The following is a 57,671-nucleotide window of genomic DNA, read 5'->3' as shown; positions in this document are numbered from 1 at the left end:
AGTGGATATGTCGACCTCGGACACCAGGATGTTTTCATCGAAGGCCGAAACCTGCCGACGAAACCTTCCGATTACGCTGGCGTGCCTGTCGCGACACCCGGCGGGACGGTCCCTCTAGGTTCGATTGCGGACGTGGTCCGGTCCGCGCTCCCGTCTCATCACGCGGTCAAGCTCGACAACAGGCCAACCATTGCGCTAATCGTTTTCAAGCAGCCAGGCGCCTCCACCCTACCCGTCGTCAACGAGGTCGACAGGACACTGCACGAACTCGAACCCCAACTGCCTGGCGGCGCCCGCTTCGTGCGTATCTACAGTCAGGGGCATATTGTCGGTGTGGTCGCTGCTGATTTGAGCAGGAATCTCGCCATCGGCGCGGTACTTGCCGTTGCGGTCCTGTTCTGGATACTCGGAGCGAGTCGCGGCATATGGGCGCTCGCCTTGAGCATCCCGCTCTCACTGCTGCTCGGTATTGCAGGGCTGTATCTGGCCGGACAAACGCTGAATCTGCTGACGTTCGGCGCCTTGTCAGTGGCCGTGGGGCTGCTCGCCGACGACGCCATCATTGTGCTGGAGAGCATCTACCACCGTTGGGAGGCTGGCGACGGCCGGTGGGAAGGTGTTGCACGTGGTTTGCAGGACATCGCCGGTCCGGACATTTCCGGGACGATGACGACCGTCGCCGTATTCCTGCCGCTTGCGTTCGTGGGCGGCCTGGCGGGACTGTTCTTTGTTCCGTTTTCTCTGGCGATGACGGTGAGCCTGATTGCGTCGCTACTCATTTCGCTGAGCCTGATTCCGCTCGTGCTGGGATTCATCGGACCTCACGTCGAGAAGCGCGCAACATCAGGGGCGCGCGCAGTCGCGTGGCTCAAGAGCCAGAACTTGCGCCTGTTCGACTTTGCCCTGCGTCGCCCGCAGGTTTCGCTCTGGACTTGCGTGGCCATCTTCGTGGTCTCCATCGCTGGCCTCGCGCTGGTCCCGGTCGATTTCCTGCCGCTGCCCAACGAGGCAGTGCTGCTTGAGAGCTTTACGCTGCCACCAGGGACATCACTGCATGATGCTCAGGATGCCGCGGACCGCATCGCTTACCGATTGCTCGGCCTGGAACCTGTGGCGCACGTGTTTTCACGCGTGGGCTCCGCGTCGGGAACGTCCTACACGGAGCCGGCGTACGCCGGGGAGATTCAGATTGCGCTGAAGCCAGATGTGAACGCGAGCAGTCTCGACAAAATCGGACAACAGGTTCTGGACGCATCGAAGCTGCCTGCCGTACAGACCGTGATTGGGACGCCAACCCTGGAGCGGGTGGGTGAGACGCTTTCCGGATTGCCCCAGCCATTCGTCATTGACGTGTATGGCGATTCCATCACAACCTTGCAGTCGCTGTCGTCGGAAGTCACGCGCCGGCTGGCCGCTGTGCCCAAGCTCTCGGACGTCTTCAACAACGACGGCTATCCCATCACTGAATTGCAAATCACGCCCAAACCAGGCGGTCTTGCACTCCATGGCATCACACCCGCACAGCTTTTCTCGCAACTGCATATCCTGCTGGCCGGTCAAACGGTTGCGACGGTTCCCGAAGGCAACGGTCACCTTGACGTGTTTGTGAGACTGACCGACCCGACACAACTGTCCATCGAACAGCTCAATCAGATTCCCGTGATGGCCAGCGGCTGGGTTGCGTTGGGCGACGTGGCCGACGTCCGCATGGCAACCGGACCCAACGTCATTAGGCATTTGAACGGACTCCGTGCGGTTGAGATACTGGCAACACCTACCGCCCCTCTCGGGCAGGTGATTTCAGCTTCCAGACAGGCGCTTGCGACGCTTTCCTTGCCGGCAGGCTACGAAGTGAAGTTTGGCGGCCTGTACCCGCAACTCGAACGTGCTGCGCTGAATGTCGGCGTCGCAGCGGTGGTGGCACTGGCACTGATGCTGGGCATCCTGACACTGCAATTCGATGGCCTGCTCGTACCGAGCCTGCTGTTGCTGCAAATGCCACTGGCGTTCTCGGGCGGCGCAATTGCCCTGGCGATGAGCGGCGTTGGTCTTAATGCCATTGGCCTGATAGCGCTTCTTACCCTGATTGGGGTGAGCTTGAACCACGGCATTGTGCTGCTGCAACTGGTGAAACGAAACGAAGCACAGGGACTCTCCGTGGTCGACGCCGTACGCGACGCGGTTGAGGTGCGTTTCCGGCCGATTCTGCTGACGGTCCTGACCGCGTCGCTAGGCCTGTTGCCCACCGCGCTCGGCTTCGGCAAGGGCGCGGCGCCCGAACAGGGGTTGGCCATCGTCACGCTGGGCGGTTTGGTCTGGAGCGGCCTGCTTAGTACAAACCTGCTGCCGGCGCTTTATGTGTACAGGCGTGAGAAGCAGCGTCAGAAAGTATCCTAGGCGTGTCCAGTCGTGACATCACTCCGTCGGAGGCATAGCTTCATTCCTCGGCCCGTTGCTATAAATGCCAAACGCCGATGCGAGTCGGATGCCGGACCGCACTTGTGCAAGGCCGCGTCGCGAGTTGTCACGTTACCCGGCCGCGCAGCAGGAGCCAGACTGCTGCATCGGCGGGCACTTGCTGGTGCCGTACGAGCAGTACACACAACAATCCCCGGGTTTTGGCTTAAGCACTGCCTTGCATTGCTCGCATTCGTAAAACCACACACAGGCGTCGGTGGGCATCGTCTCTTCTTTCCTGTGCCCGCACCCCGAACACGTGATGGTGGAATCCAGCACGACTGCAGCCATCACTGCACCTGCTTGACGTGAGACGGATAGCCCGCGTCGGCCGTGGCGTTCGTCAACGCGTCGACCGAAGCCTTCTTCGGGTCAAATACCACCTCCGCGCGTTTGCTCGCGAAGTCGACCTTTGCCGAGGTCACACCGGGCACTTTCTCAAGTGCCTTGCGAACCGTAATCGGACACACAGCGCAATCCATGTTCGTGACGTCAAGGGTGACCGTGCGAAGTCCCTCGGCGAGCGCCGTGGATGCGGTCAGCGCCGTCGCGACGAGCACAGCAATCAGTTTCTTCATGGCAGGTACTCAATAGAAGAGCGGCGCATACAGGGGGAACGACATCAGCGCGAGCGCGGCCGGCATCACGACCCAGAAAATGATGCGTTGACGATGTCGCACCGAAGGCACCGCGCAGGCTCCGCCCACCGCGCATTCTTCGGACCTGGCGTAGAGCCTGCGGAAAGCGACCGCGAAAAAGGCGATGGATAGGGCGACAAACAGGGGTTGGAACCGCTGCAACGCGGTCAGGCGCGAGCCCCAGGCGCCCCCGACTCCCAGTACGACGAGAAGCAAGGGGCCTGCGCAGCAAGCGGATGCCCCAAATGCCGCAGCACATCCGGCGAGCAGGGAGCCGGTGGTGGCCCAGCGAGGTCGCATGGCACTTCCTTTTCGGACTGGTTGAGTCTAGTCTAGGTGCGTACCTGAGTACGGAGTCAAGCGCACCATGCAGGAAATGACCATCGGACAGCTGGCTCAAGCGGCAGAGGTCAACGTCGAAACAGTGAGGTACTACCATCGTCGCGGGTTACTGCCGGCGCCACCCCGCCCACCAGGCGGCATCCGCCGATACCCGACAGCCGTATTGACGAGGCTTCGCTTTATCAAGCGGTCCCAGTCGCTTGGCTTTTCGCTGGATGAGGTGGAAGCGCTGTTGTCTCTGCACGATGGTCAAGCGTGCAACTCCGCGCGCGCTATCGCCGAACACAAGCTTGTCGATGTGCGCCAGTGCATCCAGGATTTGTCCATGCTGGAAGCCGCGTTGGCGACACTGGTACGGCGCTGTTCGACGTCGAAAGGCAAGGTGTCGTGTCCACTTATCGACACGCTCTTGAACGGCGATGAGCTGACCCCGTCAACGCGTTAGCGCCAGGTGTGCCGGTAGCACACACCACGGCCGGCATAACCGGGACAGGGCTAACCAGTGTGACGAGTCTGGCGGTCAGCAGGCCACCTGCGATATACCGGCAACCGCCACGCGAGAGGCGCAATCATTTCGTCTCCTGGACGTCTAACAATATCGGCGAATAACGTTTAGCATTGCGGTCTACCCAGAGATAAGCACAGCCTTACAGCCTTCATCCTCGCAAACTGACAGCCATCCTTACTCAGCACCAACGCGGTTCGAGACGACGGTTTAGAATCACCGGGATACACAGCGAGACCGGTAGCAACGCACGGTATGTGCGGCCGAACCGGTTCTACCAGGTCCGGAGGAATCGTGAACCGAACTGAGACTGCTTTGATTGTGGGTGCGGGAAAGGGATTGAGTGCTTCGCTCGCGCGACTGTTTGCGGCAGAGGGTATGCACGTCGCGCTCGCAGCCCGCGATACCAGCAAGCTGACGGACCTCGTCGACGAGACGGGCGCTCTCGCCTTGAATTGCGACGCCAGTCGGCCGGACGATGTGAAGGCACTCTTTGACCACGTAGAAGACGCATTCGGCGCTCCTGACCTCGTTGTGTACAACGCGAGCGGCCGCTATCGCGCGGCTGTCGAAGATGTCGAGGCAGAGAAACTTGAGGATGCGCTCAAAGTGACCGCCATCGGTGGCTTTCTCGTAGCCCAGGCCGCAGCGGTTCGAATGCTGGCCCGCGGCAACGGCACCATTCTCCTGACCGGCGCTACGGCGAGCGTGAAAGGTCTACCCGGTTCGACGCCATTTGCAATGGGCAAATTCGCGTTGCGGGGAATGGCCCAATGTATGGCGCGAGAACTCGCTCCGAAAAATATTCATGTAGCGCATTTTGTCATCGACGGCGGTATCGCGAGTAGCCGTCCTCAACCGGACGATGCCATCAATGGCGACAAATGGTTGAACCCTGACGCCATCGCCATGGAATACCTCCATATCCATCGCCAGCATCGTAGTGCGTGGACATGGGAGGTAGAACTTCGTCCTTGGGTAGAGAAGTTTTAGCGCGCATCTCGGCCATGGAACGGAGAAAGAGCCGGCTTCGCATTGACACCGAAAGCTTCGTACCCCCTCCGCGCCGGCTCAAGAACTATGCCGGTTATACCGTAACCGCCACCAGCGAGTCGTTTGACTCGCTGAATCAAACAAAAAGACCGAGGAAGCAGAGTGCGGGACACGTGGCACGGCCACTGGCGCAAGCGGCTTGAGGCCCCGGCTGCGCGGCGACAAAATCACCAACGTCGGATGGATGGCTCTAATCGGACGCACGTCCAGCGAAGACCAGCCAGTCTGCAGGGTGGTCTACGCTCGCGAGGAAATCATCCAATCCAGCTCGAGAAAGCGAGACACTTGCATTGTTCTCAAGCGGGTGGAACAGAAACGTTGATTCTCCGGCCAGTTCCGAATCGATGACGAGTCGTACACGTTTGGCTTCATCATTGACCAACGCGAGGGGGCTCAGAGAGCCGGGACGTATCCCCAGCAACTCGAAGAGCTTGTCTGCGGATGCGAACGAAAGCCGCTTGCTGCCCAGCGCTTCGGCGACCGCAGACAGGTCTAGCGACTTCGTAGCGGTTGTCACTACGAGAAAGTGGTGGCCCTTCTTATCCTGGAGGAGCAGATTCTTGCAGCGTGCACCTTGCAGAGAAAGCGTCAACATTCCGGACTCGGCCATATTGAGCACCGAATCATGCTCCTCGCAGAAAAACGGTATATCCCTTTGTTTCAGGAGATTCAGTAGTTCGTCTTTTCCTGGCATGCTGTCGTTCATATAGAGTGAAGAGCGAGCCGACCCGGAGCGGCTCCAGGTCGGCTCGCTCGCAGCGAACGCTTACGCGTCAAACACTGGATACGACGCCTTGCGGATTGCCGCGACGGTGTCTTCCTTAGAAAGCAGTCCGGACTCGTCCAGAATCGAGACCAGGGAGCGACCTTCGGCCACGGATTGGCGCGCAAGCTTGCTTACACGAGCGTAGCCAATCTTCGGAACCAGTGCCGTGGCAACTGCCATGGATTCCATCAAATGCTGCTCGTTGCGCGCAACATCAGCCTTGATGCCCGTGACGCACTTCCGCGCGAAGCGCTGAATGCCGTTCGTGAGCAGCGCGATGCTGTCGAAAACGCGCGACGCGACCACGGGCTCGAAATGGTTGATTTCCAGTTCGCCGTACTGCACTGCCTGCGCAACTGCAACGTCATTTCCAACAACCGCAAAGCTCAGCTGAATCATCGCCATCGGCAGGACAGGATTGACCTTACCCGGCATGATGGATGACCCGGCCTGCGCTTCCGGCAGCTTCAGCTCCCCGAGGCCGCCGACAGGACCCGACGACAGGACTGTCAGGTCAGACGCGATTTTTGCGAGAGAAACAGCGCAAGTACGAAGTTCAGCTGAAACGCGTGAGAACACATCCATGTTCTGCATTGCATCGAACGAATTCGCCGGTGCCTGGTAATCCACACCAGTGATGCTGCGAAGGTGCGTGTACACATCGGCACGGTAACCCGCGGGCGCGCCGAAGCCGGTGCCAATTGCGGTGCCGCCCAAAGGAAGTGTCCGGAGCTTGTCGCGGACCGCCACAAGTTCCTCTGCCAGACGCTCCGTCAGAGACGCGTAGCCGCCGAAGAGTTGACCCAGTCGCATCGGCTGGGCGTCCTGCAGGCAGGTCCGGCCCAGATGCAGCACGTCAGCGAATTCAGTGGCCTTGCTATCAAACAGTGCGGCAAGCTGCGTGACCTCTTTGATTAACGGGTCGAGCATTGCGTACGTCGCAATTTTCAACGCCGCCGGATAGGCGTCGTTCGTAGATTGGGACAGGTTGACGTGGTCATTCGGATGAATCACTTCATAGTTTCCGGCTGCATGACCCAAAAGCTGCTGGGCGCGATTGGCGATGACCTCGTTGAAGTTCATGTTGGTGGATGTCCCGCCGGACCCCTCCATCAGGTCGACCACGAACGAAGAGTCAAAGTGCCCCTCGATGACTTCCTGGCACGCTTTGACGATGGCCTCACATTGCTCTCTGGTTACGACCTCGCTGTCGCGGTTGGCCAGCGCAGCAGCCCACTTGACCTGGGCGAAAGCGTCCCGGAACTGCGAGTAGTGAGCGATGTTCAGAGACGAAACCGTGAGGTTGTCAACGCCGCGAACCGTGTTAACTCCGTACAGCTTGTCAGCTGGAATGGTGACCTCGCCGACATGGTCACGTTCAATTCTTTGTTCACCTTGAGCAAGCTTATTCATAGGAATTCCTTTCGCCAACGGTAATAAGGTTCTCTATTTCTCCGCCTAAGGCTTTCAGCCTCGGCATGAATGACGTTTCAATTACCTCGCGCGCTGTATCGCAAGCGTCATCGAAGAAAGCGTTGTATTCGTCCCGGCGCGCCACCAGATAGAGTGAGCGCTCCAGTCCCAACTTCTCAACCACATGGGTCGCAACGTTTCCTGCATGGGTCACTCCCTGAAGAAGACACATCGGGGACGTGATGGCCCATCCAATTCCTTCCGCGACCATTGAAGTCAAAGCATCGGCGTTGTCCAGTTCAAGCCGGTTCGGAAGTCGTACTTCAATCCGCCTCAAATACCGCTCAATCTGCATTCCAACCTGCGATGTGCGATTGAAACGAACGATGGGCAGACTGTTGCCAAGCGCTCGCACATCCTCGATGGTTCGCACGGGCTTTCTGTGCTCCTTCGGCGTTATGACAAAGTAGCGCTCCGAAAAAAGTCGATACCGAACTACATCATTGGCGTCTATCAGCGGGTCGCTCGTGACGATCAGGTCCAGATCGCGGCGCAGGAGCGCCTCTCCCTGCTGCGGACTCAATCCGGTACGTATCGACAACTGTGAAACTTTTCCCAGCAGGTTTTTCGTAAATACCGAGCCGCAAGTAGACGCGAACGAATCGACCAGTCCGATGCGCAGGTCCGGTTTGATGCCGCGGCCGGCTTCGACAACCTGTGCCTTCAGATTTGCAATCTCTTCGCTTAAAACGGCGCCTCGGTTCCTAAGTGCTATGCCAAAGGGTGTTAGCGCCAGTGGCCGAGTTGTGCGGTTCACCAGCACGACGCCCAGTTCTTCCTCGAGTTGCCGAATGATTTGCGACACGCCAGATTGAGATATACCCAGCCTGGCTGCCGCCGAGGACATGCTTCCCTCTTCGGCGACGGCGACAAAGACCTGTACTGCATACATATCGATGGGTTTGTTTGGCGACATGGCGCGTCCTGACAAGAGCGTACTGGCCTGTGTTCTCGCGTCCGGACCGCCGGCTTTCGATGGGCAATCAGAACCGTGTTTTGCTGCGGCCCAACGCTGAGGTAGCGATGGATGTGTCATGTCGCTCTTCAGCTATCGGTTGGTCTTCTCCAGCAGCATCGGACTTTACGTCCGAGAGGTTTTCCTCACCAGTTTCCGGAGCCAGCATATGACAGAAGACTCCGCCGAACAGCAGCACCGCAACACAGACACCCAACGCAGCGTGAATGCCAACGTGCTGAACTGCGAGCGGCAGCAGGAATGTGCTGATGGCCGAACCGAAGCGGCTTGAGGCGACGGCCAGGCCGACGCCAGATGCTCGAAGGTGCGTCGGGAAGAGTTCGGGCGGATAGACGAATTCGAGGTTTGCTGCGGCCGACAGAATGCATGCGAAGAGCCCGAACGCCAGCATCGTGCCGATGGGTCCAAAGCTGGCGTAGGCGAGCACAGCCAGGGCAAACGCCGCAAAGTAGAAGGTCCCGATGAGGAATGTGCGACGGGAGAGCTTATCGACGAGCAGCAGGCCAATCACTGCGCCGGCAAAGAGCAGGATGTTGTAGACGAGGCCGCCCACGAACTTGTCTTTTACTTGCAGAGCCTCAAGAACCTTCGGTGAAAAGGTGCCCAACGCAAAGTAAGGAATAACCTGGCACGTGTAGAAGACGCAGCCAACGATAGTGTTCTTGCGCCAACGCGGCGAGAACAGCTCCGACCAGGCGCCGCGACGCTGTTGAGGCGCCACGGTCGGCTTCGAAAGCATGACCTCTCTACCGAACTTGCGACGGATGATGGCAAGCGCTTCATCGCTGCGACCTCGCTTCATCAGCCACATCGGCGATTCGGGCACGACGAGCCGGAACGGAAGAATCAGCAGGGCCGGAACTCCACTTGCTGCAAGCATGAGGCGCCATGCGTCAGGGCCGATATCCCGCATCGCGAAGCCGGCCAGGTAGGCACCGACGTAGCCGGCGGCCCAAGCCGCCGCGAGCACGCTAAGCAGACGTCCACGATAGCGACGAGGCGAATATTCCGTCACAAGGGATTTGCTTACAACGTAGTCGGCGCCGAGAATGAACCCGAGCACGAGACGCAAGACCAGCAACTGTGCAGGTGACGTCACGAAATACTGAGCGGCTGAGACTGCCGCGAAGAGCAACATGTCGAACGCAAAAATCGTCCGGCGGCCATACTTGTCCGCAATCGGGCCCGCCAGCATGCTGCCAAAAAAGAGTCCCGCAAGCGACGCCGCCCCGAGCAGTCCCATCCAGAGGGCATCGAGATGAAGCGGACCGGCAGCCATGCTGACGGCAATGCCGATAATCCCCAGCACGAAACCATCACTGAACTGGCCGCCCGTTCCGCTAAACGCGACGCCCACGTGGAATGGGCGCAGCGGCAAATCCTCCAGCAACACCTGTTTGTTCACAATCGTCTCCTGTGTCTCTCGTTCTGGCGCTCAAGTCAGCAGCGCCTTGGAAACCAGTTTATGGTGACGAATTCAAGAAAACAGCATGTCGCGACCTAGTATCACTAATTCTAATACTGAGACCCAGCCGTGTTGAAGTTGCACAAACACCAGGAAGCGACTGGTAGCCGTGCCGCCGGATTGGGCGTCAATACTGTCGCCAATATCGAAAACCGGGCACCCAATGCGGGGCGGTTTGCGCATCGACCTCGACGTGACAGCGCAGCCCGGAATTGCTGCAACGTGGCATAAAAAGGAGGAAACCCGCAGACTTTGTTGCACGCAAAGGGGCATTTTATGAATGCCGCAGACCTTGTTGTGCCGCAATGCGGACAAAAAAAAAAGCGCCACGTAACCGTGGCGCCTTAAAAAGTTCTAGCCATTCCGAGGGCCGTGCTAGAACCTGAGAGACGGGATCCGAAATTCGATCTTGCCCATCCGGCTCTGCCTAAACCCTTAAGCTCCAGCCTGAATCCGCACTCCGTGCCGTTCAGCCATGCGACAAAAAGATTCAAAACAAAGATGAGTAGCTCGTCTTTCGAAATGAGGTTCCATTTTTTATGTTTAAGCTGACTAAGTCAAGCAAAAAGTAGCCCACGCGTGCGCGTGCGCACCGAACCTTCCGATACAATGAATCTTCATAAGAAAAACGCTGGAGACGCTGTTTGAAAAGGCTTCGCAGGATTTTGCGCAGCCCGGATGACGGGTCGACCAGAGCGATTAAATTGAAATACAGTTCCATAAAAACGACATGAACAAGCGACTCACGTCCATCGGCAACGCTGATCCCCTTCAGGAAAAGGAAGGCTCCGGCGACGAAGTGACAGCGCTGGCGCGTGGCCTCACCGTCCTCCGGCGGATCGCCGCCGCCGATGCGCCGCTCAGCAACCGCGAGCTGACCGAATTGACGGGTATTCCCAAGCCGACCGTGTCGCGGATCACCGCGACGCTCGTCGGCGCCGGCTTCCTGTTTCGTCTGCCCGACAGCGAGCGCTTTGTGCTGACGTCATCCGTGCTCGAACTGAGCAACGGCTTTCTGCGCAACTTCGATATCCGCGCCCGCTCGCGGCCCTTCCTGATCGAACTGGCCGAACGCACTTCGCTGTCGGTGCATCTCGCCGTGCGCGACCGGCTCGACATGGTCGTGATCGACGCGATCCGGCCGCGCTCGGCTGTACTCGTATCGCGTCTGGAAGTGGGATCGCGGATGGACATGTGCCGCACGGCAGTCGGCCGGGCCTATCTGGCCGCGCTCAGCGACGCGGAACGCGACAAGCTGCTGACCGGCGTGCAGGCCGCCACCGGCGACGATTGGGGCCACCTGAGCAACCGCTTGCACACCGCGTTGCAGGAGACTGCCGAGCAGGGTTATGCGATTGCCGTGGGCGAGTGGCACGAAGGCCTGAACGCGATCGCGGCGGGCTTCATCGGACCGTCGGGGGAACGCTATGCGGTCAACTGCGGCGGCTCCGCTCAGCAATGCCCGCGTGAATGGCTGATGGAACGCGCGGCGCCCGCCCTCCTCGAATGCATCGAGAAAATCGTCTATGAGATCGGCGGCACACCCGGCCGGCGACTCGATACCTGACGCGATGACGAAAACGCTGCGTGCCGGTATCTCCCACCTTGCACATCTGTAACCAGGGTAATCAAACGAAAAATACGCCGCTGGACTGTAACAAGGGACGGGACGTAGCATCATGCTTTCGGGCGCGGCGGGCGACGCCGCCGGCTTGCCGGGCAGCTCACCGCATGCGGATCAAGGGGTTACGCAAGCGTCCCACGCGGGCTCCGGCGCGGGACGCAGTGTGGCCCAAAGCGGCCTTCGCGCTGGCCTCTTGCCCCTGCCGAACATTACACGTGTAACCCCTTTTCCCCGCGCCTCGCGTAGCATCGCGCAGGCACGGATGTCGACGCTACGGCCGATGCGTGAGGGCCGGCACATCGTGTGCGGACGACCGAACGCCGTCCGCAGCCGGCCGCCCGCGGCCCGCCGCCCGCAACCGGTCGTCTGCAACCCGTGATGCCGTGCATGTGCCGCGTATCGCGCCTTGCCCCATTCTATATTCCAAGCCAGCCACCTGACTGAACCGATGGACGAACAACAAAAGCTTTCGGAAACGCCGCGCCTCCTTGATCCCGCTCAACGACCGCCCGGCGCCACTGACACTCCCGGCGGCCCGGGCGGCACCGGCAGCGGCATACCGCCCGGCCCGAAGCGCCACCGGGGCCGCATGATCGCGCTGATCGTCGCGGTGGTGGTGATCGCGGGCATCGTGCTGGTGCGCTGGCATCCGTGGGGCGCCCCGAGCGGCGCCGCAGCGCCTGGCGGCGCCAGCGGTGCCTCCGCGGGTCGTGGCGGCCGCGGCGGCGCCAATCAGAACAACGTGCCGCAACCGGTCCACGTCGCCGCGGCGAAGCAGGGCGAAATGCCCGTTGTGCTGACTGCGCTCGGCACGGTCACGCCGCTGGCGAACGTCACCGTGCGTACGCAGTTGAGCGGCATCCTGCAGACGGTCGCCTTCCAGGAAGGTCAGATGGTCAAAAAGGGCGACGTGCTCGCACAGATCGACCCGCGTCCATATCAGATCTCCCTCGACAACGCGCAGGGCACGCTCGCGAAAGATCAGGCGTTGCTGCAAACCGCGCGTCTCGACCTGAAGCGCTACCAGACGCTGCTGTCGCAGGACTCGATCGCGGGCCAGCAGGTCGACACGCAGGCCTCGCTCGTCAGACAGTACGAAGGCACGGTCAAGTCGGACCAGGCGAACATCAATACCTTCATGCTCGACCTCGTCTACGCGCGTATTACCGCGCCGGTGTCCGGACGTGTCGGTTTGCGCCAGGTCGATGCGGGCAATTATGTAACGCCGGGCGATACGAACGGCATCGTCGTCATCACACAGCTTCAGCCGATCAGCGTGCTGTTCACGACCTCCGAAGACAACCTGCCGGCGATCACGAAACAGATCCGCACCGGCACGAAGATGTCGGTTACAGCGTATGACCGCAGCAATACGACTTCACTCGAAGCCGGCTTCCTCGAAACCATCGACAACCAGATCGACACCACCACCGGCACCGTCAAGCTGCGTGCAACGTTCCAGAACCCGAACGGCCTGCTGTTCCCGAACCAGTTCGTCAATACGCACCTGCTCGTCGACGTCATCAAGGACGCGGTCATCGTGCCGACTTCGTCGGTGCTGAACGGCTCGATGGGACAGTTCGTGTATGTCGTGAACCCGGATAACACGGTCACCGTGCGGCCGGTGAAGGTCGGGCCGGTCGACGGCGAACGCACCAGCATCAAATCAGGTCTGCAGGTTGGCGAACGCGTCGTGATCGACGGTTCGGACCGCCTGCGCGAAGGCGCGAAGATCACCATTCCGGCGGACCGGCCGAAGGGCGCTTCGGGTGCATCCGGTGCGGGTGCATCGGGCGCCGCCGCGGCTTCCGGCGCATCGGGCGCGCATGCGCATCGTCACAAGCAGGCGTCGCAAGCGTCGGCGGAATAAGGTACGGCTGATATCGCATGAACCCATCCCGCGCTTTTATCCTGCGTCCGGTCGGCACCGCCCTGCTGATGGCGGCGATCATGCTGGTCGGGCTCGTCGCGCTGCGCTTTCTGCCGCTGTCGGCGCTGCCGGAAGTCGACTATCCGACGATCCAGGTGCAGACCTTCTATCCGGGCGCGAGCCCGGACGTGATGACGTCATCCGTCACCGCGCCGCTCGAACGGCAGTTCGGGCAGATGCCGTCGTTGAACCAGATGTCGTCGCAAAGCTCGGCGGGCTCGTCGATCATCACGCTGCAGTTCAGTCTCGATCTGCCGCTCGATATCGCCGAGCAGGAAGTCCAGGCCGCGATCAACGCGGCGGGCAACCTGCTGCCGTCCGACCTGCCCGCGCCGCCGATCTACGCGAAGGTCAATCCCGCCGACGCGCCGATCATCACGCTCGCCATCACATCGAAAACGCTGCCGTTGACGCAGATACAGGATCTCGCCGACACGCGTCTCGCGCAGAAGATCTCGCAGGTAGCAGGCGTCGGTCTCGTGAGCCTCTCGGGCGGCCAGCGGCCTGCTGTGCGGATCCAGGCGAATCCGCGCGCGCTTGCGTCGTACGGTCTGAATCTGGACGACCTGCGCACCACGATCTCGAACCTGAACGTCAACACGCCGAAGGGCAATTTCGACGGCCCGACGCGCTCGTACACGATCAACGCAAACGACCAGCTAACCGACGCTGAGGCATACAAGAGCGCCGTCGTCGCGTACAAGAACGGTCGCCCGGTGATGCTGACGGACGTCGCGAACATCGTGCAGGGCGCGGAAAACACGAAGCTCGGCGCGTGGGTCAACAACACGCCCGCGATCATCCTGAACGTGCAGCGCCAGCCGGGCGCGAACGTGATCCAGGTCGTCGACAACATCAAGACGCTGCTGCCGCAGCTGCAGCAGTCGCTGCCCGCCGCGCTCGACGTCGAGGTCGTCACCGACCGTACGACGACCATCCGCGCCTCCGTGCGCGACGTCGAGTTCGAACTGCTGATGTCGGTCGTACTCGTTGTGCTCGTGATGTACCTGTTCCTCGCTAACATCTACGCGACGATCATCCCGAGTCTGTCGGTGCCGCTGTCGCTGATCGGCACGCTCGCGGTGATGTATCTGTGCGGCTTCTCACTCGACAACCTCTCGCTGATGGCATTGACGATCGCGACCGGCTTCGTGGTCGACGATGCGATCGTGATGATCGAGAACATCGCGCGCTATGTCGAGGAAGGCGATCCGCCTTTGGAAGCGGCGTTAAAGGGTTCGAAACAGATCGGTTTCACGATTATTTCGCTGACGGTGTCGCTCATCGCCGTGCTGATCCCGCTGCTCTTCATGGGCGACGTGGTGGGCCGGCTGTTCCACGAATTCGCGATCACGCTGGCCGTGACGATCGTGATTTCCGCCGTCGTCTCGCTGACGCTCGTGCCGATGATGTGCGCGAAGCTGCTGCGTCACACGCCGCCGAAGGAAAGCCATCGCTTCGAGGCGAGAGCGCACCAGTTCATCGATTACGTGATCGGCCGTTATGCCGTCGCGCTTACGTGGGTGCTGGACCGTCAACGCTCGACGCTCGTCGTCGCCGTGCTCACGCTGGTGTTCACCGCGCTGCTGTATGTGGTGATTCCGAAGGGCTTCTTCCCGGTGCAGGACACGGGCGTGATCCAGGCGATCACGCAGGCGCCGCAGTCGGTGTCGTATCAGTCGATGGCCGAGCGTCAGCAGGCACTCGCCGCGCAGATCCTGACGAACCCGGACGTGGAAAGCCTGACGTCGTTTATCGGCGTCGACGGCAGCAACATCACGCTGAACAGCGGCCGGATGCTGATCAACCTGAAGCCGCGCGACGAACGCAGCAACACCGCGAGCAACGTGATCCGCCAGTTGCAGCAGGACGTCGCGCATATCCCGGGCGTGTCGCTGTACATGCAGCCGGTGCAGGATCTGACGATCGATTCGACCGTCAGCCCGACGCAGTATCAGTTCATGCTGACCGACCCGAACATCACCGAGTTCGCGACGTGGGTGCCGAAGCTGGTCGACCGGCTGAAGCAGTCGCCGGAACTCGCGGACGTGGCCACCGATCTGCAGCAAAACGGTCAGTCGGTGTACGTCGAAATCGATCGCGCCACGGCCGCGCGTTACGGGATCACGCCGGCCACCGTCGACAACGCGCTCTACGACGCGTTCGGTCAGCGCATCATCTCGACGATCTTCACGCAGTCGAACCAGTACCGCGTGATTCTGGAAGCGCAGCCGACGATGCAGCATTACATTGAATCGCTGAATTCGATCTATCTGCCCTCTTCCACCGCTTCGGGCGGACAGGTGCCGCTGAACTCGATCGCGAGCTTCCATGAGCGGCCGTCGCCGCTGCTCGTCACCCATTTGAGCCAGTTCCCGGCTACGACGGTCTCGTTCAACCTGGCACCGGGCGCATCGCTCGGCGCAGCGGTAAAAGCGATCGATCAGGCAGAAAAGGATATCGGCCTGCCCGCGTCATTCCAGACGCGCTTCCAGGGCGCGGCGCTCGCGTTCCAGGCGTCGTTGTCGAACGAACTGTTCCTGATCCTCGCCGCGATCGTCACGATGTATATCGTGCTCGGCGTGCTGTACGAGAGCTTCATTCATCCGATCACGATCCTGTCGACGCTGCCGTCAGCGGGTGTCGGCGCGCTGCTCGCGCTGCTGATCACCGGGCACGATCTGGACATCATCGGCATCATCGGTATCGTGCTCTTGATCGGTATCGTGAAGAAGAACGCGATCATGATGATCGACTTCGCGCTCGAAGCCGAACGCGATCATGGCAAACCGCCGCGTGAGGCAATCTATCAGGCCGCCCTGTTGCGCTTCCGTCCGATCCTGATGACGACGCTCGCGGCGCTGCTCGGCGCGCTGCCGCTGATGCTCGGCACCGGCGCGGGTTCCGAGCTGCGCCATCCGCTAGGGATCGCCATTGCAGGTGGTCTGATCGTGAGCCAGTTGCTGACGCTGTTCACCACGCCCGTGATCTATCTCGGCTTCGATTCGCTGGCGCGTCGCGCACGTGCCCGCTTCCATCGTGGCGATGCGCCGAAAGACGCGCCGCCGCCGGCCACCGACGCGGGGAACTGAGCGATGAACCTGTCGCGTCCGTTCATTTCCCGCCCCGTCGCGACCACGCTGCTCGCGATCGGCATCGCGCTCGCCGGCTGTTTCGCGTTCGTGAAGCTGCCGGTGGCACCCTTGCCGCAGGTCGATTTCCCGACGATCTCCGTGCAGGCGAGTCTGCCGGGCGCGAGCCCGAATACCGTCGCGACGAGCGTCGCAAGTCCGCTCGAACGCCATCTGGGTTCGATTGCCGATGTCTCCGAAATGACGTCGACGAGTTCGGTCGGCTCCACGCGCATCACGCTGCAGTTCGGCCTGAATCGAGACATCGACGGCGCCGCGCGCGACGTGCAGGCCGCGATCAACGCGGCGCGCGCCGATCTGCCGGCAAGCCTGCGCAGCAACCCGACGTATCACAAGGTCAATCCCGCCGACGCGCCGATTCTCGTGCTCGCGCTCACGTCGAATACGCTACAGGCCGGCCAGCTTTACGACTCGGCGGCCACCGTCCTGCAGCAGTCGCTGTCGCAGGTCGATGGCGTCGGCGAAGTCGATGTGAGCGGTTCGGCCAATCCGGCCGTGCGCGTCGAACTCGAACCGCAGATGCTGTTCCACTACGGCATCGGTCTCGAAGATGTGCGCGCCGCGCTCGCCGCGGCGAATGCGAACAGTCCGAAGGGCTCGATCGAGTTCGGCCCGAACCACGTGCAGCTGTACACCAACGATCAGGCGACGAAGGCCGCGCAGTACCAAGACCTCGTGATCGCTTATCGCAACGGCGCGGCGGTGCATCTGTCCGATGTCGCGGAGGTGGTCGATTCGGTCGAGGATCTGCGCAACCTCGGCCTCATCAACGGCAAGCGCGCGGTGCTCGTGATCCTGTATCGCCAGCCGGGCGCGAACATCATCGAGACGATCGATCGCGTGAAGGCAATGCTGCCGCAGCTGAAAGCATCGCTGCCCGCCGACGTCGACGTGATCCCGACCGCCGACCGTTCGACCACGATCCGCACGTCGCTGAAGGATACCGAGCGCACGCTGATCATCGCGGTCGCGCTCGTCACGATGGTCGTGTTCCTGTTCCTGCGCAACTGGCGCGCCACCTTGATTCCGAGCGTGGCCGTGCCGATCTCGATCATCGGCACGTTCGCCGCGATGTACCTGCTCGGCTTCTCGATCGACAACCTGTCGCTGATGGCGTTGACGATCGCGACCGGCTTCGTCGTCGACGATGCGATCGTCGTGCTCGAGAATATCTCGCGGCACATGGAAAACGGCAAGTCGCGCATGGAAGCCGCGTTTGTCGGCGCGCGCGAAGTCGGCTTTACGGTGATGTCGATCAGTATCTCGCTCGTCGCCGTGTTCCTGCCGATTCTGCTGATGGGCGGCATCGTCGGGCGGCTGTTCCGCGAGTTCGCGCTCACGTTGTCGCTGGCGATCGGCGTGTCGCTGCTCGTGTCGCTGACGCTCACGCCGATGATGTGTTCACGTCTGCTGCGCGAGCATCACGAACAGAAGGAAGAAGGTCGCCTCGGACGCTGGCTCGAACGCGGTTTCACGTCGATGCAGCGGGGCTATGAGCGCACGCTCGGCTGGGCGCTGTTGCATCCGCGCCTGATTGTGACCATCCTGATCGCGACCATCGGCCTGAACGTCTGGCTTTACATCATCGTGCCGAAGGGCTTTTTCCCGCAGCAGGACACCGGCCGGCTGGTCGGCGGCATTCAGGCCGACCAGAGCACGTCGTTCCAGGCGATGAAGGTGAAGTTCTCCGAGATGATGGCGATCGTGCAGAAGAACCCGGCTGTCGACAGCGTGGTCGGTTTCACCGGCGGCCGGCAGACCAATTCGGGCTTCATGTTCGTCACGCTCAAGCCAAAGAGCGTGCGCGGCATTTCCGCCGATCAGGTGATCCAGCAGATGCGCGCGCCGCTCGGCGACGTCGCGGGCGTGCGCACGTTCCTGCAGGCGGTGCAGGACATCCGCGTGGGCGGCCGGCAGTCGAACGCGCAGTACCAGTTCACGCTGCTGTCGGATTCGACGTCCGATCTCTACACGTGGGTGCCGAAGCTGACGGAAGCGCTCCAGCATCGCCCTGAACTCGCGGACGTCAACTCGGACCAGCAGCAAGGCGGCCTCGAAGCGATGGTCACGATCGACCGCGCCACCGCGGCTCGCCTGAACATCAAGCCCTCGCAGATCGACAACACGCTGTACGACGCGTTCGGCCAGCGCCAGGTGTCGACGATCTACAACCCGCTGAACCAGTATCACGTCGTGATGGAAGTCGCGCCGAAGTACTGGCAGAGCCCGGACATGCTGAACCAGATCTGGGTCAGTACATCGGGCGGTAGCGCGAGCGGCGCGCAGACCACGAACGCGACCGCCGGCACGGTGACATCGGCCGCCACCAGTACGAGCGCGAAATCCGGCGGCACGGCAGGCACGACGGCTTCGAGCGCCGCCGCGATCGCAGCCGACTCCGCGCGCAACCAGGCGACCAACTCGATTGCCGCGAGCGGCAAATCGAGCGCGTCGTCGGGCGCGGCGGTGTCGACGTCCAAGGAAACAATGATTCCGCTGTCGGCCATCGCGAAGTTCGAGCCGGGCAATACAGCGTTGTCGGTGAATCACCAGAGCCAGTTCGTCGCGTCGACGATCTCATTCAACCTGCCGCCGGGCAAGTCGCTATCGCAGGCCACCGCCATCATCTACCAGACGATGACCGAGATCGGCGTGCCGGGCACGATCCGCGGCAGCTTCCAGGGCACCGCGCAGGCGTTCCAGCAATCGATGTCGGATCAGCCAATCCTGATTCTCGCCGCGCTTGCCGCCGTCTATATCGTGCTCGGGATGCTCTACGAGAGCTATATCCACCCGCTGACGATTCTGTCGACGCTGCCTTCAGCCGGTGTCGGGGCGCTGCTCGCGCTGCTGCTCTTCAAGACGGAGTTCAGCATCATCGCGCTGATCGGCGTGATCCTGCTGATCGGTATCGTCAAGAAGAACGCGATCATGATGGTGGACTTCGCGATTGAAGCATCGCGCCAGGGGTTGTCTTCGCGCGACGCGATCTTCCAGGCATGTCTCTTGCGCTTCCGGCCGATCATGATGACGACGTGCGCTGCGCTGCTCGGCGCACTGCCGCTCGCATTCGGCAGCGGCGAAGGCGCTGAACTGCGTGCGCCGCTCGGCATCGCGATTGTGGGCGGATTGATGGTGAGCCAGATGCTCACGCTCTACACGACGCCGGTCGTCTATCTGTACATGGACCGGATTCGCGTGCGCTGGGACGCGCGGCGTGAACGGCGTCGCGGCGGTACGACGCCGGCGGTGGAATAACAACGAAGCGCGGCGCCTTTGTTAAAGGCGTCGCGTGCTGTCCCGAAGTCAGAGCTTTTGCGCGGCCGCGAGCGCAAAAATCCTCGCCCATTGTTTCGCCTGCCGATCGCTCGTCATCGGCAATTGCCAGACCGGCTGCTTCGCATCCTTGACCGTCAGCACCACCTGCCAGCCGTTCGCGTTGCGTGCGGCATCGGCCTTCACAAGATCCGCGAAAATATACTGACCGACGGTATCGCCGACCCGCACCGTCATGAACCGCTTCGCGGCGGCCAGTTTCACCTCGCCCCACTCGCCCTTCAGTTCATGCGTCCAGTCGCCACCGTGGACATTCGCGGCCACTTCGCGGCGACGCCGCCACCACCACGCGATCGCCAGCAGCACAGCGATGCTGACGACCGTGGCCACCCCCACCGCCACGCCCAGACCAAACTGCAGCGACAGATAATCGAACGCCCGCACCGCGCCATAGATCAGCGCGATAAAGACAATCAGCAGAACCAGAATCGGCATTCAGCATCACCTCGATACGGATACAACGCACCGGCAAAGCAACCCACAAAAGCAGCGCGCACAAATGCAAAGCGGCGGAATCACCCGCCGCGTTTCATCTGAACGACACCGTCACTGCGGCTTGTGCGTCGCGGCCCACTCTTTCACGGCTTTCAACGTGTTCCCGACGTGCTGTTCTGGAGAGAGGCTCGTGTACTCATAGATGATCTTGCCGTCGGGCGCGATCACGTACGACACGCGGTTCGCCATCGATGCATGCATCGGCAGCCCCGCATCGTACGAGTCGATGATCTTGCTGTTCTCGTCGGCGGCTACGGGGAACTTGCTGCGGCATTCGCTGACCGAAAACTTCGTCAGCGTTTCGATATTGTCGTGCGACACGCCGATCACCGTTGCGCCGTACTTTTTGTATTCGTCGACTGCATCCGCGAATTCGTGCGCTTCGATCGTGCAACCCGTCGTGAACGCGGCCGGGTAGAAATACAGCACGACAGGGCCTTTTTTCAGCGCGTCGGCGAGTTCGTACGTGTATGTCTTGCCGCCCAGCGAAGCCTGCGTCTTGAAGTCAGGCGCGGTGTCGCCCGGTTTCAGCGTGGCGCTGGCAGTGAGCGCATGCAGCGAAAAGGCCGCTGACAGACAGGCGGCCGCCATCCACGGCCATTTTTTTTGTTTCATCATGGATTCCTTTCGAACGACTGATGTGCAGCATCGCGGGCACGAATCAGGCCCGATCACCGTGCCCGCCATGCTGCGTTCAGACGTCAGTATGCGCGCCGATCCACGACGCTGCAGAAAGGCTCAACTCGGCGAGCACGTCGGGTGTCAGCCCGGCAAACTCCGGCAGTGGGGTTCCACGCGCGATGGCGTCCACGTCCCCGCCCTGCTCGATCGTCTCGGTAATGCGCAGCAGCGTGCCGAGCGGACCGGCGTGGTGGACGATGGCATCGCGAATCTCCGGCGCGAGGCCGAGGCGGTTGAGCGTGCTTTCCGGCGTCGAATCGACCACCACGTGCACGAGCGAAAAGATGCCGGTCATGAAGGCCGCGTCGGAGAAACGGTCGTCGGACGGACGCAGCCAGTTGCCTGTCAGCTCCATGAAGCGCGAACGCGTGCCTGCGAGTTGCACGAGCGGATCGGAGCGCCACGGCAGGTCGCGACCGTCCGCATAAAGCAGCAGCTGGGTCCAGCGCGCGATCTGCCGCGTGCCGGTTGCGGTGATCGCCTGGCGCAACGACGAGATTTCGCGTCCGAGCCCGAACGCGCTCGAATTCGCGAGTCGCAACAACTGCACGACGACGCTTGGATTGCGCTTCAGTTCGTCTTCGATTTCGCCAATGTCAGGCTCGCGCGCGAGCAGCGCCAGCAGCCGCAACAGCGCGTCACGCGAAGGGCGCGGACGCGGTGCGCTCAGCACCTGCGGCCGGGCGAAAAAGTAGCCCTGGAACAGATCGAAGCCCAGTTCAACGGCGAGCGCGAAGTCTTCGTGTGTCTCGACCTTCTCCGCGAGCAGCGTCTTGCCGAGGCGCTTGATCGTCGCCGCCAGCTCGGGCAGCTTCGCGCGGTCGGTCAGCAGGAAGTCGACCTTGACGATGTCCGTATGCGGCAGCACCGCGAGCAGCGCATCGGAGAGTTCGACCACGTCGTCGAGCGCGATCTGGAAACCGGCGCGGCGCAACTGGCCGAGGCGCCTCAACACCCGGGCGTCGAAGGTGACCGTTTCGAGGATTTCGAGCACGAAGCGCTCGGGCGCCATCAGATGAACGATGTCGTCGAAGAGGAGTTCCCGGCCGATGTTCACATAGCCACGATGCTCGCCGAGCACCGCCGGGACGCCCAGACCGCCAATCGTGCGCGCGACCACGTGCGCCGTAGCCTCGGCGTCGTTGCTGACTTCGGCGAAATTCTGTTCGCCGGAGCGGAACAGCAGCTCATAGGCGGATAGCGCGCCCGTCCGGTCGAGGATCGGCTGCCGGCCCAGAAAGGCAAACTGGCACGCCGCAACGGCGCCCTCAGGCGCCTGCGGGTCCGCGCCGCTATTAGCGCGCGCAGAAGTTGATCCGGTCTCGATCGGTTCAGACATGTCTTTGGCAGATGGGATTCTGATGGACCACAGCGCGCGCGAATCGCGTGCCTGCGCTTCTGCTGGGATCTGGCGCATCGACGACATTTCCGCGCAACTGTAACCGAATCCGGAATTTATTACAGCCCCCATGGAAGCGCTTCCGGTATGCGTTGCTTTTTTGCTCCTTCGGCTAAAGATTTTCGCGTAAGGGTCGTTATCTCGTTCTGATGGGCGGGCTCGTGCCTCTGAGCCGCGCCACCGGAAACGGCGGGACCACTCGTCCGCCTGTAAGTGAGAACACGGGTTGCCACCGACAAACATGCAAGCGAACAGCGTCACCGCGCCCCGCCGGGGCCCTCTGCGCACGGTCATCGACCGGTTACGTACGCTCGGCCGGCGCACGGGCGGCGAAACCGCCCGCAGCGGCAACCGCCCGTTCATCGGGGATACGGTTGGGGCCGTCGGGGCGGTGGACTTTCTCGCCCACGTCGACCGTGACCTGAAGTTCCTGTATGTCTCGGACGCGAGCCTGCGCTTTATTGGCTACCACCGCGAATACCTGCAGACGATCACACTGCACGATCTCGTCGCACCCGCCGACGTCGCGAAGCTTGACGCCCTGCTCGCCCGCGCGGCCGGCAGCAGCACCATCGAAAAAGACACGCTCGACCTCGTGAAGTCGTTGACCTATCCGGTCGCGGTCGAACTGCGTGTCGTGCGCAACACGCACGACGGCGTCGAAGGCTACGCGATCGCGGGCTTCGACGTGTCGGCCTGGCGCGCGGCCGAAGACCGCCTCAATCACGCGCTGCATCACGACCGGCTGACCGGCCTCGCGAACCAGCCGGCGCTGATTCCCGCGCTGCTGAATGCGCAGCAGCAGGCGGACGCGCACGGTTCGAGCGCCGCACTGCTGCTGCTCGACATCGACGACTACCAGCGCGTCAACCGCGCGCTCGGCTACGACGCCGGCGACGAAATGCTGCGCGACACCGCGCGCCGTTTGCAGAACATGATGAACGGCGGCGAGATCCTCGCACGCGTGGCTAGCGACGAGTTCGCGATCCTGATGCCGCTGATCTCGACGCACCAGAACGCCGCCCTTGCCGCCGAAGCGCTGGCGCGGCGTCTACTGACGGCCGTGCAGCAACCGTATTCGTTCAATGGCCAGCAGGTGCATCTGTCGGCGAGCATCGGCATCGCGCTCTATCCGGATGCACGGCATCTGAAGGACACGCCCGCAGGCGACAGCCAGCTGCTACGCTGGGCCGATCATGCGTTGATGCAGGCCAAGACGTCCGGCGGCAACACCCTCGCCTTCTACATCCCCGATGACAACCCCGCCGACGCCGAGCGTCTCAAGCTCGAATCCGATCTCTACGACGGCGTGCGCAACGGCGAGTTCTCACTGCATTTCCAGCCGATCACGAGCAGCCAGACGCATGGTGTCGTCGGTGTCGAGGCGCTGATCCGCTGGCTGCATCCATTGCACGGCCTCGTGCCGCCTTCGATGTTCATTCCGCTCGCGGAGTCGGTCGGTCTCATCAACTATCTGGGCAACTGGGTGTTGAAGATTGCGTGCATGCAGCTGATCCAGTGGGACGCGCAGGGCATCTCGCTACAGTACGTCGCCGTGAACGTGTCGCCGCAGCAGTTCCGCGATCCACGCTTTACGGACAGTGTGCGCGAGGCGATCGCACTGACCGGCATCGATCCGCACCGGCTCGTGTTCGAGATTACGGAAAGTCTGCTGATGCACGACCCGGTGCACGCGAAGGGCCTGCTGGAAGAGATGACCGCGATCGGCATCCGCTTTGCCGTCGACGATTTCGGCACTGGCTATTCGAGCCTTGCGTATCTGCAACGTTTCCCGCTCGCAAAACTCAAGATCGACCGTAGCTTTGTGGAGAATCTGCTAACCTCGCGCAACGATCAGGCAATCGTTAGCGCGGTCGTCGGACTCGCGCAGACACTCGATCTCGAACTCGTCGCCGAAGGCGTCGAAACTGAAGCGCAGCGCGCCCTTCTGACCGAGATGGGCTGCGATCACATTCAAGGCTGGCTCGTCTGCAAGGCGCTGCCGTCAGACGAACTGGCGCAGCGCTTCGAAGCGCGCACGCTCCGTCTGCACAGCGCGGTATCGTGATGCAGCTGATCTACCCGGGGCCCGGATACCCGACACGCACTGGCATGCTGAACACTGGAATACGTATGGCTTTGGCGGGACTTACATGTTAAAGGCTGCGCTGCTCGACAGACTGTGGTCGCGAATGAGTGAGCGCGGGGATTTCCCGATGCTCTCGCAGGCGCTGCGCAGCACCATGGCAGCGATGACGAATGACGACCTCGACTTCACCGCGCTCGTGCAGGTCGTGCTGTCGGATTTCGCGCTGACGCAGAAGGTATTGCGGCTCGCGAACTCGGCGATGTATATGGCGTTCGGCGGCAACATCACGACCGTCACGCGCGCGCTGATGGTGCTCGGCATGGACGCGGTCGGCCATCTGATCGTCGGCCTCAAGCTCGTCGATCACTTTCATCACAGCGTGCCGCGCCGCATCGACGCGAAGCTCGAACTGAACCGCACGATGCTGTCGGGCTGCGTCGCGCGCAAGCTCACCGAACGCGGCGATCTGCGCGCGGGCGAGGAAGCCGTGGTCTGCACGCTGATGCGCCAGGTCGGCAAGCTGCTCGTCGTGTTCTACCTCGACGCCGAGTGGGACAAGATCCGCATTCACATCGATGCCGGCATGGAAGAAGACGAAGCGTGCAACGCCGAACTCGGCGTGACGTTCGACGAGATCGGCCTGGAAGCGGCCACGCGCTGGCGCCTGCCGGACATGATCCGCGCTGGCATGAGCCAGTACGAGACGCCGGACAACGCATCGCGTCAGGTGCAGTGGCTGCGTGCCATCACCAATTACTCGACCGAAGTCTCGCACGTGCTGACTGCGCCGAACATTTCCGACTCGGTGCGCGAAGCGCGTATCGCTGAGCTTGCGCACCACTACGGTCGCACGCTGGGCACCGACCCGGAAACGCTCGTCGCGATGAGCATTGCGCTCGCAGGCGAAGAGTCCGACGACGGCGTGATGCGCGAGATCGTCGAACTGCGTGCCAACGCCGACGCCATTGCACGCGAAGCGCTCGATCCCGAGGCACGCATCGCTGCGGGTGTCGAAGATCTGCGCGCCCTGCCTTCAGATAATCCGCTTGGGCCGGTGCTGGCGATGGCATCGGAAACGGTACTGGCCGGGCTTAACTTTACGCGCACGATCGTGTTCGTGAAGCAAGGCGCGGGTTCGTTCAAGGCGCGTCTCGGCCTCGGTCCGAAGATGGACAAAATGCTGCCGACGCTCGGCTTCACCGCGACGTTCGAGCCTGATGTGTTCCATCTGGCGATCGCGAATTCGGTCGGCATTTTCATCGAGAACGCGCGTGACCCGAAGATCATGGCGCGCCTGCCGGAGTGGTTCCGTCGCTCGTTCGATGATGCGCGTTCGTTCGTGATTCTGCCGGTCGTGCTGGAGACGAATCAGTCGACCGTTGCGCTGATGTACGGCGACTGGTCGCACGCGCAGGAAGCGCGCAAGATATCGCAGAAAGAGATGGCGGCGTTGAATGAACTGGCGCGCGAGTTGGGGCGGTTTTTTGCGCAGTCGCCTGCTAGTGAGATGGAGTTGCTTTAGGCGACTCCGGCGATGCGCGGGTCGTTGCTGACGACCGCCGGTGCATCGTACACCGGCCGTACACGGCGGCGCTCATCAACTCGCGCCCCCTGTCCTGTTGCCTGCCTTAATCCTCGATCCGCTCCAGCCCCGCCGCTTCGGCGCTGCTATCCGCAACACCGGCCCACGCGGCAGCCACCAGCGCCAGGTCAGCAAGATCAGCCGGCGTCAGCGGTGCAAGCTGCGCACTCGCCGCTTCCACATCGCTCCACGCCCCGCGCTCCAGCGCATCGATCGCGGACAGCAGCACGCCCAGCGCACCTTCGCCACGCAGGATCGCCGCGCGGATCGGACGTGTGAGCATCAGCATATCGAGCGTGCTGTCCAGCGAGCCGCCGAACACCGCGTCGACGAATGAAAACACGCCGGTCAGAAACGCTGCATCGGCCTCATCGCGGCCCGCTTCAGGCAGACGCTCGATGGCCAGTTCCATGAAGCGTGCACGCGTGGCCGCGAGTTGCAGCAACGGATCGTCTTCAAGCGAAACCTTGCGGCCGTCCGCGTAAAGCAGCAACTGCGTCCAGCGCGCGATGCGGTTCGTGCCCGTCGCGTTGATCGCTTCACGTAGTGTGGTGACCTTGTAACCGACGCCGAGCCCGCTCGAATTCGCGAGCCGCATCAGATGCATCACCAGCACGGGATTGAGCTTGAGTTCCGCTTCGAGCTGCGCGACGGTCGGATCGGACGCGAGCAGTTGCAGCAGATTCAGCAGTGCATGACGCGGCGCGCCTGCGCGACGCATGTTATCTGCCTGCGGACGCGCGAAGAAGTAGCCCTGAAAGCGGTCGAAGCCAAGGTCGTGTGCAGCCTCGAAATCGGTCGGTGTATCGAGTCCCTTCGCGATCAGGATCTTGCCCGCTGCCTTCAGCACTTTCGCGAGCTTCGGCAGCAAGGCAGGCTGCGTGCGGCGAAAGTCGATCTTGACGGCGTCCGCGTACGGCAGCAGTTTGGCGAACGTCTCGCTCGCCTGCGTGACGTCGTCGAGCACAAAGCGATAGCGTTTCGCGTGCAATGCGATCACACGACTGACGAGCGCATCGTCAGCGTCGAGATCCGACGGCAGTTCGAGCATGAAACGACCCGCGGGCAGCCGACGCAATGTCTCGTCGAACAGCATCTCGCGGCTGGCATCGACGTACGCGATATGGCCCGCGAGCGCGCTTTGGGCATCCGGGTGGGCGGCGGCCTGGATCATCCGCTTCGCCACGGCGACGCGGGCTTCCTGTGCAGCTTTTACCGCCTGCTTCAGCGCTTCAACGTCTGTTTCGCTTTCGGTGAAGTTGGCGGGATCGGGTTCCGGCACAGCCGGGCGACGCACTTTCAGCTCGAAGCCGCAGAGCATGCCCTCGCGGTCCAGCAAAGGCTGACGCGCAACATAGACTTCGTCCGGCACGCCGTCCGGTCGCCCTGCGGTGCCCGCATGCTGATGCGGATCTTCGACTGCGATGTTGGTCATTCCCCGTCCCCCGGCGGAGCGCAACGGCACTCCGTTCTACCTGGCTGATTCTGGTGTATTCGTCGTGGCTGAATGCAGTTTGCGTGCAGTCACGGCACGGTTCTCCAGCACTGGCAGATTCTAGCGCACGCGGGCTTGATGAGACAGACGCACGGGGCGGTTTTCCGAAAAAAAACCGGCCATATCAATGGCCGGTTTCATCACTGCACAGGCAAGATGCTACATCGAAGCGCTGATGCGCCTCAATCAGCACCCGTGCCGCTTATTTCAGCACGACCTTCACGTCGAAGTACTTCGCCGCGAAACGGTCGATCGTGCCATCAGCTTTCAATTCCTTTAACGCCTGGTTGAGCGCGTCCTTCAGGGCCGTGTCGCTCTTGCGCACGCCGAAGCCGACGCCCGCGCCGAGCAGCTTCTCGTCGCTGACCGCCGGGCCGGCGAACTCGAAGCCTGCGCCCTGCGGACGCTTCAGAAAGCCCTTCGATGCAGCCTCTGCATCCTGGAACGCGGCGTCCAGACGACCCGATGCCAGGTCTTCGTAGATCTGATCCTGCGTCTGGTACGGCACGACGTCGACACCGGCCGGTGCCCAGCGCGCCTTCGCGTACGTTTCCTGAATCGTGCCCTGCAGCACGCCGACATGCTTGCCCTTCAGCGATGCCGGCGTCGGCAGCAGACCGCTGCCCTTCTTCGCGATCATCTGGTTCGGAATCGTGTAGATCGGATCGGTGAAGTCGACGGCCTGGCGGCGCTGGGCCGTGATTGTCATGTCGGAGTTGATCGCGTTGAACTTGCGCGCCTGCAAAGCCGGGATCAGACCGTCGAAGGAATTTTCGACCCACACGCACTTCGCTTTCAGTTTCGCGCAGACGGCATTGCCGACATCGATATCGAAACCCTGCAGCGCACCCGCCGGAGACTTCGATTCGAACGGCGCATACGAGGCCTCGACGCCAAAGCGGATTTCCTTGATGTCGGTTGCGGATGCATTGCCCGCTGCCATCGCGGCCGACGCAAAAAGCGCGAACGCGGCCGTGTAACGCCAGGTTGTATTCATCAGGGAGTCCTTGCTGATAATAATGAGGTGATACAGGGAACCGGATCCAGGCGTGCATGGTTACAGCGCCCGCATTGCGGTTCAAATCGGGGCGACTGCCGTGGTGCGGCGCAACAGTCGCGAGGGCGGGATTGTACAGGCTCGGCGCGACGGGCCTGACTTGCCGCCTGCATGGCACGCCGCCGGATTCAGCGCGTGCGCATGCCGTCGAAGATGCAATTTCGTGTCGCGATCAGGCAAGAGATGTCATGCGCCGGCGGGTCCGCCAAGCTCGATTGCGAGCCGCGTGGCCAGATGCGCGAACACTGCCGACACATGCGGCAAATGACGCGATTCGGGATGCGCGAGCACCCAGAGCTGCGATTCGCCTTCGTCGAGTGGCGGCGTCAGTTGCACGAGATCCTCGCGACCGCGCGCCAGAAACACCGGAAAGATACCGACGCCGAAATCGCGCGCCACCATCTCCATCACCGCCATCACGCTGTTGGTTCTATAGCGCGGCTGCACGGTCGGCACATGCCGCTTGCGCCACATGACCGACGGGTGATTGCCGAGCGAGCCGTCCGGTGCGACCCAGTCGCACCGCGCCAGCGTTTCAGGATCGCCGACGCGAAGGCCGCGCGTTTTCGCCGCGAATACGGCGATCTGCAAGGGCCCGACGTGCCGGCCGACCAGGTGATCCGGCGGCTGGCGCGTCGCTCGCACGGCGATATCGGCATCACGCTTCGTCAGACTCGCGACGCTGTTCGTCGTGCTGAGTTCCACGGCAAGCGCCGGATGCAGCGCGGCAAGATCGCGCAATGCCGGCAACACCAGACCGTACAGCACGGTATCGGTCGTCGTGATGTGGACCGCGCCCGCGATGTGATCGCTGCTTGTCTGCACGGTCGAGCGCGCGGCGGCGAGTTCGCTCTCGATCCGCTCCGCGTGCCGCGCGAGCTGCAACCCGAGCGGCGTCGGCCGGTAGCCGGCACGCGAGCGCTCGAAGAGACGCTGCCCCACCCCGCGCTCGATGCGCTGCACCGAGCGGAAAATCGTCGACGCATCGATGCCGAGCCGCTGCGCCGCTTCGGCGAGCGTACCGGCGCGCACGAGCGCGAGTATCGTCTGCGTATCCGTCGACGTCAGTTCGTATTGCGTTTTTGCACGCATGCTTTGGCCATCCGCCTGTTTATTCGCCGCTGAACCGGTGCTACTTTTACCACACTGGCTTGTCGGCCGACGAGCCACGCCAACGGCGTGCATACGGGATTAACGTGTCGCATGCATTCCTGATTCGAACTCATCCACGGCGGTTATTCATGAAACTCTATTTCTCTCCAGCCGCGTGCTCGCTGGCAGTCCACATTGCACTGCGCGAAGCGGGCATCGACTTTCAGGGCGTCAAGGTCAACCTGCAGACTCACACGCTCGCCAGCGGTGAAGACTTCTATGCAATCTCGCCGCGTGGCTATGTGCCCATGCTGGAACTGGACGACGGTTCGCGCCATACGGAAGCCGCTGCGCTGCTGCAGTATGTCGCCGATCTGGACCCGCGGCATGCACTGATCCCGGCACCGGGTTCGCTGGAACGTCTTGCGGTGGTCGAATGGCTCACGTTTGTCAGCAGCGAACTTCACAAGACGTTCAGCCCGTGGCTGTGGCATCCGGATACGGCTGAGTCCACGAAAGAGGCGTGCCGGGCGAAACTCGCCACGCGTTTTGCCGGGATGGAGCAGGTTCTAGGGGGGCGCGAGTATCTGACCGGCACGTTCACCGTCGCCGATGCGTACGCGTTCACGATCGTGAACTGGAGCCCCATGCTCGCGATCGACCTGTCGCCGTATCCGGCGTTGAAGGCGTATCAGGCGCGCGTCGCCGCACGGCCCAGGGTGCAGGAGGCGATGGCAGCAGAGGGATTGAAGGCGTGATCGTTTAAGGCTTGCGGTCCGGCTTGCGTGACATCGCCGGACCGCGCAGCTGATCGCTTCAGGCAAGCGCGGCCAGCGTGCTGTCGGTCGTGTCGATGACGAGCAGCCCCGCACGCAAGCCGGGCTTCACAGCCGGATTCGGAAACACGATGCGTTCTTCGTCGTGATGCACGGTATAGCGATAGTCGCCGTCACGCGCGAGCAGCGTGTCTTTTTCGAAGGGTGTGAAGTTCGGCACATCGGCGGCAACGAGCAGTTCGAACGCGTCGCTCTGCTTCGTGATCTGGTCGATGACGGTAAACACGCGCGGCAAAGGCGCGGTTTCGTCACCGGCTTCGCCCGCTATGAGATGACGCAACGCGTGATCTGCACCTGCAAAGCGCGCCAGATCGTTCTGACCAAACGGACGCACCTTGCCGAGTTCCAGTGTGCACGCCAGCGCACCGCATGCGTCGGCGGTGAAATGCGAATACGTGTTCCCCTTCGTCGTGTGCAGCAGAACGGCGGCGATACGCGCATCGCGCAGCCATTCGAACATCACGCGTGAAAGCGGCGCGCCCGTGTGCGGCAGCAACGCGAACTGCTCGAATACCGACGCGCGGATCGCCGTGTGCATGTCGATATGCCAGCGTGCTTCGGGCGCATCCGGTGCATCGGCGAAGAAGCGCCGCGCGGCTTCTTCGAGCGCTGCCGCGCGCGGCGCTTCGTGGCTCTGCGGCACCTGTGCATGGCGGCCGCTGAACAGGCGGTTCAGGTCGTCGTCGCGATAGCGGCACGCATCGCGCATCGCGTCGACGTTGCCCAGAACCACAAGCAGCCGGCATGCAAGCGTCGCATGGCCGGATGCGATATCACGCACGATCGACGAAAGCAGTTCGATCGGTGCAGTCTCATCGCCGTGAATGCCAGCGGATGCGAGCACGCTGCGTGTGTTGCGCTTGAGCGTCGGGGGTTCGAGCAGCAGCACGCCATCGTCGCGCCATTGATAGCGCACACCGTTCGCGCATGTGCCTTCCGCATTAGCAGACGAAGGACGCGTCCCGCCAAGCGTGTACGCGAGAAAATTGTCGAGCAGCGCGTTCACGCCGCGTTCAGCGCTGGAAGTCATAAAGCGAGCCGAGGCCGAGAATCTGCGTCAGTTCATCGAGTGCCGTGCGCGATTCGACCAGCAGCAGCGGATCGGTGAGATCGGACGGCGCGAGACGATCGCGATAGTGCTTTTCGATCCACGTATCGAGACGACCGAACAGCGTGTCGTTGATCCACACGCCCGGCGTCACCGCTGCGCGTTCTTCATCATTCAGCACAACGCGCAGACGCAGACACGCGGGACCGCCGCCATTCTTCATGCTCTCGCGCAGATCGAAGACCAGCACTTCATCGATCGGGCCATGCTGTTCCGTCAGGCTGTCGAGATACGCAGCAACGCGCGCGTTCTCGCGGCATTCCTGCGGCACGACGAGCACCTGACGACCATCGGGACGCGTCAGCAACTGGCTGTTGAACAGATACGACGACACCGCATCCGACACGCTCACCTGCGCGTCCGGCACTTCGATCACGCCGAACGTCGCGTTGAGCTTTTCGAGCTTCGTCGACAGCTCGTCATACACCGACGACTGGTCGACAAACGCCAGTTGATGACAGAACAGCGTGCTGCGATTACCGACTGCGATCACGTCGTTATGGAACACGCCTGCGTCGATCACATCAGGATTCTGCTGTGCGTAGACCGTGCCGCCTTCGACAAGACCATGACGATGCGCGACCGCGCGGCTCGCCTCGAACGTCTGACGCGCGGGAAAGCGCTTCGGCTCCGGCCCGCGGCGATATTCGCCGCGGCCGTACACGAAGAATTCGACACCACGTGCGCCATATTCCGCGCAAAACCGCGTGTGATTCGCCGCGCCTTCGTCGCCGAGCGCCGGCGTGCCGGGCAAGGCTTCATGCACGGCGAAACGTGAATCGTCGGCAAACATCGCGCGCAACGTGCGGCGCGTCGATTCGTGTTCGATCGCGCGGTGCAGCTTGCTGCACAGATTCGCAGGCGTGAAATGCACGCGGCCATCGTGCGTATCCGCAGATGGACTCACCGTCGCGGCATTCGCCGTCCACATCGCCGATGCGGAACTGGCGGCTGCGAGCAGTTCAGGCGCGTCCTTCGCGACACGTGCGATCACGGTGGCGTCGTCGCCTGAAAAGCCGAGATCGCGCAGCAGGCGCATCGACGGCCGTTCCTGCGGCGGCAGCACGCCCTGGTTAAAGCCGAGGTCGGCCAGCTGCTTCATCTTGCGCAGGCCCTGCTTTGCAGCGGCCTTCGGATTGGCAACGGACTTCTCGTTGCTCTGCGACGCGACGTTGCCGAACGACAGCCCCGCGTAGTTGTGCGTCGGGCCGACGAGTCCGTCGAAATTGGCTTCGGATGCGTGCATCGTCGTTCCTTAAAATTGAAGGCCCGGCGACACGCTCGCGGGCATCTGCAGTTGTGCGCTTTCGACGGAAGCCATCGGATACGCACAGTAATCGGCGGCGTAGTACGCGCTCGGCCGGTTGTTGCCCGAGCGGCCCGTGCCACCAAAAGGCGCACCTGACGATGCCCCGTTGGTCGGCCGGTTCCAGTTCACGATGCCCGCGCGAATGCGGCGCTGGAAGTGGGTCCACAGCGTTTCGTCATCGGCGAGCAGGCCAGCGGAGAGACCGAATTCGGTGTCGTTCGCGCGCTCGATCGCTTCATCGAAGTTGCCGTAGCGGACGATCTGCGCAAGCGGGCCGAAGTGTTCTTCGTCGGGCAGATCCTGTACGTGGGTCACGTCGATGATCGCGGGCGTGACGAAGCCGAGTTTCGAATCGCGCTGCTCCATCGTGAGTAGCGATTTCGCGCCGTCAGCGAGCAGACGGTCCTGAGCCGCGACGAGACGCGAAGCCGCCCGTGCCGAAATCACCGCGCCCATGAACGGCTGCGGATCCGCATTGTATTCACCGATGGCGATACGCGAGCTCACATCGACAAAACGCTCGATATAGCGGTCGCCGAACGCATCGTTCGGCACGAAGATGCGGCGCGCGCACGTACAGCGCTGCCCTGCCGACAGAAACGCGGATTGAATCGTGTGATGCACGGCGGCATCGACATCGCTGACCGGCGCGATCACGAGCGGATTGTTGCCGCCCATTTCGAGCGCGAGCACGATCTCCGGGCGGCCGCCGAACTGCTTGTGCAGCAGCGTGCCCGTGTCCGAACTACCGGTGAAGAACAGGCCGTCGATCTGCCGATGATTCGCGAGCGCGATACCGGTTTCCTTCTCGCCCTGGACGAGATTCAGCACGCCCGCCGGCAAGCCAGCCTCGCGCCATACCTCTACGGTGGCGCGTGCGACACCCGGCGCGAGCTCGGATGGCTTGAACACCACCGTATTACCCGCGATCAACGCCGGCACGATATGCCCGTTCGGCAAATGGCCCGGAAAGTTATACGGACCAAACACGGCCACCACGCCATGCGGACGATGCCGCAACACCGCGACGCCATCGGCCATCGGTGCGCGTTTCTCGCCGGTGCGTTCGTGATAGGCCTGAATCGAAATCTCGACCTTCGCCGCCATGGATGCGACTTCAGTACGCGCTTCCCACAGCGGTTTGCCCGTCTCGCGGCCGATCGCTTCCGCGATCGATTCCTTGCGCTCAGTCAGGAGCGCAGCGAAGCGGCGTGCAATCGCGATACGTGCATCGAAATCCAGCGAGGCCCACGATGCAAACGCACTGCGCGCGCTGCGCACAGCGCGATCGACATCGTCCGCCGAGGCGCTCTTGCCTTCCCAGACGATTTCGTCGGTGCCCGGATTGCGCGATGCAAATACGTGGCCGGTGCCGGCGGCCCATTCGCCGTCGATGAAAAGCTCGTTCATGATCATCCTTGTTTTGATTTCAGCGGCAACACGCGCACGGTATCGCCAGCGCGCACGTCGAGCGCGGCGGCATCGTCGGCGGACAGGCGGAACACGCCCTCTTCCGGCGCACCCGGCGCTACGCCTACGCGGAAATCGGTCAGCGAAGTATTCGATACGAGCGCACGTTGCCCGTCGTGATGCACACGCGGCGCGCCAATTTCGACCGGCACGACGACGCTCTCACGCACTGTGCGCAAGTCGGCGATATGACATTCGAGCACCGGACCCGCATCGAAAATATCGACGTGATTTTCGTAACGCAGCCCTTCCGCTTCGAGCATGCGGCGCGCGGGAATCGTGTCGCTATGCGTGAGCCCGACGCACGCCTGCGCTTCTTCCGGCAGCAGATCGACGTACACCGGATAACGCGGCATCAGTTCGGCGAGGAACGCCTTGCGTCCGTGCGAGCTGAGATAATCCGCCGCGTTGAAATCGATCTGGTAGAAATGCGAGCCGACCGCGCGCCAGAACGGCGACGATCCGTTCGCATCGAAATGCCCGCGCAGTTCAGCGCAGATACGCTGCGGAAAACGCTCAGGAAACTGGGCGATAAACATGAAACGCGAACGCGACAGCAGACCACCAACGCCGCTCGTGCGATAACGTGGGCTCAGAAACAGCGAGCACACTTCGGCGTAGCCGGTCAGATCGTGCGAGATGTTAAGCGCGCGCATCTTCGTCCAGATGCCGAGATCCTGGCTCGCGTGCACGACCGTGCTCACGCGATAGTTGTAGAACGGCTGCTCAAGGCCGACAGCGGCTTCGATACCGCACACGCCCGCGACATCGCCCGTCGCCGTATCTTCCATCACGAAGAAATAGCCGGCTTCGTGCGGCGCGGCGTTGCCTTCCATCGTGCGGCGCGCGCGTTCGACGCGCGCAGCCAGTGCGTCACGATCCGGCTTGAATGTGGTGAGACCAGGGCCGGTCTCGTGAGCGAGCGCGACAAGCGCATCCACATCGCCCGTCTGCACGACGCGAACGACGATCATTGTGCTTCTCCCGAATATTCGTTCTGTGTGGCCTGATGGAGCGGCACACAGCGCACCGTATCGCCGTCCTGGACGCCGAGTGCTTCGCGCACGGCAGCAGGCAGCACGGCGCCAGACGCCCTGTCGACGGACAGATCCGCCAGCACGCAGCGGAAACGGCCTTCGCGATTGCTCGCAACCAGATACGTCGGTCCCTGAGCGGCCGCGGCGGCTTCACGTACCACGCGATTTTCATTGCGCGCCACACAGGCCGCGCGATCGATCTGCGCGGTCAGTACCGGACCCGCGTCGAAGATATCGACGTAGCGATCGGTTTCAAAACCTTCTTCCTGATGGATATCGTAGGCGAGCAATGCTTTTTCATCCGGCTCGCCGAGTACGCGTTGCGCGGCTTCCGGCAAGAGCGGCACATAGACCGGATAGCTCGGCATCACTTCAGCGATAAACGTGCGGCTGCGGCCGCCCGATTCCACTTCGATATCCGCAAAGTTGCGACCGAAGAACTTGCGCCCCACCGCTTCCCAGAACGGCGAAACACCTGCGTCATCGGTCACGCCGAGCAGCAGCGAAAAGACCTCAGGCGTAAAGCGTTTGCGGTTCGCGGCGATATACATCATCCGCGCACGCGACATCAGGTGCGCGGCCGCATCGCCGCGTAGCGACGGATCGATATAGAAGCCCGCGAGACGACTCTTACCCGTCAGTTCATGCGACATCGTCAGCGCGTGAATCTTGCGGCTCACGTGCAGTTCGCGCGACGCATGAATCAGCGCGTCGTTACGAAACGCGTAGAACGGTTCCGAATAACCCGCGGCCGCGACGATGCTCGCGGTGCCGAGCAGCTTGCCTGTCGCGGCATCTTCGAGCACGAACAGATAGAACTCTTCGCCGGGAAAATCGACTTCCGCGCGAAACGAGTCTTCGGACAACGCGACGCGCGCTTCCAGCGCCCGCCGGTCGTGCGGCAGCGAATGCAGCACCGGTTGGGCCGTGCGCGCCATGTGTTCGAGCGCATCGAGATCAGCGAGACGGCTGGGGCGTACGAAGAGCATCATCGTTCCAGTAGTTGAAGGCGATGCGGTGGATCAGCGTGCGGCTTCAGCGGTCGCGGCGACAACCGATTCGATCGCTTTTTCGATGCGCGCGAGACCTTCGTTCAGGTCGTCGAGCGGCATCACGAGCGACGGCGCAAAGCGCAACACGTCCGGGCCGGCCATCAGCATCATCGCGCCGTGATTGGCAGCGGCGGTGACGAAGTCTTTCGCGCGGCCCTTGAATGCGTCATTCAGTTCGGCGCCAATCAACAGACCCTTGCCGCGCACATCCGTGAAGATGCCAAAGCGCTCGTTGATCTTCGCGAGCTTCGCCTTCAGCAATTCGCTACGCGTACGCACGCCTTCGAGGACGGCCGGCGCGCTAACCAGTTCGACCACCTTTTCAGCGATCGCTGCCGCGAGCGGATTGCCGCCGTACGTCGTGCCGTGCACGCCCACCTTGAAGTGTGCGGCGATTTCGGTCGTCGTCAGCATCGCGCCGATCGGGAAACCGTTGCCGAGCGCCTTCGCCGTCGTCAGGATGTCCGGTGTCACGCCCGTGTCCTGATACGCGTAGAAGTAGCCGCTGCGGCCCACACCCGTTTGTACCTCGTCAAAAATCAGCAGTGCGCCGTGTTTGTCGCAGGCCTCGCGCAGCGCCTTCAGGAAAGCAGGATCGGCCGGAATCACGCCGCCTTCGCCCTGGATCGGCTCGACGATCACCGCGCACGTCTTCGCGCCGATGGTTTTCAGCGCGGCTTCCGTGTCGTTGTACGGCAGATGGATGATGCCTTCGGGAATCGGGCCAAAGCCTTCCGAATACTTGGGCTGACCGCCGACGCTTACCGTGAAGAACGTCCGGCCATGGAACGACTGCGTGAACGAGACGATTTCGTACTTGTCTGCACCGAACCGCTCAAACGCAACGCGGCGCGCCAGCTTCAGCGCCGCTTCGTTCGCTTCGGCCCCCGAGTTCGCGAAGAATGCGCGATCGGCGAACGTCAGGTCTTCGAGGCGCTTTGCGAGGCGCAGCACCGGCTCGTTCGTGTAACCGTTACCGATGTGCCAGAGCTGGCTGCCCTGCTCCTGCAGAACCTTCAGCAGTTCCGGATGCGAGTGCCCAAGCGCCGTGACGGCGATGCCGCCGGCGAAGTCGATGTAATCGCGGCCCTGCGTGTCCCAGACGCGCGAGCCCACGCCGCGCACCGGCACGAACGCAGCGGGCGAGAACAGCGGCACCATCACTTCGTCGAAGGTCTGGCGCGTCACAGTCAGGTGGTTCATGGCGAATCCTCGTTCAGTAATGTCACTAGTGTAGGAAAACGTGCGCTGGCCGTCTTGCTCATACGCGACGCGTTTCTATCGATGTCGGTGTCCGGGCGGCGATCGATTCGCCGCCCGGACGTCATTAATCCGTGTCCGGCGGCTCGATCAGCGCGGCCGGGCGCGGCTCGCTCGCCACGGCCGGGCGTCCGTCCGCCGCTGCGCCGCCATGCTGCTTCTCGATGTAATTGCGACGATCCTCGCGCGGTGTGACGCCGAAATGTTCGCGATATGCATTCGAAAAGTGCGCCGCCGACGAAAAACCGCACGCGAGGCTGATCTGCACCACCGATTTGCTGGTGCGCTGAAGCTGCGTGCGCGCTTTCGACAGCCGCAGCCCGAGGTAGTAGCGCGAAGGCATCGCAGCGAGATACTGACGGAACAGACGTTCGAGCTGGCGCCGCGATACACCCACGAGGCCCGCGATTTCATCGGTAGTCAGCGGATCCTCGATATTCGCTTCCATCAACAGGAGCGCATCGTTCAGCCGCGGATGGCGCTCACCGGGCGCGGTTACAAAGGGAATACGCTGGCGCTCCTCGCCCGCGCGCAACACGCCGACGCCGAGCGTGTCGGCGATGCGGTCCGCGAGTTCAGGGCCGTGTTCGCGGCCGATCATCGCCAGCATGAAGTCGACGGTTGCCTGCCCGCCCGCACACGTCGCGCGGTCGCGGTCGATTTCGAAGATCTGCTGGGTGACGATCGAGCGTTCGAACTGCTCGGTGAACTGCTGATAGGTTTCCCAGTTGACGCTCACGCGATAGCCGGAAAGCTGGCCCGCCATGGCGAGCCACCACACGCCGTGATGAATGCCGGTCACGAGCGGCGTGCGCTGTCCGACACGCGAAAGGCTGGCGAGAAAGAGACGATAGTCGGCGAACTGCTGAAAGCGCTCGCTCACGATGATCAGCCAGTCGCACGAGATCGCGTCGCCGAATGCGGCATCGGCGGGCCATTGCGCGCCGCCCGAGAGCGGCACGGGCCGGCCGTCCCACGAACACACCTGCCAGCGATACAGCGCGCGTCCGTCGATCTCGTTGGCGAGCGTCAACGCGTCGACGATGGGCCCGACGCCGGACATCGACACCGGCGGCAACGCGACGATCGCGACCTGGGTCGTACGTGTCGGGCTGGACGTGCGAGGCATCTGGGGTTTAAACCGCCTGAAATGCAGGGATTATTTAAGACTGCCCGACAGAAACTGCTTCAGGCGTTCGCTGCGCGGCGTGGTGAGCACTTCGGCAGGCAAGCCCTCTTCTTCGGTGCGGCCCTGATGCAGGAACATCACGTGATTCGACACGTTGCGCGCGAAACCCATTTCGTGCGTGACGACGATCATCGTGCGGCCTTCTTCGGCGAGTTTCTGCATCACCTTGAGCACTTCACCGACGAGTTCAGGATCGAGCGCGGAAGTGGGTTCGTCGAACAGCATCACGTCGGGGTCCATCGCCAGCGCGCGGGCAATCGCGACGCGCTGCTGCTGACCGCCGGACAGATGCGACGGATACTGCTTCTCCAGACGCGGCGCGAGACCGACCTTCTCCAGATACACGCGTGCGCGCTCTTCTGCTTCGCGACGCGGCAGACCGAGCACATGAATCGGCGCCTCGATGATGTTCTCGATCACATTCATGTGCGCCCACAGGTTGAAATGCTGGAACACCATCGCGAGCTTCGTGCGAATGCGTTGCAGCTGCTTGTGATCGGCCACTTCGAGATTACCGTGCCTGTCGGCCTTCGTGCGCACCGCCTCGCCGTCGACGACGATCTGCCCGGCGTTCGGCCGCTCAAGGAAATTGATGCAGCGCAAAAACGTGCTCTTGCCCGAACCGCTCGCGCCAATGATGCTGATCACGTCGCCCTTGTTCGCGTTCAGCGACACGCCCTTCAGCACTTCGTTGTCGCCGTAGCGCTTGTGGACGTCCTGCACGGCGAGCTTGCAGGCTTCGGTTTGACTTGTATGGAGCAAGATGCTCTCCCAGTGAAAATGCAGGCAGTTCTGCGACAGGGTGCAACACGGTGCCCGGCGGCTTCAGCATGACGCGCACCGCCAGACCGGGATACGGCAGGCAGCGCGCTCAGTGCGTGCGCACCGCCAGATAGGCCAGCCAGCGGCGTTCGGCGCGCCGGAATGCGGCAACCAGCGCAAACGATATCGCACAGTAAATCAGTGCCGCGATGCCAAACGCCTCGAACGATCGATAGGTCGCCGAGTTCACGTCGCGGGCGACCTTCAGGATATCCGGCACGGTCGCGGTAAAGGCGACGGTCGTCGCATGCAGCATGAGGATCACTTCGTTACTGTACAACGGCAGCGCACGGCGCAGCGCGGACGGTATCACAATGCGCCGGTACATCGTGAACCCGCTCATGCCGTAAGCACGCGCCGCTTCGACTTCGCCATGCGGCGTGGAGCGGATCGCGCCTGCGAAGATTTCGGTCGTGTACGCGCAGGTGTTCAGTGCAAACGCGAGAATCGCGCAGTAGAAGCCGCTGCGGAAGAACGCGTCGAGCAGCGAATGCGCGCGTACGAATTCAAGGCTGTAGATGCCGGTATAGATCAGCAGCAACTGCACGTAAAGCGGCGTGCCACGAAATACGTAGGTATAGAACCGCACGGGCATCGACAGCCAGCGCTTTTTCGACACGCGCGCGACGGCAAGCGGAATCGCCATCACGAAGCCGAAACCGATCGAGACGACCAGCAGCCAGAGCGTGACTGCGAGGCCCGAGATGCGGTGGCCGTCCCAGAAGAGAAAGGCGCGCCAGTATTCAGTGAGAATTTCGATCATGGATACCTCAAAGGTCCGCGTGGCGTACGCCAGTCGAATAGCGTCGCGTGAGCCACACGAGCGCGAAGTTCGACACCGTCGTGATCGCGAGATAGATCAGCGCTGCGACGGCGATGAAGAAGAACATGTTGAAGGTGCTTTTGCCCGCGTCCTGCGCGGCTTTCACGACATCGGCGAGGCCGATGATCGACACCAGCGCGGTCGCCTTGACGAGCACCTGCCAGTTGTTGCCGATACCCGGCAGCGCGAATCGCATCATCTGCGGAAACAGGATGCGGGTGAACACGCGCACGCCGCTCATACCGTACGCACTGCCCGCTTCGAGCTGGCCGCGCGGCACCGCGAGAAACGCGCCGCGAAACGTCTCGGTGAAGTACGCGCCGTAGATGAAGCCGAGCGTCAGCACGCCCGCGACGAACGGATCAATATCGAACTGCGGCAGGTTGAGCGCATCGGTGAGATTGTTGACCGCGATCTGGATGCTGTAGAACAGCAGCAGCATCAGGACGAGGTCCGGCACCGAGCGGATCAGTGTCGTGTAGCCGGTTGCGATGACGCGCAGCGGCCGGTTGAACGAGAGCTTCGCTGCCGCGCCCGCCAGCCCCAGCAGCACGGAAGCCGCGAGCGACAGCACAGACAGCTCGATCGTCTGCATCGTGCCCGCAAGGAGCAACGGACCAAAGCCGTATAGGACCACGGGTGTCTCCATCGAAGTAGTGTCATGGAGGCCGTCGCGCGAATCCTTGCAGCTTCCGGTTGGCCTTCCTGTATGGCGCGGATAGTCGCAGGCAAAAAAAAATCGCTCAAAGGCACGCCGGACGTTTGCTGCGTCGCAACAATGCGCGATTCAAAGCGGAGAAACCGCGTGATGCCCGTTCTGGCGGGCCGAATCCCTTTGTAAGGTCATCCCGCGCCCCCCGGCACCGCCGCGATTTGGCAAGTTTCGAGTCGCTTTTTCGATAGACGGTTTGCGTGTCTCCGGGGCCTTTTCGCTAGACTGATATTCTTTTCGAGGCCGGCTCGCGCGCCGGGCGGGCCAGCACCCCTCTTCTTCCAGCGAGTCCACGCATGACAGACCGGTTCGATTTCGCGACGCTCGACGCCTATTCAAAGGGGGCCGCCCGCTATAGCCAGGACTGGCTCGACCAGCCGCCTCCCGATGACATGTATGCACTGCTCGCGACACATCTTCTGCCAGGCGGCGCGACGGCCGATATCGGCTGCGGCAACGGGCGCGACGTCGCATGGATGGCCGCGAAGGGTTACCGGGTGACGGGCTTCGATGCGTCGGAGGGTTTGCTCGCCGAAGCACGCCGGCTCAATCCGGCGCTGACATTTCGGGCCGCCTCGCTGCCGGCGCTCGCGGAGATCGACGAAACGTTCGACAACGTCGTGTGCGAAACGGTGATCATGCATCTGCCGGCCGCGTCGATCCCCCTCGCGATCGATAACCTGCTGCGCATCCTGAAGCCGAGCGGCGTACTGTATCTCTCCTGGCGTGTGACCGAAGGCGAAGACCAGCGTCAGAAGGACGGAAGGCTCTATAGCGCGTTCGAACCCGCGCTCGTGATGGACACATTGAACGATTGCGCGATCCTGCTGTTCGAGGACGTCACGAGCGAAAGTTCAGGCAAGCGCATCTGCCGCGTGATAGCGTCGAAGCGCGAAGGCGAAGATTGATCCATGTGAAGCGGCCGCCTTGACGCGGCGTTTTTGCACTCAGTCCATACCGAGCCGCGCCTTGATCGCCGGCATCATGGTTTCGACGGCCGCGCGGCCCTCCTCGATCGCCGGGCCCGCGCGATGAAAATCGAAGATGCCCATGCCGCCGAGCCGCGGCTGGATCAGGATATCGGCCGGCTCTCCGGCGAGACGGCTGCGCGTGATGCGCACCTGCATGATGTCGATACTCTGCGCGATCGAACTCAGCATCGAAGGCACGCGCGCGCTTGGAGGGGGCGGCACGCGCACGTCGCCCGTGCCGATGGCGCGATCGTTTTCAGGCGCAAGCCAGCGTGGCCACGGCTTGCCGTTCTTGCGCAGCGCGACGGGCGGCGGCGCGTTCGCAACCGCGTTCGCGTCCACTTCCCCGTCGGCTTCGGCCTCGATTTTCGCTTCTACTTCCGTAACGGGTAACGGCAACGGCGTTTCGACGACCACGCCGCCCAGATCACGCCCGTTGAGGATGTCGTTGTTCAGATCGATGGCGATCACGCAATCGGCCCGCATACCGCGGGCGACCGAGACCGGTACCGGGTTCGCCAGGCCGCCGTCGACGAGCCACACGCCGTCGTGCAGCACCGGCGTGAAGATACCTGGAATCGCGATCGATGCGCGCACCGCATCGACCACGCGCCCATCCTGCAGCCACACCTCACGGCCAGAATCGAGTTCCGTGGCCACCGCGCCAAATGGCATCCTGAGGTCACGGATTTCGCACCCGTTGAACCGGTCAGCGAAAACCTGGATCACTTTCCGGCCGCCCAGCAAACCACCGGAAAAACGCAGATCGAGCAGACGCACAACCGTTTGCCAGGTGAGCCGCGAGACCCACTCTTCGAGCCAGTCGAGATCGCCGTTTGCGTAGACCGCGCCGACCAGCGCGCCGATCGACGTACCGCACACGACATCCGGCCGGATGCCGGCGTCCTGCAGCGCGCGTATCGCGCCGATATGGGCCCAGCCCCGCGCGGCGCCGCCGCCAAGTACGAGGCCGAGTCGATGAGGCTGGCGTCGATGGATCATTTCTATGCTCCCCGTTAGCGTCCGCGGATGATGTCCGAGCGCGACGTCGTATAGACCTTGCCGTACGCATCGAAGTGCACGTTGAAGAATGCCTCGGGCGTCACGCCGCCTTCGAGCCACTTCCAGCTCCACACGGTCTCGGGCTTCAGCGGGTAACGCGCGATTTCACCGGGCTTGCCAAGCAGACGCCGCACCTCATCCTCGCTCATGCCGGGACGGATCTTCGCGAAGTTGCCGGCGGTCAGGACCTGGGTGATCGCACTCAGGCGGCCATCGCGGTCGATGTCGACCATGTACGTGTTGAGCCCTGCCGGGCCGCGCGGATATTCGAAACGTTTCGAGCCATCGGTGAAGGTGCGCTCCGTTTCCGGCTTGCCCATCTGGCTGCGAATCTGGTCTTCCGTCGTGATGCCGGGCGTGAGGCCCTTCAGCAGGAGCGTGTCCGGCTTGACGGCGTTAAAGAAGTCCTTGAGCTTTTGCACGGCCTGGTCGGTTTGTTGGTCGTTGCAGGCAGCAAGCGAAAGCGCTGCGGCTAACGCGAGCGTGAGCGTGACAACGACGGGCAATCTGGAACGAAGCACCATCCTGATAGCGACTGCATGTTGTATGAATGATGTGCTACAGGATAACCGCCCGTCATCAAAAGGGCGAGTATTCAGCAGAAGGAGCGTGCGCGTGCGCTCAGATCGAAGGCGGGCGAAATGGCTGTACAGGCAAATCGCAACGCGGAACAACGCATCGCGCTGCAAAGTGCGGAGACATAAAAAAAGACGCCTGGCAGCGGCGCAGCATCCGGCGCAACCCGTCAGGCTTTCCTGCCTGAGCGTGTAGCGCCGCAATGCTGACCGCTGCTCGCGGTCGTCTGGTCCCTCGACTTGAATCGATTCGGGTGACGACAATCTAGACGCAATCCGGTTGTTAAGCGAGAGAGCGTTTACACCGACTCGGCTGACGAATTATGGCGTTCCTCAGGACGTTGTCCTGCGCCTGATCTGAAAGGCGTGAGCGATGCGCAATGCTTCATGCGCCGGTTCAACCGCGCGAATGAATACGTCGTCGAGTGAAAGCGCACCCACAGGTCAACGAAGGGCACACGAAGCAGGAAAGGTCCCGTCAATTGACCTGACCGGTCCGCATCGCCCGGAGTTGTTCTGCGTAGCCGACCTACGCGTGACAATGCCGGGCCGGTCAGCGTCAAATGCCCAGCACGGTTGTCACTTCCTGCAATGCCGTCTGCACGTCCACACCCAGGAAGCGGCAGCTTCAGCCTAACGCGAACGCGTCACGACTTCTGTGCGACGTCACACGCATTCGCCCTTTCAGTGCATTGACGTGCGTTGACGTGCGTTGACGTGCGTCGGAGCACATGGCAGCGCACTGCACTGTTTTTCCGCGAGCATCATCGCGCGAACGCGGTGCACCACAACACCCTTCTGGGGACAGGGACTTGTGAGCGCCGTCAGCGAGAATGCAGGCGCTTTGGCACAATCGCGCTTTGCCTGTTCTGCGGGCGGCCCGACGCGCATCTGGACACTTCGTCCGACGCAGGCTGCCACGCATGAGGCGCCGGATAACTTCGCCATGATTCCCTTTTCCGTACTCGATCTTTCTCCCATTACTGTCGGCGCAACGGCGACGCAGGCCTTCAAAAACACGCTCGATCTCGCGCAGCATGCTGAAACGTGGGGCTATCGCCGTTTCTGGCTTGCCGAGCATCACAACATGACAGGCATCGCGAGTGCGGCGACCTCGGTGGTGATCGGCCACGTCGCGGGCGGCACGAAGACGATTCGCGTGGGCTCCGGTGGCGTCATGCTGCCGAATCACGCGCCGCTCGTGATTGCCGAACAGTTCGGCACACTTGAATCGCTCTACCCCGGCCGGATCGATCTCGGTCTCGGCCGCGCGCCCGGCACCGACCAGACGACCGCCCGCGCCTTGCGGCGCGATCTGCAAGGCAGCGCCGATTCGTTCCCCGACGACGTCGTCGAACTGCAGCGCTATTTCGCGGAACCGGTGTCCGGCCAGCGCGTGCGAGCCGTGCCCGGCGCCGGTTTGCAGGTGCCGGTCTGGCTGCTGGGTTCGAGCCTCTTCAGCGCGCAGCTGGCCGCGGCGATGGGCCTGCCGTTTGCGTTCGCGTCGCACTTCGCGCCGGACCATATGCTGACGGCGTTGCGCCTGTATCGCTCGCAGTTTCGCCCTTCCGCGACGCTCGACAAACCTTACGCGATGGTGGGCGTCAACCTGTTCGCCGCGGAAACGAACGACGAAGCGCAGCGGCTCATGACGTCGCTCCAGCAGCAGTTCGTGAACCTGCGACGCGGCACGCCGGGCCAGCTGCAGCCGCCCGTCGATCGCATTCAGGCCACGGAACTGGAATTGAGCAGCGTCGCGCATTCGCTCGCGTGCTCGGTGGTGGGCGATCGCGACACCGTGCGCGAAGGCCTTGTTTCGGTAATCGAACAGACCGGTGCCGACGAATTGATGCTGACCGCGCAGATTTTTGACCACGCGGCGCGTCTGCGGTCATTCGAAATCGCCGCGCAGGTGCGCGACGAACTCATTGCAGGCAAGCAATAAAGCTGCGTCTTTGACGAATGACGACGGCTGCGGCTCAATCGTTCACTGGAACCGCTGCCAGCCCGTCGAGCAGCGCCTTGTGAAACGCCTGCGGGTCCTGCATCTGCGGCGCGTGGCCGAGTTCGGCGAACTCGACCAGCGTCGCGTGCGGAATCGCCTTCGCGGTCAGCTTCGCGAGTTCTGGATACAGGCCGATCTTTGCGCGTACTTCGGGCGGTGCGGCGTCCTTGCCGATCGCGGTCGTGTCCCTGTCGCCGATCAGGAGCAGCGTCGGCATCTGCAGTTGCCCAAGTTCATAGACCACCGGCTGCGTATAGATCATGTCGTACAGCAGCGCCGAATCCCACGCGACGTCCTTCTTCCCCGGCCCGCGATACATGCCGGCCAGCATCTGCACCCACGGTTCATATTGCGGGCGCCACGTGCCCGAGTAATACGTCGCCTGCTCGTAACGGCGGATACCGTCGGCGGTCGTCTTCAGTTCGCGCTCGTACCACTGGTCGACCGATAGCGACGGCACGCCCTTCGCCTTCCAGTCTTCAAGACCGATCGGGTTCGCGAGCACCAGTTGCTGCGTCTCCTTCGGATACATCAGCGCATAGCGGATTGCGAGCATGCCACCCGTCGAATGTCCGATGACGGTGACGTTTTCCGCGCCGATCGACGCGAGCAGCGCATGCGTATTGCGCGCGAGCTGCTGGAAGCTGAACTGGTAGTGAGCGGGCTTGCTGGATTTACAGAAACCGATCTGGTCCGGCGCAATCACGCGATAACCGGCGTCGCTCAGCCGGTGAATCGTCGTTTCCCACGTCGCGGCGCAAAAATTCTTGCCGTGCAGCAGCACGGCGGTACGTCCGTTCGGATGCACGGGTTTGACGTCCATATACGCCATATGCAGCGTTTCGCCCTGCGACGTGAACTCGAACTGCTGAACCAGCGCGGGATAGTTGAAGCCCTGCAGTTCAGAACCATATGCGGGGCCATCGGCCCTTTCGTCGGCGGCCGAAGTGGCCGCCGAAGTGGCGGACAAAGCGCCGGACGAAGCGGCAAAGGCCAGGGAAACGAATAACGCAGGCAGGATTTGACGACGAAAATTCATGGGCAGGTGCAGACGAAAGACAGATGAACGGGATCGGGCAGATTCAGATGGCGGCTCAAGCGGCAGAACGCCGAAACGACCGCCATCGGGAAGCCGCCGATTCTACGTCGCGCGCGCCAGACGTGCCGGCAAGGCCGCCACCCGCTTACGCGAGTCTGACCGTGGCACGCTGATTGCGCCCTAAAAGCCCACGCTTTGCGGTACACCGCACTCGCACACGGGATCGATCGGGGCGATACTGGGAGCGCCAGCAGGCATGAAAGCGTCTCCCGCCTCCACACAATCCAGACTATGCGTGGGCGTCGATTCAATGCTAAAACTGTCAGGCGAAGTTGCGATAACAACAATGGCATTGCAACCGGGGAAACAATCATGGAGACGAAAACATGGAAACTCCGGCAAGCCTCAACGATCTGCAACGCTCCACGCTCGCCATTGTTCTGGCCGGCGGCCGCGGTACCCGCCTCGGGCCGCTCACGAACAAGCGCGTCAAACCGGCCGTTCACTTCGGCGGCAAATACCGGATCATCGATTTCGCGCTGTCGAACTGCCTGAATTCGGGCATTCGCCGCATCGCGGTCGTCACGCAGTACAAGGCGCATTCGCTGATACGGCACGTGCAGCGCGGCTGGGGTTTCCTGCGCGGCGAATTCAACGAATTCATCGACCTGTGGCCTGCGCAGCAGCGCGTCGAAGGCGCGCACTGGTATCGCGGCACGGCCGATGCGGTGTTCCAGAACCTCGACATCATCCGCTCGATCCGGCCGAAATACGTCGTCGTGCTCGCGGGCGATCACATCTACAAGATGGATTACACGCGCATGATCATGGACCACGCCGAAAACGGCGCGGACTGCACGGTCGGCTGCATCGAGGTGCCGCGCATGGAGGCGGTGGCGTTCGGTGTGATGCACGTCGATGAAAACCGGCGCGTGACCGGCTTTGTCGAAAAACCCGCCGATCCGCCCGCGATGCCTGGCCGCCCGGACGTCGCGCTCGCCAGCATGGGCATTTACGTGTTCAACGCGGATTACCTCTACACGCTGCTCGAGGAAAACATCACGAGCGCCGCGACCGATCACGATTTCGGCAAGGACATCCTGCCACGCGTCGTTACGCAGGGGCATGCGATCGCGCATCCTTTCAGCATGTCGTGCGTGTCGACGGGCAACGAGACGGAACCCTACTGGCGCGACGTCGGCACGATCGACGCGTACTGGGCGGCCAACCTCGATCTCGCCTCGACAATCCCGACGCTCGACCTGTACGACCCGAACTGGCCGATCTGGACGCACATGCAGCAGTTGCCGCCCGCCAAGTTCGTGCGCGACCTGAACGGGCTGCAGGGTTCCGGGACGAACCTGATCGTCTGCGGTGGCTGCGTGATCTCCGGATCGCAGATTTCGCGCTCAGTGCTGTCGTCGAACTGCGTCGTGAATTCGTTCTGTAACATCAATGAGGCAGTCTTGCTGCCACAGGTGACGATCGGACCGAGCTGCCGGCTGCGCAAGGTCGTGATCGACCGCGGCTGCACGATTCCGGAAGGCACCGTGATCGGCGAAGACCCGACGCAGGACGGCGAGCGCTTCTATCGTACCGAGAGCGGCGTTGTGCTCGTCACCCCGGAGGCGCTGCGACGACAGGCGGCACGCTAGACGCCACAAGCATGGCGCAAACCATCGTATCGACGAGGAGTCTCACTTATGACGACGCGCGTCCTGCACGTCGCGAGCGAGCTGTATCCGCTCCTGAAAACCGGTGGACTCGCCGACGTGGTCGGCGCCCTGCCGCCCGCGCTGATCGAACGTGGCGCCGATGTCAGGGCGCTGCTGCCGGGCTTTCCGCCGGTCGTGAGCGGCCTGACCGATCTGCGGCCTGTTGCGCAACTGGGCAGGCGGTTCGGCGCGGCCCACGTGACGCTCGAACTCGGCACGCTGCCGTCGACAGGCCTTCAGGTCTACATCATCCGCGCCGACGAGCTGTACACGCGTCACGGCAATCCGTATCTCGACGACGACCACGTGCCGTACGGCGACAACGCACAGCGTTTCGCGCTGCTCGGCTGGACGGCGGCACAGCTTGCGCAGCACGTCGATCCTTCGTGGGCGCCGCAGATCGTTCATGCGCATGACTGGCATGCGGGCCTCGCGCCTGCGTACCTGAAGGCAGCCGAACGCGAACGGGGCAAGCCTGTCGCGCGCACCATCTTCACCGTGCACAACCTCGCGTATCAAGGCATCTTTCCGGCGCAGCAGTTCGGGCAACTGGGCCTGCCGGCGGATTTCTTCAACATGCACGGCGTCGAGTTTTACGGCCAGCTGTCGTTCCTGAAGGCGGGCTTGTACTACGCCGACCGGATCACCACCGTCAGCCCCACGTACGCGCGCGAAATCCAGACGCTCGCACAAGGCGGCGGGCTCGATGCGCTGCTGCGAGAGCGTTCGCACGATCTGAGCGGCATTCTGAACGGCGTCGATTATTCGATATGGTGCCCCGCCAGCGACCCCGCCCTGCCCGCGCGCTACACGAGTTCGCGTCTCGCCGGCAAACGGGCGTGCAAGGAAGCGCTGCAAAAGCGCTTCGGCATCGCGGAAAAGAGCGATGCGCTGCTGTTCGGCGTCGTGAGCCGCCTGACGGAGCAGAAAGGTCTCGACCTGCTGCTCGCGGCGCTGCCTGAAATCATCAGGCGAGGCGGTCAGCTCGTCGTGCTCGGCACCGGCGACGCGGCGCTTGAAAACGGCCTGCTGCGCGTCGCACAGGCGCATCCGGATGCAGTCGCGGTCGAACGTGGTTTCGACGAGCCGCTCGCGCACCAGATCGTCGCGGGTAGCGACGTGATCGCGGTGCCGTCGCGCTTCGAGCCGTGCGGGCTCACGCAGCTTTACGCGCTCGCGTACGGTTCGTTGCCGCTCGTGCATTGCGTAGGCGGTCTGGCCGATACCGTGGTCGATGCGTCGCTCGAAAATCTCGCCGACGATCTCGCGACGGGCTTTGTGTTCATCCAGTTCGTGCCCGACGCGCTCTGCAGCGCGATCCGCCGTGCGTTCGCGCTATACGCGCGCCGCACCGACTGGAAAGCCACACAGCAACGCGCGATGCGCCAGGACTTCGGCTGGGGCGCTTCGGCGGAACAATACCTGGCGCTGTATCGCGGGCTCGTTTGAGGCCTTCGCTGCGCAACGGCTGCGCGCCGGGGCAGTCGCGAAAACGCCCCAACGTGATGGTTCGGCGCAACAACGCGGGGCCGGACCGGCTCCGCACGCGCCAAAACTCGGGTATTGTTCCTGAATGCGCTGCAGCACGCGTCAACGGTTTGCATCGTGACGCTGTGCGCCCAGCATTCAGGTCGCGCATCCCTTGTCCACGTTTCCACCAACGGCGCGCGTGGTCCGCGCCGGCGAAGCACATCATGAAAAACGTCCTGAGTATTCAGTCGCACGTCGTCTTCGGCCATGCGGGCAACAGCGCCGCAGAGTTCCCGATGCGCCGCCTCGGCGTCAACGTGTGGCCGCTCAATACGGTGCAGTTCTCCAATCACACGCAATACGGCCACTGGACCGGCAGCGCGATCGACGCCGCGCAGATGGAAGACCTTGTGGAAGGCATCGGCGCGATCGGCGTGCTGCCACGCTGCGATGCGGTGCTATCGGGCTATCTGGGCGCGCCTGACCAGGGCAAGGCTGTCGTTGAAATCGTCCGCGCCGTGAAAGCCGCGAATCCAAACGCGTGGTACTTCTGCGATCCGGTGATGGGTTCAGCGCCGGGCGGTGCGGCGGGCGGCTGCAAGGTCGAACCGGGCATCCAGGAGTTTCTGGTGCGCACCATGCCGGAAGTCGCCGACGGCATGGCGCCCAATCACGTCGAATTGCAGCGGCTTGCCGGACGCGAAATCGAAACGGTCGAGGAAGCCGTCATCGCCTGCCGCGAAATAATCCGGCGTGGCCCGAAAATCATTCTTGTGAAGCACCTGCTCGACCGCAACACGCCTGCCGACCGCTTTAACATGCTCGTCGTGACTGAGCGCGAAGCGTGGATGGGACAGCGTCCGCTGTATCCGTTCGCGCGCCAGCCGGTCGGTGTCGGCGATCTGACGAGCGCGGTGTTCGTCGCGCGCACGCTGCTCGGCGATCCGGTGCGCTCGGCGTTCGAACATACGGTTGCAGCGGTCAATGCGGTCGTCAAGGCGACGTGGGAAGCGCATCGCTATGAACTCGAACTGGTCGCCGCGCAGGATGAAATTGCACATCCGCGTGACTGGTTCGATGCGTGGGTCGTGAACGATGCAGATTGAGCCCGCGCTGAACCGCACCGCGATGTGCATCCGGGTCCGTGCGGATGCACGGCCGCGCAACGTCCTATAATTCGTGCCCGGGGCGTTCGCCCCTATCCAGCGTATCGATCGTATCAAACGCACCACCCGCAACAAGGCAAAGAGGCACCGATGGACGGACACATCCGCAGCGAGCGGGAAGAGTATTTCGAGCAGTTGTGCATCAGCGTCGACGCTGACGAAGCCCACGAACAGGAAGCGATCGAGTACTTCGAGAACCAGTTCGACGAAGCCGATTTCGATCCCGCGCAATGGCTCGACATTGCGCTCTACTATTCCCCCGCTGTATCAAGCGGCATCATCGATCTCGTCACCGCCGACGACAAGGCGCGCAGCAATATCGCCGAAATCATCGCGGACAATCTCGACATCTCCTACGGCGAAGACGAATGCCAGCAATTCGCCGAGACGATCCAGTTCGCGATCGCGAACGGCGTGCCGGTCGATCTTGACGTGGTCCTCGACGGTTGCATGCGCGCAATCGACGATCTCGACACGTGGGCCGGGGAAGACGTCAAGGAACCGCTCATCCGCCTGCGCGAAGAACTGCTTCGCCTGCAAGGCGAGCATTGATATGCCGGCCGGCGCACGCGCGCCGGCTTCCGGCTGCCGGGGCCGCCGCCCCCGCCTGCGACTGCCAGACCTCTTGTCCCTGAGGTCATACCCTGGTCTCGCGCCTTCGCGGTCTGTGCTGAAATGCGCAGTCAAAGCGCCGCGAACTGCCAAGACGGGCTCAAATTGGCTTTCTATATTCGCGCCAGCTTGATCACTTCGATAAGGGTGGCCGCGACCCGCTTCTTCCGTTGCGTTCGCGCTGCCCGTACCGTCGGATTTCGTCCCTGAACCTTGTCGATGGAAGGAGAGAACATGAGTCTTCGCAAGACGATGCAACCCTTCGCCGTGCTGGTCGGCGCAGCACTGACGATCGCACCGCTGTCCAGCTTTGCGGACGATCTGCCGGTCAAGGTCGGCTTTGCCGCGCCCTTGACGGGCGTTAACGCCGGCTATGGGAAAGACCTGCAGAACGGCGTACGGCTCGCGATCGACGAGGCGAATACGCAGAAGATCAAGATCGGCGACAAGGTCGCGCATTTCGATCTCGTTTCCGAGGACGACCAGGCCGACCCGCGCATCGGCGTGCAGGCCGCGCAGAAGCTCGTGGACCAGGGCGTATCGGTGGTCGTCGGCCATTTCAACTCCGGCACGACGATCCCCGCTTCGCAGATCTATGAGCAGGCCGGCATTCCCGTGATCGACCCGGCCGCGACCAACCCGACCATCACGGGCCGCGGTTTCGCCAATACCTTCATGGTGATTTCCACCGATGCGCAGAACGCCGGCAACGCAGGCGTCTATGCAGTCGAAGTCACGAAGGCAAAGCGCATCGCGATCATCGACGACCGCACCGCGTTCGGTCAGGGCGAAGCGGACGAGTTCGAAAAAGCCGTGAAGGCAAAGGGTGGCACGATCGTTACGCGTGAATACACCGATAACAAGGCCGTGGATTTCAGCACGCAACTCACGAAAATCAAGTCGACGAACGCAGACCTGATTTTCTTCGGCGGTCTCGATACGCAGGCAGCGGGGCTTGCGAAGAAGATGAAGCAACTGGGCATGACGGCGCAGCTGGTTGGCGGCGGCGGGGTCCAGGATCCCGAGTTCGTCAAGCTCGCCGGCGATGCGGCCGAAGGCGTGATGGCCTGGGAATATGGCAGACCGCTGTCACAACTGCCGGGCGGCAAGGACTTTTCGCAGAAGTTCAAGACGCGCTTCGGCGTCGATATCCTGTCGTACTCGCCGTTCGGTTATGACGCGGCGTGGGCGGCGATCAAGGCCATGCAGACAGCAAAATCGACGACGCCTGACGTATACCGCCCGGCGCTGAAGGGCATCAGCTTCGAAGGCATCACGGGACCGATCGCGTTCGATAGCACCGGCGCGCTCAAGAACGCTTCTTCGACGCTGTATCAGGTCAAGAGCGGTACGTGGGTGCCGATTGTGACCAAGAGCGGGATTTAAGTCAGGCCTCATGGTTCTCACGCTGTCTCGCGTTTTCTGCGAGACAGCGTGAACCGCATCTCATCCGCCCGTTGCCTTCACAATGACCTGTGAAAACGCGTCGCGTTCGATCCTGATCAGCGCAGCACGCGCCGCAGCAAACTCTTCCGGCGAACACATCTGATGTAGAAATGCGGCGTGCAGTTGCCGCGTGATCTGCAACGTCCGTGAGACTGGATCGTATACATAGTGCGAGGCGTAATCGAACGATGCGTCGTGCACCGCCGTGTCACGCGGGATGTCGGTCACGCGCACGCTGGCGGGCAGCGTGATCTGCGCCGTCTCGTCGAAGTCTCCGCCGATACATACATACGGTTGCGTGCGCACTGGTTCCGCGAGCCATGCGAGCACCTGCGTCGCGATGCCGCCAGAGAGGCTCGTCAGTGCCGGCAGCGCGGTGGTTCCATCTGGCCATGCGAAATGCTCGACGGTGCCCTGAATCGTGCTCGTGTACGGTCCTTGCGTCGCGCTGAGATCGCCCGTGCGCACCTGCGCCGTGCCATGCAGACCGGTCTGACGCAAGCGCTCGGCGGCGATCTGTTGTGCCCGCGCGCGCGTCGAGCGGCGGAACATATTCCGCTCGGGTTCCGCCGTCGAGCCGGAATCTTCGACACGATATGTGTACGCCGCGTTTCCGTCTGTGCCGACGTCGAACTGCAGCCGCGCGCTGCGCGCGCGAGGCTGCACGGCCGGCGTGCGCGATAGCACGCCCTCGTTCACCAGCAGCACCGGTCGATCCATTACGCCCGGCGGCAGATAGCCAAAGGCGGTTCCGCCCGCCGAGGCGTCAGCGTAGAGTGCAAGGTCGGGCATCCAGAGAATGGCGTGATTGATCGCGCTGGCGCCGTATCCTGGCACCGACGGCAATGTGTAGATCGGCCCGAGATTCAGCAGTACCGCCTCACTTCGGATGCCGACCGCAGCGAGCAACGCGCCATACAGCGCAACATAATCCTTGCAGTCGCCGTAGCGGTTGCGCAGGATGTCGGTCGCGCGGTGCGGCACAGCCGCTGTTTCGCCCAGAAAGAGCGCGACGTAGCGCACATTGAAACGCATCCAGTCGTAAAGCAGTTGCGCTTTCGTGCGCGGGTCATCGGTCTGCGCGGTGAGCGAGCGCGCAAGCTCCACGATTGCAGGATCGTTCACGGTGGGGTCTAGCGCGGGCGAACGATAACGCTCTGCAAACGCAGCGTAATCCTGCGTTGTGGAAATCATCAGCCGGTCGCCCCACGTCACATAGCCCACTGCCCCACTCTCGGTCGGCACATACGGACCGTGACGATATTCGAACGTGTAGCGGGTGCGGCCGTTTTCCGTCACCGGGTCGAGCGCAACGTAGCCGCGCGCGTCCGCATGAAGCGGCACGTCGGACGGCAGATCGAAGATCAGCTGCTGGAACTCGACAGGTTCACGCGTCGGCTCCACAAAATACGAAAAAGTCCCTGCCTGAAGGGGTTTCGTGCGCTTTTTGCCAAACACGAGATGCACGCGCACGCCCGGTTCGACGCCCGGAAAAATGACGGTTCGCAATACGCCGTCCTGGAACGTCGGTGCGCCAGCCGAGCGCGGTTCCTGCACATCGCGAATGCCTTCCGGTCCTACCGGACGCGCTACGCCGTCGCGCCCGATCGTCTCCGCTGTCAGCAACTGGATCTGCTCGATGTCCCTGTTGAACCACACGTAACGCTGCGCGATATCGTCGACGCCGCTCGTCGTATTGGCACGCAGGATCGAGTCGTCGCGTTCCTCGACTGAGCCGTCCTTCTGCACGATAAACAGATGAACGTCACTTTCGAGCGTCGAAGGTGGAATGTCCTCGACGTTCGCGGAGTCTTCCGCGTGCGCGGCAGAAAGCGCACAGCAAAAGATCAGACAAGCTGCGACTGCCCGCCTCGGCAACGCGCCACGGCTGCTCATACGCGTTGCACGCCGGCTCGATACGCGCGCGGATTCGCGCCGAACTCCGTGCGAAAAGCGTGGTTAAAATTCGACACGTCGTTGAAGCCGCAATCGAGCGCGATGTCGACGATCTTCGCTGCACCGTCAGCAAGACGCAGCGCCGCCGCACGAAGACGTGCACGCAGCACGTACTGATGCGGTGTGACGCCGGTCACGCGCCGGAACGTACGAAGAAAGTGGAATTCGCTCATGTTCGCCGCGCGGGCAAGTTCGCCCAGCGTGTGCGGGGCGTGGGGCTCGCTGTCGATCATCCGCACGATCTGCGCGACACGCGACCATGCCGCTGCGGATGGCTGCGCCGCGTTTCGCCTGCTTTCTGTCAGGACATTCAGGGTCCTGGCCGCAAGCTCAACGACGAATTCATCCCACGGCGTTGGCATTGCTCCGCCCGCACCCGCGCATGCCCGGGCGACCAGCGGCGAAAGCGCGCGCAGCGGCGGCACGCGTACACGGCGGAATGCGCGTTCGCTGCGGCGCACACCTGCGTCGGCCGCGAGCCGCTCAAAATAAGCCGGGGCATAACTGACCGACAGGCATCGGTCGCCCGCGCCATGCCGATGGCCGCATTCGAAGCATTCGCCTGCATTGCCGAGCAGCAGCGAACCGGGCGTCAACAACTCGCGGCCAGCATCCGCGCGATAACCGAACGATCCGGCGACGACCATCGCGATACACACGCCCTCATGCCGCTCTTCGAATGGGCGGTCCTGCGGGCCGAATGTGCACAGCATGTCGCGGATTTCCCAGCCATCGCCGGTCGCCAGCGTGCGTGGGACCGTCTGGCCGGGCACGCCTTCTAGCGCGCGCTGCATCAGCGCCTCTTCCAGTTCTACGGCAATTTTCCCCAAGATTTCACCTCGTCCCGGTCGGTATTCTTGTTTTATCACATCGGCAGCAAACGCGGTTTTGCTGCGCGTGACCCGATCGACACCCGATCGACGTTAGGGATGGAATACCGGAGAACGAATGATGAACGTTACCGAAGCGCACCTGAAACAGGGCTTTTCCCCGGCACTGGTTGCCGATGGCCGCGCAGCAGAAATCACCGGATCCGATGACGCCTACGGCTGGCTGGTCGGGAGCTGGGAACTGGACGTGCTCCACTATCGCGTCGACATGAGCGCACGGCGGATGACGGGCGAAGTGCATTTCGCCTGGGTACTCGAAGGCCGTGCGGTGCAGGATGTCTGGATCATGCCGCGACGCAGCCAGCGCATACCGGCACCCGGCGCCGACAACAACATGTACGGCACGACCCTGCGCATCTGGGATGCTGCGCTGCGTGCGTGGCGTGTCACGTATTTCAATCCTGTCACCGGCCAGCGCAACGAACTGACTGGCCGGCGCGTGGGTCGCGATATCGTCCAGATCGGCACGCATGCGGACGGCACGCCGATCCGCTGGAATTTCACCGATATCACGGACGATTCGTTCCGCTGGACCGGCGTCGCGCTGGAACCGGATGGTGTGACGTGGCGGCTCGAGGCGGCGTTTCTCGGCCGCCGTACGCGCTGATCGTTCAGCGACGGGTTTCCTCGATCGCGCGCAACAACGAGAGTGCGATGCCCCGCGCCGCCTGCCGCACTTCATCGAGCGATGGAAATGACGGCGCGATGCGCAGGTGCCGATCATCCGGATCGACGCCGTATGGGTAGGCCGCGCCTGCCGGCGTGAGCACAAGGCCGGCATCGGCCGCGAGCTCGACGGTACGCTTCGCGAGGCCACGCGGTACGTACAGGCTGATGAAGTAGCCACCTTCGGGCCCATTCCACGACACCTCCGGCACGTTCCCAAGCAGTTCGCCGAAGAGGGTTGCGACCGCATCGAACTTCGGCTTCAGCAATGCGCGGTGCCGCTCCATCAAACGCGCGAGCCCGGCACGGTCACGCAGAAAACGCACATGACGCAACTGATTCAGCTTGTCCGGCCCGATCGTACGCACGGAGACGTGCTTCTGCCACCACGCGATATTCCGCTGCGATGACGCGAGAAATGCAACTGAAGCGCCCGCGAGCGTCACCTTCGACAGCGACGCGAACACCAGCGCGCGATCCGGATGACCGGCATGCGAGCAGGCCTCGATCAGGTTCGGCGTCACGTGATGTGTGTCGGTCAGATGATGGAAGCGGTACGCGTCGTCCCACATCACACGAAAATCCGCTGCTGCCGCGTGCATCGAGGCAAGGCGCTGCGTGACTTCCGCCGACCAGAGCGTGCCCGTCGGGTTGCTATAAAGCGGCACGCACCAGATGCCCTTGATCGACGCATCGTCACGCACCTGTGCTTCGACGAAATCCATATCGGGGCCGTCGTCGTTGAACGGCACGGTAATCATGCGAATGCCGAGCGCCTCGCAGATCGCGAAGTGGCGGTCATAACCTGGTGCCGGGCAAAGAAATGAAACACCGTTCTGTTTGCACCACGCGTCTCCATCCGGCATGCCATGC

The 57,671-nt window shown here is 62.5% G+C and carries 47 protein-coding genes (2 of these 47 only partly in view); 18 read left to right on the top strand and 29 right to left on the bottom strand.

The window, feature by feature from the left end; all coding sequences use genetic code 11:
- A protein-coding gene (locus P3T16_RS10215) for an efflux RND transporter permease subunit (protein WP_429342166.1) crosses the window boundary here: on the top strand, positions 1 to 2,397 show its 3' portion. It extends 639 nt beyond the left edge of the window; only the last 2,397 of its 3,036 coding nucleotides appear in the window; its start codon lies off the left edge, out of view; it ends in the stop codon at positions 2,395 to 2,397.
- A 132-nt stretch (positions 2,398 to 2,529) separates the two neighbouring features.
- On the opposite strand, the gene P3T16_RS10210 is transcribed toward P3T16_RS10215, so the two are convergent.
- The 3 genes from P3T16_RS10210 to P3T16_RS10200 are packed head-to-tail and all read right to left on the bottom strand — an operon-like array spanning position 2,530 to position 3,395.
- The gene (locus tag P3T16_RS10210; RefSeq protein ID WP_429342165.1) at positions 2,530 to 2,748 is read right to left on the bottom strand and encodes a GDCCVxC domain-containing (seleno)protein; all 219 of its coding nucleotides are present in this window, start codon (positions 2,746 to 2,748) and stop codon (positions 2,530 to 2,532) included.
- Positions 2,748 to 3,035: a mercury resistance system periplasmic binding protein MerP gene (gene merP, locus P3T16_RS10205; protein WP_429342164.1), complete on the bottom strand. Its 288-nt coding sequence runs from the start codon at positions 3,033 to 3,035 to the stop codon at positions 2,748 to 2,750. Before merP ends, P3T16_RS10210 begins: the two co-directional genes overlap by 1 nt.
- A 9-nt stretch (positions 3,036 to 3,044) precedes the next feature.
- Positions 3,045 to 3,395 carry a mercuric transporter MerT family protein gene (locus P3T16_RS10200; RefSeq protein ID WP_429342163.1) on the bottom strand — a complete coding sequence of 117 codons (351 nt, stop codon included), beginning with the start codon at positions 3,393 to 3,395 and terminating at the stop codon, positions 3,045 to 3,047.
- 67 nt (positions 3,396 to 3,462) lie between these two features.
- On the opposite strand from P3T16_RS10200, the gene merR reads away from it, so the two are divergent.
- Together merR and P3T16_RS10190 are read left to right on the top strand one after the other, a co-directional pair.
- Positions 3,463 to 3,882, top strand: a complete 420-nt coding sequence (merR, locus tag P3T16_RS10195) for an Hg(II)-responsive transcriptional regulator (protein ID WP_429342162.1) — start codon at positions 3,463 to 3,465, stop codon at positions 3,880 to 3,882.
- A gap of 354 nt (positions 3,883 to 4,236) precedes the next feature.
- Positions 4,237 to 4,935 (top strand): SDR family NAD(P)-dependent oxidoreductase, encoded by a 699-nt coding sequence (locus P3T16_RS10190; RefSeq protein WP_429342161.1) that lies wholly within the window; start codon positions 4,237 to 4,239, stop codon positions 4,933 to 4,935.
- Positions 4,936 to 5,185: 250 nt separating this feature from the next.
- Here the strand turns inward: P3T16_RS10190 and P3T16_RS10185 are convergent, their stop codons facing one another.
- From P3T16_RS10185 to P3T16_RS10170, 4 genes are all read right to left on the bottom strand, one after another.
- Positions 5,186 to 5,701: a prolyl-tRNA synthetase associated domain-containing protein gene (locus P3T16_RS10185; RefSeq protein ID WP_429342160.1), complete on the bottom strand. Its 516-nt coding sequence runs from the start codon at positions 5,699 to 5,701 to the stop codon at positions 5,186 to 5,188.
- Between the two features lie 60 nt (positions 5,702 to 5,761).
- Positions 5,762 to 7,174 (bottom strand): aspartate ammonia-lyase, encoded by a 1,413-nt coding sequence (locus P3T16_RS10180; RefSeq protein ID WP_429342159.1) that lies wholly within the window; start codon positions 7,172 to 7,174, stop codon positions 5,762 to 5,764.
- Positions 7,167 to 8,150 carry a LysR family transcriptional regulator gene (locus P3T16_RS10175; RefSeq protein WP_429342158.1) on the bottom strand — a complete coding sequence of 328 codons (984 nt, stop codon included), beginning with the start codon at positions 8,148 to 8,150 and terminating at the stop codon, positions 7,167 to 7,169. The genes P3T16_RS10180 and P3T16_RS10175 overlap by 8 nt, the downstream gene beginning before the upstream one ends.
- A 67-nt stretch (positions 8,151 to 8,217) precedes the next feature.
- Entirely contained in the window at positions 8,218 to 9,615 is a 1,398-nt protein-coding gene (locus tag P3T16_RS10170) for an MFS transporter (RefSeq protein WP_429342157.1), read from the bottom strand.
- Positions 9,616 to 10,405: 790 nt separating this feature from the next.
- Between P3T16_RS10170 and P3T16_RS10165 the strand changes: the two genes are divergently transcribed.
- The 4 genes from P3T16_RS10165 to P3T16_RS10150 all read left to right on the top strand — a co-directional run bounded on the left by P3T16_RS10165 (position 10,406) and on the right by P3T16_RS10150 (position 19,639).
- A complete protein-coding gene (locus P3T16_RS10165; RefSeq protein ID WP_429342156.1) occupies positions 10,406 to 11,242 on the top strand; it encodes an IclR family transcriptional regulator in 837 nt (278 codons plus the stop codon).
- Between the two features lie 505 nt (positions 11,243 to 11,747).
- Positions 11,748 to 13,169, top strand: coding sequence for an MdtA/MuxA family multidrug efflux RND transporter periplasmic adaptor subunit (locus P3T16_RS10160; protein WP_429342155.1), 1,422 nt, complete (start codon positions 11,748 to 11,750; stop codon positions 13,167 to 13,169).
- A 17-nt stretch (positions 13,170 to 13,186) separates the two neighbouring features.
- Complete coding sequence (locus P3T16_RS10155) at positions 13,187 to 16,321, top strand: MdtB/MuxB family multidrug efflux RND transporter permease subunit (RefSeq protein ID WP_429257046.1); 3,135 nt, start codon at positions 13,187 to 13,189, stop codon at positions 16,319 to 16,321.
- Between the two features lie 3 nt (positions 16,322 to 16,324).
- A complete protein-coding gene (locus P3T16_RS10150) occupies positions 16,325 to 19,639 on the top strand; it encodes an efflux RND transporter permease subunit (protein ID WP_429342154.1) in 3,315 nt (1,104 codons plus the stop codon).
- Positions 19,640 to 19,687: 48 nt separating this feature from the next.
- Here the strand turns inward: P3T16_RS10150 and P3T16_RS10145 are convergent, their stop codons facing one another.
- From P3T16_RS10145 to P3T16_RS10135, 3 genes are all read right to left on the bottom strand, one after another.
- Complete coding sequence (locus P3T16_RS10145) at positions 19,688 to 20,152, bottom strand: hypothetical protein (RefSeq protein WP_429342153.1); 465 nt, start codon at positions 20,150 to 20,152, stop codon at positions 19,688 to 19,690.
- A gap of 111 nt (positions 20,153 to 20,263) precedes the next feature.
- Positions 20,264 to 20,803, bottom strand: coding sequence for a peroxiredoxin (locus tag P3T16_RS10140; protein WP_429342281.1), 540 nt, complete (start codon positions 20,801 to 20,803; stop codon positions 20,264 to 20,266).
- A gap of 103 nt (positions 20,804 to 20,906) precedes the next feature.
- Positions 20,907 to 22,232 carry an EAL and HDOD domain-containing protein gene (locus P3T16_RS10135; protein ID WP_429342152.1) on the bottom strand — a complete coding sequence of 442 codons (1,326 nt, stop codon included), beginning with the start codon at positions 22,230 to 22,232 and terminating at the stop codon, positions 20,907 to 20,909.
- Between the two features lie 301 nt (positions 22,233 to 22,533).
- On the opposite strand from P3T16_RS10135, the gene P3T16_RS10130 reads away from it, so the two are divergent.
- Entirely contained in the window at positions 22,534 to 24,360 is a 1,827-nt protein-coding gene (locus tag P3T16_RS10130; protein ID WP_429342151.1) for a putative bifunctional diguanylate cyclase/phosphodiesterase, read from the top strand.
- An 85-nt stretch (positions 24,361 to 24,445) separates the two neighbouring features.
- Positions 24,446 to 25,903 carry an HDOD domain-containing protein gene (locus P3T16_RS10125; protein WP_429342150.1) on the top strand — a complete coding sequence of 486 codons (1,458 nt, stop codon included), beginning with the start codon at positions 24,446 to 24,448 and terminating at the stop codon, positions 25,901 to 25,903.
- Positions 25,904 to 26,009: 106 nt separating this feature from the next.
- Here P3T16_RS10125 and P3T16_RS10120 read toward each other — a convergent pair whose 3' ends face one another.
- The 3 genes from P3T16_RS10120 to P3T16_RS10110 all read right to left on the bottom strand — a co-directional run bounded on the left by P3T16_RS10120 (position 26,010) and on the right by P3T16_RS10110 (position 29,607).
- Positions 26,010 to 27,398, bottom strand: a complete 1,389-nt coding sequence (locus tag P3T16_RS10120) for an EAL and HDOD domain-containing protein (RefSeq protein WP_429257053.1) — start codon at positions 27,396 to 27,398, stop codon at positions 26,010 to 26,012.
- A gap of 262 nt (positions 27,399 to 27,660) precedes the next feature.
- Entirely contained in the window at positions 27,661 to 28,455 is a 795-nt protein-coding gene (locus tag P3T16_RS10115; protein ID WP_429342149.1) for an ABC transporter substrate-binding protein, read from the bottom strand.
- Positions 28,456 to 28,701: 246 nt separating this feature from the next.
- A complete protein-coding gene (locus P3T16_RS10110; RefSeq protein ID WP_429342148.1) occupies positions 28,702 to 29,607 on the bottom strand; it encodes a LysR family transcriptional regulator in 906 nt (301 codons plus the stop codon).
- A 149-nt stretch (positions 29,608 to 29,756) separates the two neighbouring features.
- Between P3T16_RS10110 and gstA the strand changes: the two genes are divergently transcribed.
- Positions 29,757 to 30,365 carry a glutathione transferase GstA gene (gene gstA, locus P3T16_RS10105; RefSeq protein WP_429342147.1) on the top strand — a complete coding sequence of 203 codons (609 nt, stop codon included), beginning with the start codon at positions 29,757 to 29,759 and terminating at the stop codon, positions 30,363 to 30,365.
- Positions 30,366 to 30,423: 58 nt separating this feature from the next.
- Here gstA and astE read toward each other — a convergent pair whose 3' ends face one another.
- The 10 genes from astE to P3T16_RS10055 all read right to left on the bottom strand — a co-directional run bounded on the left by astE (position 30,424) and on the right by P3T16_RS10055 (position 41,150).
- Positions 30,424 to 31,473, bottom strand: a complete 1,050-nt coding sequence (astE, locus tag P3T16_RS10100; protein ID WP_429342146.1) for a succinylglutamate desuccinylase — start codon at positions 31,471 to 31,473, stop codon at positions 30,424 to 30,426.
- Positions 31,457 to 32,797, bottom strand: a complete 1,341-nt coding sequence (gene astB, locus P3T16_RS10095; RefSeq protein WP_429257058.1) for an N-succinylarginine dihydrolase — start codon at positions 32,795 to 32,797, stop codon at positions 31,457 to 31,459. Before astB ends, astE begins: the two co-directional genes overlap by 17 nt.
- Before the next feature lie 9 nt (positions 32,798 to 32,806).
- A complete protein-coding gene (gene astD / locus P3T16_RS10090) occupies positions 32,807 to 34,270 on the bottom strand; it encodes a succinylglutamate-semialdehyde dehydrogenase (protein WP_429342145.1) in 1,464 nt (487 codons plus the stop codon).
- Positions 34,271 to 34,272: 2 nt separating this feature from the next.
- Complete coding sequence (gene astA, locus P3T16_RS10085; protein WP_429342144.1) at positions 34,273 to 35,304, bottom strand: arginine N-succinyltransferase; 1,032 nt, start codon at positions 35,302 to 35,304, stop codon at positions 34,273 to 34,275.
- Positions 35,301 to 36,356, bottom strand: a complete 1,056-nt coding sequence (aruF, locus tag P3T16_RS10080) for an arginine/ornithine succinyltransferase subunit alpha (protein WP_429342280.1) — start codon at positions 36,354 to 36,356, stop codon at positions 35,301 to 35,303. Before aruF ends, astA begins: the two co-directional genes overlap by 4 nt.
- A gap of 33 nt (positions 36,357 to 36,389) precedes the next feature.
- Positions 36,390 to 37,622: an aspartate aminotransferase family protein gene (locus P3T16_RS10075; RefSeq protein WP_429257062.1), complete on the bottom strand. Its 1,233-nt coding sequence runs from the start codon at positions 37,620 to 37,622 to the stop codon at positions 36,390 to 36,392.
- 124 nt (positions 37,623 to 37,746) lie between these two features.
- A complete protein-coding gene (locus P3T16_RS10070; protein ID WP_429342143.1) occupies positions 37,747 to 38,808 on the bottom strand; it encodes a GlxA family transcriptional regulator in 1,062 nt (353 codons plus the stop codon).
- 30 nt (positions 38,809 to 38,838) lie between these two features.
- Entirely contained in the window at positions 38,839 to 39,630 is a 792-nt protein-coding gene (locus tag P3T16_RS10065; protein WP_429257064.1) for an ABC transporter ATP-binding protein, read from the bottom strand.
- A gap of 109 nt (positions 39,631 to 39,739) precedes the next feature.
- Positions 39,740 to 40,453 (bottom strand): ABC transporter permease, encoded by a 714-nt coding sequence (locus P3T16_RS10060; protein WP_429257065.1) that lies wholly within the window; start codon positions 40,451 to 40,453, stop codon positions 39,740 to 39,742.
- Positions 40,454 to 40,460: 7 nt separating this feature from the next.
- Positions 40,461 to 41,150, bottom strand: coding sequence for an ABC transporter permease (locus tag P3T16_RS10055; RefSeq protein WP_429257223.1), 690 nt, complete (start codon positions 41,148 to 41,150; stop codon positions 40,461 to 40,463).
- Positions 41,151 to 41,521: 371 nt separating this feature from the next.
- On the opposite strand from P3T16_RS10055, the gene P3T16_RS10050 reads away from it, so the two are divergent.
- Positions 41,522 to 42,133, top strand: a complete 612-nt coding sequence (locus tag P3T16_RS10050; protein ID WP_429257066.1) for a class I SAM-dependent methyltransferase — start codon at positions 41,522 to 41,524, stop codon at positions 42,131 to 42,133.
- A 39-nt stretch (positions 42,134 to 42,172) separates the two neighbouring features.
- Here the strand turns inward: P3T16_RS10050 and P3T16_RS10045 are convergent, their stop codons facing one another.
- Both P3T16_RS10045 and P3T16_RS10040 read right to left on the bottom strand, forming a co-directional pair.
- Positions 42,173 to 43,198 (bottom strand): patatin-like phospholipase family protein, encoded by a 1,026-nt coding sequence (locus P3T16_RS10045; RefSeq protein ID WP_429257067.1) that lies wholly within the window; start codon positions 43,196 to 43,198, stop codon positions 42,173 to 42,175.
- Between the two features lie 14 nt (positions 43,199 to 43,212).
- Entirely contained in the window at positions 43,213 to 43,782 is a 570-nt protein-coding gene (locus P3T16_RS10040) for a hypothetical protein (protein ID WP_429342142.1), read from the bottom strand.
- A 997-nt stretch (positions 43,783 to 44,779) separates the two neighbouring features.
- Here P3T16_RS10040 and P3T16_RS10035 point away from each other — a divergent pair.
- Positions 44,780 to 45,778 carry an LLM class flavin-dependent oxidoreductase gene (locus P3T16_RS10035; RefSeq protein ID WP_429342141.1) on the top strand — a complete coding sequence of 333 codons (999 nt, stop codon included), beginning with the start codon at positions 44,780 to 44,782 and terminating at the stop codon, positions 45,776 to 45,778.
- Positions 45,779 to 45,812: 34 nt separating this feature from the next.
- Here the strand turns inward: P3T16_RS10035 and P3T16_RS10030 are convergent, their stop codons facing one another.
- The gene (locus P3T16_RS10030) at positions 45,813 to 46,877 is read right to left on the bottom strand and encodes an alpha/beta fold hydrolase (RefSeq protein WP_429342140.1); all 1,065 of its coding nucleotides are present in this window, start codon (positions 46,875 to 46,877) and stop codon (positions 45,813 to 45,815) included.
- 386 nt (positions 46,878 to 47,263) lie between these two features.
- Here P3T16_RS10030 and glgC point away from each other — a divergent pair, with 386 nt between their 5' ends.
- The 5 genes from glgC to P3T16_RS10005 all read left to right on the top strand — a co-directional run bounded on the left by glgC (position 47,264) and on the right by P3T16_RS10005 (position 53,226).
- Positions 47,264 to 48,532, top strand: coding sequence for a glucose-1-phosphate adenylyltransferase (gene glgC, locus P3T16_RS10025; RefSeq protein ID WP_429342139.1), 1,269 nt, complete (start codon positions 47,264 to 47,266; stop codon positions 48,530 to 48,532).
- A 48-nt stretch (positions 48,533 to 48,580) separates the two neighbouring features.
- On the top strand, positions 48,581 to 50,041 hold the full coding sequence (glgA, locus tag P3T16_RS10020) for a glycogen synthase GlgA (RefSeq protein ID WP_429342138.1): 1,461 nt from the start codon (positions 48,581 to 48,583) through the stop codon (positions 50,039 to 50,041).
- A 245-nt stretch (positions 50,042 to 50,286) separates the two neighbouring features.
- Entirely contained in the window at positions 50,287 to 51,168 is an 882-nt protein-coding gene (pdxY, locus tag P3T16_RS10015) for a pyridoxal kinase PdxY (protein ID WP_429342137.1), read from the top strand.
- A 150-nt stretch (positions 51,169 to 51,318) separates the two neighbouring features.
- Positions 51,319 to 51,780, top strand: coding sequence for a hypothetical protein (locus P3T16_RS10010; protein ID WP_429342136.1), 462 nt, complete (start codon positions 51,319 to 51,321; stop codon positions 51,778 to 51,780).
- Between the two features lie 294 nt (positions 51,781 to 52,074).
- Positions 52,075 to 53,226 (top strand): branched-chain amino acid ABC transporter substrate-binding protein, encoded by a 1,152-nt coding sequence (locus tag P3T16_RS10005; RefSeq protein ID WP_429257075.1) that lies wholly within the window; start codon positions 52,075 to 52,077, stop codon positions 53,224 to 53,226.
- Between the two features lie 60 nt (positions 53,227 to 53,286).
- Here the strand turns inward: P3T16_RS10005 and P3T16_RS10000 are convergent, their stop codons facing one another.
- Entirely contained in the window at positions 53,287 to 55,182 is a 1,896-nt protein-coding gene (locus P3T16_RS10000) for a DUF3857 domain-containing transglutaminase family protein (RefSeq protein WP_429342135.1), read from the bottom strand.
- Positions 55,179 to 56,072 carry a helix-turn-helix transcriptional regulator gene (locus P3T16_RS09995; RefSeq protein WP_429342134.1) on the bottom strand — a complete coding sequence of 298 codons (894 nt, stop codon included), beginning with the start codon at positions 56,070 to 56,072 and terminating at the stop codon, positions 55,179 to 55,181. The genes P3T16_RS10000 and P3T16_RS09995 overlap by 4 nt, the downstream gene beginning before the upstream one ends.
- Positions 56,073 to 56,190: 118 nt before the next feature.
- Here P3T16_RS09995 and P3T16_RS09990 point away from each other — a divergent pair, with 118 nt between their 5' ends.
- Positions 56,191 to 56,739 carry a hypothetical protein gene (locus P3T16_RS09990; RefSeq protein ID WP_429342133.1) on the top strand — a complete coding sequence of 183 codons (549 nt, stop codon included), beginning with the start codon at positions 56,191 to 56,193 and terminating at the stop codon, positions 56,737 to 56,739.
- Positions 56,740 to 56,743: 4 nt separating this feature from the next.
- Here P3T16_RS09990 and P3T16_RS09985 read toward each other — a convergent pair whose 3' ends face one another.
- Positions 56,744 to 57,671 carry the 3' portion of an aminotransferase class I/II-fold pyridoxal phosphate-dependent enzyme gene (locus P3T16_RS09985; RefSeq protein WP_429342279.1) on the bottom strand. The gene runs 338 nt beyond the window's last position, so 928 of the gene's 1,266 nt are visible here — the last part of the coding sequence; the start codon falls outside the window, past its right edge — the gene reads right to left on this strand; its stop codon occupies positions 56,744 to 56,746.

Origin of the sequence: Paraburkholderia sp. GAS42 (assembly GCF_050436565.1) — a bacterium.
Taxonomy (GTDB): Bacteria; Pseudomonadota; Gammaproteobacteria; order Burkholderiales; family Burkholderiaceae; genus Paraburkholderia.
The sequence above is the reverse complement of the archived record's forward strand: the minus strand, read 5'-3'. Positions and strand labels throughout refer to the sequence as shown.

Bases quoted from the DNA above. Each gene is read 5' to 3' on its own strand.
- P3T16_RS10210 (WP_429342165.1), bottom strand. From the start codon at position 2,748: ATGGCTGCAGTCGTGCTGGATTCCACCATCACGTGTTCGGGGTGCGGG.
- merP (WP_429342164.1), bottom strand. From the start codon at position 3,035: ATGAAGAAACTGATTGCTGTGCTCGTCGCGACGGCGCTGACCGCATCC.
- P3T16_RS10200 (WP_429342163.1), bottom strand. From the start codon at position 3,395: ATGCGACCTCGCTGGGCCACCACCGGCTCCCTGCTCGCCGGATGTGCT.
- merR (WP_429342162.1), top strand. From the start codon at position 3,463: ATGCAGGAAATGACCATCGGACAGCTGGCTCAAGCGGCAGAGGTCAAC.
- P3T16_RS10185 (WP_429342160.1), bottom strand. From the start codon at position 5,701: ATGAACGACAGCATGCCAGGAAAAGACGAACTACTGAATCTCCTGAAA.
- P3T16_RS10180 (WP_429342159.1), bottom strand. From the start codon at position 7,174: ATGAATAAGCTTGCTCAAGGTGAACAAAGAATTGAACGTGACCATGTC.
- P3T16_RS10175 (WP_429342158.1), bottom strand. From the start codon at position 8,150: ATGTCGCCAAACAAACCCATCGATATGTATGCAGTACAGGTCTTTGTC.
- P3T16_RS10165 (WP_429342156.1), top strand. From the start codon at position 10,406: ATGAACAAGCGACTCACGTCCATCGGCAACGCTGATCCCCTTCAGGAA.
- P3T16_RS10160 (WP_429342155.1), top strand. From the start codon at position 11,748: ATGGACGAACAACAAAAGCTTTCGGAAACGCCGCGCCTCCTTGATCCC.
- P3T16_RS10155 (WP_429257046.1), top strand. From the start codon at position 13,187: ATGAACCCATCCCGCGCTTTTATCCTGCGTCCGGTCGGCACCGCCCTG.
- P3T16_RS10150 (WP_429342154.1), top strand. From the start codon at position 16,325: ATGAACCTGTCGCGTCCGTTCATTTCCCGCCCCGTCGCGACCACGCTG.
- P3T16_RS10145 (WP_429342153.1), bottom strand. From the start codon at position 20,152: ATGCCGATTCTGGTTCTGCTGATTGTCTTTATCGCGCTGATCTATGGC.
- P3T16_RS10140 (WP_429342281.1), bottom strand. From the start codon at position 20,803: ATGGCGGCCGCCTGTCTGTCAGCGGCCTTTTCGCTGCATGCGCTCACT.
- P3T16_RS10135 (WP_429342152.1), bottom strand. From the start codon at position 22,232: ATGTCTGAACCGATCGAGACCGGATCAACTTCTGCGCGCGCTAATAGC.
- P3T16_RS10130 (WP_429342151.1), top strand. From the start codon at position 22,534: ATGCAAGCGAACAGCGTCACCGCGCCCCGCCGGGGCCCTCTGCGCACG.
- P3T16_RS10125 (WP_429342150.1), top strand. From the start codon at position 24,446: ATGTTAAAGGCTGCGCTGCTCGACAGACTGTGGTCGCGAATGAGTGAG.
- P3T16_RS10120 (WP_429257053.1), bottom strand. From the start codon at position 27,398: ATGACCAACATCGCAGTCGAAGATCCGCATCAGCATGCGGGCACCGCA.
- P3T16_RS10115 (WP_429342149.1), bottom strand. From the start codon at position 28,455: ATGAATACAACCTGGCGTTACACGGCCGCGTTCGCGCTTTTTGCGTCG.
- P3T16_RS10110 (WP_429342148.1), bottom strand. From the start codon at position 29,607: ATGCGTGCAAAAACGCAATACGAACTGACGTCGACGGATACGCAGACG.
- gstA (WP_429342147.1), top strand. From the start codon at position 29,757: ATGAAACTCTATTTCTCTCCAGCCGCGTGCTCGCTGGCAGTCCACATT.
- astE (WP_429342146.1), bottom strand. From the start codon at position 31,473: ATGACTTCCAGCGCTGAACGCGGCGTGAACGCGCTGCTCGACAATTTT.
- astB (WP_429257058.1), bottom strand. From the start codon at position 32,797: ATGCACGCATCCGAAGCCAATTTCGACGGACTCGTCGGCCCGACGCAC.
- astD (WP_429342145.1), bottom strand. From the start codon at position 34,270: ATGAACGAGCTTTTCATCGACGGCGAATGGGCCGCCGGCACCGGCCAC.
- astA (WP_429342144.1), bottom strand. From the start codon at position 35,304: ATGATCGTCGTTCGCGTCGTGCAGACGGGCGATGTGGATGCGCTTGTC.
- aruF (WP_429342280.1), bottom strand. From the start codon at position 36,356: ATGCTCTTCGTACGCCCCAGCCGTCTCGCTGATCTCGATGCGCTCGAA.
- P3T16_RS10075 (WP_429257062.1), bottom strand. From the start codon at position 37,622: ATGAACCACCTGACTGTGACGCGCCAGACCTTCGACGAAGTGATGGTG.
- P3T16_RS10070 (WP_429342143.1), bottom strand. From the start codon at position 38,808: ATGCCTCGCACGTCCAGCCCGACACGTACGACCCAGGTCGCGATCGTC.
- P3T16_RS10060 (WP_429257065.1), bottom strand. From the start codon at position 40,453: ATGATCGAAATTCTCACTGAATACTGGCGCGCCTTTCTCTTCTGGGAC.
- P3T16_RS10050 (WP_429257066.1), top strand. From the start codon at position 41,522: ATGACAGACCGGTTCGATTTCGCGACGCTCGACGCCTATTCAAAGGGG.
- P3T16_RS10045 (WP_429257067.1), bottom strand. From the start codon at position 43,198: ATGATCCATCGACGCCAGCCTCATCGACTCGGCCTCGTACTTGGCGGC.
- P3T16_RS10040 (WP_429342142.1), bottom strand. From the start codon at position 43,782: ATGGTGCTTCGTTCCAGATTGCCCGTCGTTGTCACGCTCACGCTCGCG.
- P3T16_RS10035 (WP_429342141.1), top strand. From the start codon at position 44,780: ATGATTCCCTTTTCCGTACTCGATCTTTCTCCCATTACTGTCGGCGCA.
- P3T16_RS10030 (WP_429342140.1), bottom strand. From the start codon at position 46,877: ATGAATTTTCGTCGTCAAATCCTGCCTGCGTTATTCGTTTCCCTGGCC.
- glgC (WP_429342139.1), top strand. From the start codon at position 47,264: ATGGAAACTCCGGCAAGCCTCAACGATCTGCAACGCTCCACGCTCGCC.
- glgA (WP_429342138.1), top strand. From the start codon at position 48,581: ATGACGACGCGCGTCCTGCACGTCGCGAGCGAGCTGTATCCGCTCCTG.
- pdxY (WP_429342137.1), top strand. From the start codon at position 50,287: ATGAAAAACGTCCTGAGTATTCAGTCGCACGTCGTCTTCGGCCATGCG.
- P3T16_RS10010 (WP_429342136.1), top strand. From the start codon at position 51,319: ATGGACGGACACATCCGCAGCGAGCGGGAAGAGTATTTCGAGCAGTTG.
- P3T16_RS10005 (WP_429257075.1), top strand. From the start codon at position 52,075: ATGAGTCTTCGCAAGACGATGCAACCCTTCGCCGTGCTGGTCGGCGCA.
- P3T16_RS10000 (WP_429342135.1), bottom strand. From the start codon at position 55,182: ATGAGCAGCCGTGGCGCGTTGCCGAGGCGGGCAGTCGCAGCTTGTCTG.
- P3T16_RS09990 (WP_429342133.1), top strand. From the start codon at position 56,191: ATGATGAACGTTACCGAAGCGCACCTGAAACAGGGCTTTTCCCCGGCA.